This window comes from Microcystis sp. M113S1 (genome assembly GCF_020246945.1).
Taxonomy (GTDB): domain Bacteria; phylum Cyanobacteriota; class Cyanobacteriia; order Cyanobacteriales; family Microcystaceae; genus Microcystis.
Map to the genome: position 1 here is coordinate 1 of NZ_JADBSA010000031.1, position 57,671 is coordinate 57,671.

Below are 57,671 nucleotides of genomic sequence, written 5' to 3' on the forward strand. Positions count from 1 at the left end.
ATCACTAATAGCCTTAGCTAAATTATGATTGCGTACCATGCCTTTGACATTGAGATTTTCTACCGCAATAACTTGGTTTTCGTTAACTATCTTACGGGATAGCTTGTGGAGAAAATCCTCACGACATCTTGAGATTTTAGAGTGAACTTTAGCTACTTTACGTCTAGCTTTTTGACGGTTGTTACTTCCTTTCTTTTTACGAGAAAGCTTTTGTTGTTTCCGTTTTAGATTGCGTTGATGTTTAGCAAAATGTTTAGGGTTATCATATTTACTACCATTACTGGTAATACCAAAATGATTAAGTCCTAAATCGATTCCTATGGCTTTACCGTCCGATGACTGACTGGGCAACTCTGATCCGTCATCAACTAAAATAGAAGCGTAGTATTTGCCGTCTGGGTTTTTTGAGATAGTAACAGTTTTAATTGTTCCTGCAAATTCCCGATGACGAACACAATAAACTAATCCAATTTTAGGAAGCTTTAGATAATCCCCCTCAAATTTGACATTAGCTGGATAGCTAATTGATTGTTTACCATGTTTAGATTTGAATCTTGGTAATCTCGCCCGTTTCTCAAAAAAATTCTGATAAGCTTGCGATAAGTTCAACGCAACAACCTGTAAGCACTGGGAATAAGCATCTGTCAACCACTCATATTCTTTTTTGAGACTAGGCAATAGTCCCTGAATATAGTTTCTTGTCAGTCCTTTTCCTGTGGTTTTATAGGTTTCTTGGCATAAATTCAGGGAATAATTCTAAAACCAACGACAACAACCAAAGCTTTTTGTTAAGGCTATTTCTTGCTCGGTATTAGGCTTAAGTCTGAATTTGTACGCTTTGTACATAGTTGTTATCAAGAAACTATAACTATGATAACCTAGTTTTTAGGAATTGTCTATATACAAAGTCATACTAAATCCTGTTTAAAAAGTATAGGAGAGAAGGGATGGGGGATGGGGGATGGGGGATGGGGGGGAAACAATCCATAACTGGGTTTTTAAAGTTAGATCGGCAGTTAATCACAGGATTAAAAACGGATTTAGTATCAGCATTCATCCCATCGCTAAAAGCGAGGGACTTCTGCTGACACTAAGTTAAAAAAAACGGCATCCTACCAGGGTAGGATGCCGGCTCGGTCAAAACTAGAAACTAGACTTGGGCTGCCACTTTTGATTCAGCGGCCATTAGTTTTTCGTAGGTTTCACGCATTTTGAGACCGACTAACACTTGGAATAAACCCGTACCATTGGTAGAACCGGGATAATCCTTGTGTTTGAGCAGTAATTCGGTCATTTCACCGTAGTATTTAGTACCGGTTTTACTCAAATGGCTTTCGATGTAGATCATTTCTTCGAGGTTATCGAATTGACCATCTAGTTCCAGAATCGACACTTCATTCCCCAAGAAGCCATCTGGACCATAGTAGAGTTTAATACCGGGATAAGCGCAGGTCAATTTACGACCACAGGGCCGCCAATCGATGGTGGAACCTTCATCAAACAGATAAGCGGGTTCAAAGTTTTCTACCCCTTCTTTCTGGATTAAACGGACCCGTAGTAACTTACTTTCGTGATCTTCAAGTAATTGGGTGGGCAGCACTTGAATCACCACGTCAGCGTACTCTCTTTGGGGATCGATATAGGCACTGAAATCCGGTTTTCTAGAATTAATAGCCGCCATCACATCATCATAGGTGTGACCGCGCTCGGCCATATCCCGTTGAATTTTCCAGTTAACTTTGACTTCATCGCTAATATCGAGATAAACGCTGAAATCTAATAGGGCCCGGACTCGTTCATCATATAAGGGGTGCAGTCCCTCGATCACGATTACCTTATTCGGTTCGATGATTTCGGGGGGATCGATCATTCCCGTTTCATGATTATAAATAGGTTTATTAATGGCTTGACCTTCCTTGAGAGCTTTAATCTGCTCGTACATCAGGTCAAAGTTATTCGCTTTCGGATTGAGTGCGGTGACACCCACCTCTTTTCTCTGTTTGCGATCGAGACAATGGTAGTCATCTAAACAGATCACTGTCATAAACTCGGCCCCGAATAAATCCGTCAAACGACGTAAAAAAGTAGACTTCCCACAACCGGAGTCCCCAGCTACACCGATTAGAACCACGCGCTCTGGCTTATTGGCCATAGTTTCCCTCTAAATACACAACTAATTGTTAACCCATAGTATGTAATTAAACCAGACTCTGGATCCAGCAGTACCCCGCCGGCACAAATTTCTGCTGCTGACAGGTTCGGCAAGAGCCTCACGCTAGAATGAGTAGGTATTTGATACTAGATATTCTGTTCAGATCATACCGGAATCAGTGGCCAAAATCATTTATCAGTAATCAGTAAACAGTGAAAAGACAGCACTGTTAATGCTATTTCATCCTCCTCACTTAATACCCCTGACTAAAAACCCAGATCTGATAACTGATAACTGGTAACTGATCACTGAGTGCTGATTACTGACAGGCTGCGGTGGATGTGGAGAAATTTAGTTATTTCCTCCACTGCTAGAGGTCCACTGATGCGATTGCCTTGCATTCTCTCGCAACCTAATTCTTGCAGGATTTCTAATTGTTGTTGGGTTTCTACTCCCTTGGCGATCACTATTAAGTTAAAACTTTTCGCTATCGCTAACAATGACGAGATAAAACGGGTATCTTGGGGATTATTACTCAGGTTTTTCGTTAAAGATTGCTCTATTTTCAGTTTTTTCACGGGAAATTGACCGAGATAGGCGATCGACGCGTAACCGCTGCCAAAATCATCAAGGGTGATACTAATACCCAATTCCTGCAAATCCCCAAGAATTCGACCGGTTTCGCGGCTATTTTCTAGTAAACTTGTCTCGGTTATTTCCATCTCCAGAAAGAAAGGCCCGATTTTGCTTTCAGTCAAGACTTCTTTGAGGATGGTGAGCAACTGCGGATCCCGCAATTGGTGCGGGGACAGATTGATCGAGATGGGAGTGTATAATAATCCTCGCTGCTGCCATATTTGTGCTTGTTGACAGGCATTTTTCAGCACCCAACGATTAAGCTCAAGGATTAACTCGCTTTCTTCGACTAAGGGTAAGAAACGATTAGGAGCGATTAATCCGAATTGAGGGTGTAACCAGCGCAATAATACCTCTAACCCTTCCACTTGTCCCTGAGTCATATTAACTTGCGGTTGATAGTAAAGAGCTAATTCATTGTTTCTGATTGCCTGATAGAGAAAATATTCAACTTTAGAACTACGAGTATTTTTAGGGCGAACATTAACTGACTCTATCCTGGAGTTATTATTGATATTATTCTTGACCGCTACTAAATTCTTCTCCAGTTTCTGTAAAGTTATTTTTCTGTCTGTGCCGACGGGGGGACAGATAACTGAACCTAAATTTAATCGCACGGCTAGGGAGTGATTTTCGATTTCGTAATTATTTTCTAGGGTTTTAATAATTCTTTGACTAACTTTTTCCAGATCATTGGCATTATTAATTTGTGGCAGCAGGATAATAAATTCGTCCCCTCCCCAACGAGCGACTATATCCCCCGATCTCAAATTTTTTCTTAACCGTTCACTGACGATTTTTAATAGCTTATCTCCCAGTCGATAACCTAGTCGATTGTTGATATTTCTTAGCCGCTCTACATCCACTAATAACAGACCGAGCAGTTGATTACTTTTCTGGGCATTATTAATAGCATTTGACAGATATTCATTAAAGAGAGAACGGTTAGGCAAATTCGTGAGAGGATCTAGGGAAGATTCCTCTTGAGTCCTGTTATCAAAACTAAGGGTCTGGGATGGGGAATTATGGAGAATTAGGGTACTTTTTGTGTGGAGGTTATTCTGGCTATAATTTGCTTCATTTTCCGTTAGATTCACTCGTAGCTGTCCTGAACTTTTAACCGGTGCTTGCTCTATTTTTTCTTGACTGGCTATTAAATGAAAACTGGCATTTATATCACAGCCAAAGTTAATTAAATCACCATCTTTTAATTCATGAACCAAGCATTTAGACCCATTGACATAAATACCATTATGACTTTTATTTCCCTCTAAATCACCATCAAGAATCCAATAGGAAAATTTTTGGCGATCAATACTCTTTTTAATTAAAGTCGCATGATAGCGAGACGCGTGTTTGGAGCGAAGAACAATTTGATTATCGGACTTACGGCCGAGAGAATATTTCATGTCTTCTAGGGTAATTGTTCTTCTCCCTTGAGGATCTTCCACAATGAGGAGATAACGGGAATTGGATGAACCATTAATCATTTTTTCGGTACCTCGACAAAATATAAGTTAATATGCTCTCTCAAAAAGTCATAGCTTATTCGTCTTTGACTTAATTTATTTTCTCAATAAAGTGTTGGGTGTGATTCGGAACAGTTACTTAACGGCAATTGCGTCACATCTTCTGGTTTCAAGGCCTGAGTCAACCAAAATCCTTGTACTTCTCCAAGTTCTGTTCTAGGCCGATTATAGTCGATAACATGGCTAAATGCTCGGTTTTTGATGGTAAAGATTGGATAAAGGTTCGATCTTCAAACTGTCGAGGGGATATTTATAAATATAACTTAAGAAGGAATAGCCAGCATCAAATTTATCTAAAACTAACTGTACCCCTAATTACTTGGCTTAAAGCTGACCCCGCTCCCACGCAGTTTTAACGAGTAATTCAGATAGTCAACAGCTTACCGACAATCAGCCATTATCAGTCATCCTTAAACTGGTACAAATGTATGAACAACCCCGTGTAAGCATCCCACTTGCAAAGCTAATGCTTTCCAGCGTTTGGGGGAGACAGTTCCTCCACGGACATCTGAGAGCAAATCGGTTTTTAGTGGTACGACTAACTGCCAATCAAACTTTAAAAACCCGCTCCCTTCTCCCCACTTCCCACTCCCCAACGGAGGGTTTGGGGGGTAGAATCCCCCAAGAGTCAAAGATTAAGTGATAAAATCGGAAATAACAGCCAATTCTAGCAGAGAGTTTCCCTTTAAAAATCCCAACCTAGTAAATTGACAAAAATGAGATGCAACCGACAGGAGTTCTCCCTATGGATAGCAACCGATTAATCGAAGAATTAAAAAATCCCGACTTTTATCCTCATTCTGTAAAAATTCCCGTTGAAATTATCCAAACCCATGCTTCAATTATCTTCTTGACAGGAGATTATGCCTATAAAGTCAAGAAACCAGTTAATTATAATTTTTTAGATTTCTCCACTTTAGAAAAGAGAAAGTATTATCTAGAACAGGAACTAGAGTTAAATAAAAGAGTCGCGGCGAATATCTATCTGGAAGTTTTGTCAATTAATGAGGAACGGGGTAGCATAAGTTTAAATGGAGAAGGGAAAGCGATCGAATACATTTTAAAAATGAATCAGTTTCCCCAAGAATGTTTACTGAGTAAGGTTTTTGAACGGGGAGAACTAACGGAAAAAGCCATAAAATCTTTGGCTGAAAAAGTGGCAGGATTTCATCGACAAGCTCTGACTAATTCCTATATTACCCAATTTGGCAATTTAGAAGTTATTAAACAAGCTTTTGATGAAAACTACCAACAAACCGAGAAATATATTAATTTTGTCCAAACCCAAAAACAATACGATGAAACGAAAGCTTATACAGATAAATTCTTCGCAGAACACGGAGATTGGTTAGAAGAAAGACAAATAAAAGGGATGATTCGCGAATGTCACGGAGACTTACATTTAAATAATATCTGTCAGTGGCAGGGAGAAATACAATTATTTGATCGCATAGAATTTAATGAATCTTTTCGCTTTGTTGATGTCATGTATGATCTTGCTTTTACAGCCATGGATTTAACCGCTAGGGGGAGAGAAGATTTCGCTAATTTATTTGTGAATACTTATTTAGAACAAACCGCCGACTGGGAGGGTTTAAAAGTCTTGCCTCTCTACCTGACTAGACAAGCATATGTGAGGGCAAAAGTCAATAGTTTTTTGCTTGATGGTGACAGTTTTTCCGAGAAAATTAAAGCCAATGCACAGGATTATTATCAATTAGCTTGGCAGTACACACAACCGCAGAAACCGAGATTAATTCTGATGTCGGGATTTTCTGGCTCGGGTAAGAGTACCATAGCGAAAGTAATTGCTAAAAATCTTAATGCTATTCAGATTCGTTCCGATGCAGTTCGCAAACATTTGGCTGGAATTGACTTAAATCAAACAGGAATTCTCGACATATATAGTCTGGAAATGAGTCAAAAAACCTTCGCTAGAATGGCAGAATTAGCCGAAATCTTAATAGCTTTAGGTTATCCGGTTATTCTCGATGCACGCTACGATAAATATGCTTGGCGAGAACCCTTATTAACCTATGCCCAAAATTTACAGATTCCTTTTCATATTGTCCATTGTCACGCACCTATAGAAGTTTTAAAACAACGGATTGCCGCTAGAAAAGGTGATATTTCTGACGCTACTATCGAGGTTTTAAATGCCCAAATTGAGAAAACAGAACCTTTTAATGAAAAAGAACAACCCTATCTAATTTCCCTAGACACTACTAATCCCGATTGGCCAGAATTTTTAGAGAGTCAATTAGATAAATAGGTTGAGATGAATCACCGATATAGCCATTCTTATAATTAAGTTATCTTGTATAAAGCAGCAAGAAGGAGAAGCGATTATGGAAACTGTAGTGTTAAATCTAGAGACAGTTAATCTGACCGATGAACAATTTTATCATCTCTGTCAGGCTAATCAAACATGGAATTTAGAACGTAATCAAAAAGGAGAATTATTAATTATGCCTCCCGTGGGTGGAAATAGTGGTAAACAGGAAGCTAATTTGATTGTTAAAGTTGGGGTATGGAACGAACAAACTCAACTTGGTGAGTTGTTTAGTTCTTCGACAATTTTTCGTTTACCAAATGGAGGAGATCGTTCTCCTGATGTTGCTTGGATAAAACGGGAGAGATGGGAAGCTTTGAGCGCAGAAGAGCGAGAAAAGTTCCCACCTTTGTGTCCCGATTTTGTGATTGAATTACGTTCTCGTACCGATTCTTTAACCTCTTTACAGGACAAGATGCGTGAATATTTAGCCAGTGGTTTACGTTTAGGTTGGTTGATTAATCCGCAACAGCAGCAGGTGGAAATCTACCGACTAAATAGCGATGTGGAAATTATTAATTTACCTGCTATTTTATCCAGAGAAGATGTGTTAACCGGGTTTGTTTTGAATTTAACATAGGAAGGATTACAGGGAATAACAAAGGGAATGACACCGAATCAGGCTATCTCTATTTTGTCAAAACATTTCCAGAAAAGCGATCGATTGTCAGCTTGGCGGTGTATAATCTCTCAATATCGCCCAAAAAAAAGAATCAGGATTTCAGGAACAGATTCTCTGGCTACTGCTTCAAAGAAAGAGGAAACTCTCAGTCACAACATTGATATTTGTCAATAATGTCACCTAAAATTTTCAATCATCACTTTACTCCCCTCAAATCCCTCTCTTTGGGGTTATTTCTCCTGCAAGCTTTCACTCCCCTCACCCTAGCAGCCCCCCCGCGAGAACCGGATCAAACCGTCGGCTGTGATATTCTGGTGGTGGGTGGTGGTTTAGCCGGTGCCGGTGCGGCCTACGAAGCTTTATTATTAGGAAAAACCGTCTGTTTAACCGAGATTACCGACTGGGTGGGGGGACAGATATCTTCTCAGGGAACCTCCGCATTAGATGAAAGACGAACACAAAGAGAAAAATTATTTTTCCCGAAAGGTTATCTAGAATTTAGGGAAAGAATTAGAAAGCATTACGGGAAACGCAACCCCGGAGAATGTTGGGTAAGCGGGTCTTGTTTTTTGCCTTTTGATGGACATAAATTATTATTTCAACAGTTAGAAGACGCTGCCAAAAAAGGCAAAGGAACCCTGAAATGGTTTCCCACCACGGTAGTCAAAGAATTAAATATTGAAACTTTACCCAATCGCGGTACTGGTCAACAGATTACCGGTGTAATTGCTATTCAACATAGTCCCGCAAAAGGTACTCCTCCCCTAAATACCGAGTTTTTATCGCAAAAAATGGAGGATATCTATCGCTACGAAAATTCTCCCCGTTTTGATAAGAAAATCCTCCGTTTTGTCCCCAAATCCTCCCAACCGAATCAATTAGCAGATTGGTATGTGATTGAAGCGACCGAAACCGGGGAAATAATCGGATTATCAGATATTCCCTACCGTTTAGGTGTCGATAAGCGCAGTTATCTCGAACCTTCTTCCTCTAGCGTCACTGGAGACCCCTACTGTACCCAAGGCTTTACCTATACCTTCGCCATGGAGGAAACAGAAAAACCACAAACCCACGAGAAACCCGTTTATTATGAACGCTATGCCCCCTATTTTAGCTATGAATTGCCCCGATTAGCCGATTTTGACCTCGTTTTCACCTATCGTCGTATTTGGAGTCCGCAACTGGGTAAAGAGAAAACCTTTGGGGGAATTACTTTCACTGAACCCGTCCCGGGGGATATTTCCATGCAGAATTGGACCTGGGGAAATGATTATCGTCCGGGGACTGCTAAGGATAACTTTATCTACACCCGTGAACAGTTGCAACAGTTAGGACAGTTATCTCCGGGGGGATGGATGGGAGGATTACGCACCGAAACCCTCGCGAGGGGCGAAGAACACGCCATTTCCTACTATTATTGGTTAGTAGAAGGAACCACCGATTCCCAGTTAGGGGACGGGGTAAAAGTTCCCCATTTGAATAACCGTTATCTCTCCGGTTTTGATTCTCCCATGGGTACTGCCCACGGTTTGTCAAAATATCCCTATATTCGGGAAGCAAGACGGATTATCGGTCGTCCTTCCCTGACTTACCCCGATGGTTTTACCGTCACAGAAATCGATATTTCCCGACAAAATTTTCAAAGCGATTTCTATCGTCAAAATCTTTCTCCAGCAGAATATCGGCGCTTAATTGCCACCTTGGCAGGATTAGAGGGATTTTCCGTACTTGATGGCACATTATCCCCCGATAAGGCCGTTAAACGCAAGCGATCGACTATTTACCCCGATTCCGTCGGTATCGGTCACTATGCGATTGATTTTCATCCCTGCATGACGGAACATCCCCCCGAAAAACCGGGTAATACAGAAAAAGCAGGAGAAAGACAGGGACAAGGGCAAGCTTACCCCTTCGAGATCCCTTTAAGGGCTATAATTCCCCAAAAAATCGATAATTTACTGATAGCGGGCAAAAGTATCGCCCTTAGTCATATTGCCGCGGCCGCCTATCGTGTCCATTCCTTCGAGTGGTCCTCTGGGGTAGCTGCTGGCATCACGGCCGTGTATGCTTTAGATAATAATGTACTGCCCTATCAATTAGTAGAAAGTGACTTTCTCATTGGGAATAAACAACTGCGAGAATTACGACAAAAAATCGCTGCTAGTGGTAATCCAACTGTGTTCCCCGATGCCTCAATTTTCCGGTCGATGGATGATTGGTATTAATTAGGGTCTGCTGAAAAAGTTTTTCGGTGGGGGTTGGGGGTCGGGGGTTGGGGGATGGGGGATGGGGGATGGGTTTTACCGATTTTCAGGTGGCCAACTACCTAATTTTCAGGGAAAAAGTACCTGAATTTTCCCCCTGATCACTCCCATGCCTGGTACTTTTTGATTGACAAAAAGTCTAAAAGTCTTACCCAACAAGGTTTTTAGATTTATTCAGCAAACCCTAATTAACAAAAATTGCAGGAGTCAGGAGTCTTTAAGCAGTCAGCAGTCAGCAACTCGGACTGTGATAATAACTAGAAAACGGTTACGACTGTTTTGGGTTGAGAATACTATTAATAATCAGAGCGTTTTTGGGAAGATAAGGAGGATCAATCATTTCACGATGAATACCAGTGGCATAATGATTGATTCTTTCTCCTTTTGTTGCTTGTATCCAATCATCTTGAGCTTCATAGTTTCCCTCAGCACGAATCAAATGAATAGTCCCTTGAATTTGTACATTTTTTAAGTCGGAATTCCAAAGAAAATTAAAGTATTCCCACACTTGATTATAAGTGCGATTGCGGAGTTTTTGATTCTCTAAAAAGTAACCTCTTAATTGCTGACGTTTGGGATTTAATAAGAAAGCATCAACCCCTTCTTGAATCTCTGACATATCAGCTTTTTTAGCCTCACGTCCTCCTCTGTAAGTATCCAGTAAAATGACATCAGAAACAACTCTCCCTCGACTTTCTAATTGTTGAGCCATTAACATCGCTAAAAATCCGCCGGCGGAATGTCCCATTAATTTTATATCTTGATTCTGAGCCAAATCCTCAATTAATTCAGCGTATTTTTCTAACATTAATTCATCGCTAATATACCGGAAAGTATAAATAGCATAATTCGTTAGATACTCTGCTAAATTGGCATAAGCAGCAGCGAAACCAAGAGCGGGAGGAAATAAAAAGACGGCTTTTTTTTGCTCCTTATTAAACACCACATAAGGACGTTCTTTCGGTTGAATATTCATCTCCTGAGCATAGATAATATAATCGCTTAATTCGGCTACTGTTGGCTTTTCATAAATCATTGATAAAGGAATTTCTATGGCCATTTTTTCATAAATTAAAGCCATAAGATTCATAGCTTGTAATGAATGACCCCCCAACTCAAAGAAGTTATCATTAACCCCTATCTTGCCAGCTTGTAGAAGTTGTTGCCAAAGACTTACTAAGATAGTTTCCGTTGAATTGCGGGGTGCTAAATAGGGTGATTCAACTAGAGAAGTCTCATCCGGTATAGGCAATTTATGAACGTCTATTTTTCCGTTAGGATTTAAGGGAAAATCCGACAACAGGACAAAAGCAGAAGGGATCATATAAACGGGTAATTTCTGTTGTAAGAAACGGTGCAGCTCCTGAGAAGTTAATAAAGTATCTTTTCTCATTACATAAGCAACTAACCGTTGATTATGTAATGTGTCTTCCCGCATAATCACAACAGCTTGTTCGACGTTGGGATGAGTTTCTAAAACTGTCTGAATTTCTCCTAATTCAATGCGGAAACCTCTCAGCTTAACTTGGTTATCAATTCGCCCTAAATATTCAATATTGCCATCGGGAAGATAGCGAGCTAAATCCCCCGTTTTATATAATTTCCCCTGAGCAAAAGGATGAGGAATAAATTTTTCAGCCGTTAATTCAGGTTGGTTGAGGTATCCACGCGCTAAACCCATTCCACCAATATGTAATTCTCCAGCAACACCAATAGGAACCGGTTGAAGATAGCTGTCGAGGATATAAACTTGAACATTAGCAAGGGGACATCCAATAGAAATTTGGGAATTTGGCTGACAGCACCAGCCAGTGGTATAAACGGCTGCTTCTGTCGGTCCATAAAAGTTATATAATTCACAGTTTAACTGCTGAAAAAATCGTTGATTGAGTTCATAAGATAAGGCTTCTCCCCCGACAATTACTCGTTTTAAACAGTGGCAATCTTTGCTCTTGGGATGTTGCAGAAAAACTCGCAATATTGAGGGAACACAAGTGAAATAAGTTACTTGTTCTTGCACAATTAAATCTATTAAATAATCTATATCTTTATACCCGTCAGGTTTAGCCACGACTAGGGTAGCACCAGATGTTAAAGATGAGAAAACTTCCCAAACTGAAACATCAAAACTAAAGGGAGTAATTTGGAGAATGCGCTCTTCAGAGGTAAGATTATAATAATCAATAGTGTATTTCAGAGTATTAGAAATTCCTCTATGAATATTCATCACACCTTTAGGTTTTCCTGTTGAACCAGAAGTGTATATAACATAAGCTAAATTTTCTGGTTTAACTGGAGAGTTCAAATTCTCTTGACTATAATTAGCTATCTTTAACCAATCTGTATCTAAACACAGTATTTTGGGGCAATTTTCTGGTAGAGATTGAACTAAAGATTGCTGAGTTAACAACAGAGAGATAGCTGAATCAGATATCATATAATCCAAGCGCTCAGGGGGATAATTAGGATCCAAAGGAACATAAGCTCCCCCGGCTTTAATAATTCCCAATATTCCGATGATCATCTCAAAGGAACGCTCAATAAAAATCCCCACTAATACTTCTGAAGTTACGCCTTTTTCTTGTAAATAGTGACCGACTTGATTAGCTCGATTATTTAACTCTCGATAGGTCAATTTTTCGCCATCAAAAATAAGAGCTATTGCCTCGGGATTATCTCTAACTTTTTCTTCAACTAACTGGTGCAGACACTTTTGAGAATAAGCGACTTCGGTTTGATTCCACTCTATTAGTAATTGATGCCGTTCTTCAGGGGTTAATAAATTAATCTCAGATAATTGACAATCTGGATTCTGAATTACACTTTCAATAATTTGTAAAAAGTGACCGCTCATTCTGGCGATAGTTTCAGGCAAAAATAAATCTGGCTCATATTCAATAGCTAATATAAGATTATGACTATCTTCAAAGAAGCTCCAAGTCATATCAAATTGAGCCATGCGTGGTTTTAGGGGATAGGGTTGATGTTCCAAACCTGGAATTTTTAAGACAGTTTTGCTTTCTTTACCCAGTAGAGAAAACATGACATCAAATAAGGGATTTCGGGACAGATCTCGTTCTAAATTGAGAGCAGATACTAATTTATCAAAAGGATAATCACGATATTCATAAGCATCAAGACAGGTGTTAGTTACTTCCCCTAAGACTTGCTTAAAAGTTACTCCCTCTGGTAATAAAGATCTCAAAGCCAAGGTGTTAACATAAAACCCGATCTGGTTTTCTAAATCAGGATGATTTCGTGCTGAAATAGGGATACCAACTACTAAATCCCGTTGACCGGTGTGGCGGTAGAGTAATATTTTAAAGAAAGTCAGTAGGGTAATAAATAGAGTCGTATTATTTCCAGTTGCAAAGGTTTGTAATTGTTGGCTAAGACTCTCACTAAATTGATAAGTGTAGGAAGCCGCTTGAGAAGATTTTACTTGAGGTCGAGGGAAGTCTATCGGTAAGTTTAAGATAGGGGGATGTTCGGAAAAAACCTCACACCAATACTCATGTTGTTCTCTAACTTCTTCAGTTTCTAACCACTGATTTTGCCATGCCGCATAGTCTTTATACTGTAGGGTAAGAGGGGGTAATTCAGCTTTTTTTTGTTGAGTATAAGCAGAGTATAATGTCAAGAACTCTTGAAAGATAATATCAAGTGATTGTGCATCTCCAATAATATGATGGACAGTCAAACCAAAGATAAATTCTTCTGACTTAATCTGCACCAATAAGACTCGAACAAGGGGCAACTTTTCTAGACTAAAAGGTAAATTTGCCGAATCTTGAATCAAATCATCTGCTAAAAGTTCAGCCTCTTTTTCTCCTCTTAAATCTTTAAAAATGATTAACTGTTCTGTGGGGATTTGCTCATGAATAACTTGCTTAATATTGCCCCCAACACTGGTAAAAGTGGTTCTGAGAATTTCATGACGGTTCACCAGTTCTTGAAAGGCTGCTGTTAATATAGAAACATCTAATTTGCCATTAATTCTCATGGCAAGCCTAATATTATAAGCACTAGAAGATTCGCTGATATGCTGCAAAATCCAAAGCCTTCTTTGACCGTGAGAGACTTCGTAATATTTTTGTTTTTCCAGTGGGTTAATTGAGTCAGATTGTGGTAAGTTGATCATCGTTTTTGTCGGGATTGAATTAATACAGCTTGTTCTTTTAAAGTATTATGGGTAAAAATTTCCCGTAATCGGAGGGAAACCCCAAATTGATTACGGATTTGTGACACTAAGCGCATCGCCTTTAGACTGTTTCCTCCTAGTTCAAAAAATGACTGATTACTGTTACTCACTTCTGCTTCTAATAACTCACCCCAAAGGGAAGCTAATAAAGCTTCTTGTGGATTAAAATCTGGGACTTGGTTAGTTGAGTCAGTAATATTTTCTTCGGGTTTTGGCAAAGCTAGACGATGAATTTTTCCATTGGGTAACAAGGGAAAAGCTTCTAACCGCATTAAAAAGCTAGGCTGCATATAAATCGGTAAGAGTTGCTTTAATTTACCTCGAATATATTCCTGATGAACTGTATCCTCTGCTTGATAATAAGCAATTACGGTTACTAATTCCTCCTTTTTATTAGCTATAACTAAGGCTTTTTCTACTCCCTCAATCGCACTGAGGACATCTTCAATCTCTCCTAATTCAATCCGTACCCCATTTAATTTAATTTGGTTGTCACTGCGTCCTATTACTTCTAAAGTTAGATCAGGAAGCAGTCTGCCTAAGTCTCCAGTACGATAAACTATATCCCTCCCCCCATTCAAAGGATTAGGCACAAAAACTGAATGAGTTAAGCTTTCATCTTGATAATAACCTTTTGTTAAATAGGGGGATTTAACGAACACTTCTCCTACTTCTCCTATTGCCCTGGCGCGATTTCCATCAACCACTGCATAAGCGGCATCTGGCAAAGTTTGACCACCCGGAACCCGTTCATAGGGAATATTATTAGGGTTAGGAATTCGATAAAAATGCTTAACAAATGTAGTTTCACTTGCTCCATAAATATTGACAAATTCTGTCTGAGAGCCAAAAATTTGATGCCATTCAGCCAGTTCTTTCACAAATAAAGGCTCTCCTCCTAAGACAAAAATTCGCAAATTTTTCAGGAGATTATGAGCATTAATTAAACCACGCCCCATCTTTAAAAATAGACGCATTACCGAGGGGACAGTGTGTAGTAAGTTAATTTTCCATTCTCCTATTCGCAGTAATAAAAGCTCTAAGTCTTCTCGCTCTGTACTCTCTGGAATATACAGAGTTCCCCCTGAGCATAAAGTCACACAGGTTTCCCTCAAATAAGCATCAAAATTAATTTGAGCAATTTGTAAACAGCGCCAACTTTCATTAATGCCAAATTCCCGTTTTTCCCAATCAATGAAATGACGTAAGCTGCCGTGACTGCCTAAAATTGCTTTAGGTTCACCGGTTGAGCCAGAAGTAAACATAATATAATTAGAATCATCAGCATCCGGCATAGCTAGAACGGGTTGCAGTTTGCTTAATTGGCAAGGAAGCTCTTGATAATCCATGCCATTCCACTGATGATATTGCTGAATTTTATGAGCCTTAACCACTAAGATATGAGGCGGTTTTTCTAATGCGGATAGTTGGGGTTTAATCCCCTCTAAATTCTCCGCCGCAACTAAGATAATTTCGGGGCTAGTTTTAATCATCATGCGTTGCCGACGCTCCTCTGGTTCATCTAAACGTAGAGGTAAATAGATTCCTCCGGCTTTAAATACTGCCAGCATGGCGATTAACTGACGATAATCTCCTTCTAGGAGAACACCACAAACCTTGTCTTTTTCCACGCCTAATTCTTTTAAGGCATAAGCCCAAAAGTTAGTTAGTTCATGTAATTCTTGATAGCTAAATTTACCCCCTGGATAAATAATCGATGTTTTCTCCGGTTTGGCTTCAACTTGGTCAATAAAATCATGGATAATGGTACGGGTTTCTAAGCGAGGAATAGGATTGATAAAATTGGCGATGAAAGCGGTTTCTGCTGCCGATAACAAAGAAATGTCTTTGACGGGTTGGGCAGGGTTAGATAGCATTTCATTCAAGAGTTTATCGAAGTGAATGAGACATTTTTTCATCCTCTCCTCTTGGAATAAGTCGGTGTTATAAATTAGCTCTAATCTGAGTTTTTCCTGAGCTTCACTAAACACAAAAGATAGATCAAACTTACTGGTCGGGGTCAGGGAATCTAGAGATTTTATTTGTATATTTTCTAAGCCTACAGGTTGATCAAAATTTTGCAGAAGGACTAATATATCAAACAAGGGAGTGCGGTTAATTTCTCTAGAAACAGCTAATTTTTCTACTAAAATATCAAAGGGATAATCGGAATGTTCTAAGGCTTCGGTAACGGTTTGACGAACCTTTGCGAGTAGATTTTTGTAGCCTTTTTCGGGTTCAATTTGGTCACGAATAACTAAGGTATTGAGAAATAAACCGATTAGAGATTGCAGTTGAGGATGGTTTCTAGTGGCGATTTCTGTACCAATAGTAATATCATGTTGACCACTGTAGCGATACAGTAATATTTTGACAGCCGCTACCAATGCCATGAATAGGGTTATTTCGTTTTCCTGACAAATTTTTCTTAATTTAGAAATCGTTTCTCGGTCAAATGTCCAGCTTAAATGAGAACCCTTAAACGTCTTTATTTGGGGACGTTTAAAGTCTGTCGGTAAGTGAACTCTGGTCAGTTGTCCATTGTCCAGTTTTTGCCGCCAGTAATCTAGGTTTTTTGAATTATTTTCGCTCCTTAAAAGATTATTTTGCCACCCTGCATAATCTTTATATTGTATCGGCAATGGCTCTATATTAGGCTGTAATCCTTTGGCTAAATCAGAGTAGTATTCTAAGCATTCTTTAGCTAACAAACTCATTGACCAACCATCACAGATAATATGATGAATTTCTAACTCCAAAATATATTCATTCGGAGACAGTTTATAAACCTTAGAGCGCACCAGGGGACTTTTTTCTAAGTCAAACGCTTTTCTCTCTTTTGCAATCGTTTCTAAGATTTCTTCATCAGGTTTATTTGTCCAGTCTTTAAATTCCCAATCAAAAGGACGATTTTGCAGGATTTTCTGTTGTGGTTCACCGTTAATTAAAATGAAAGATGTCCGCAGGGATTCATGACGGGAAATCAATAATTGTATGGCTTTTTCAAAGACATCTGGGCTAAAATTTCCTGCTATTTTGAGGGTGGAAACAATATGATAAGCTACATTATTGAGCTCCATCTGTTGCAAGACATAGAAACGTCTCTGAGCATGGGATGTTTCGTAGGTTTCTTGTGCAGATACAAGGGGAATAGTGGCTACCGTCAGAGGGGTAACAGTGCTTAATAATTCTGCTTGTTCAGCAATGGTAGGATGAGCAAATACTTGTTTAATGGGCAAAGATTGCCCTAACTTTTCTTGAATTTTACTCACTAGAGAAATAGCTTTTAAGCTATGTCCTCCTAACTCAAAGAAGTTGTCATTAACCCCTATTTGTGATAGCTGAAGAACATCTTGCCAAATCTGAGCTAAGAGGCTTTCTTTTTCATTTCTTGGGGCTATATAAGCAGATTCAATAATTGATGTCTCATCGGGGACAGGTAATTTTTTCCTGTCTATCTTGCCATTGTTATTTAAGGGAAAATCTGACAACATGACAAAGGCAGAAGGAACCATATAAGCGGGGAGTTGATGCTGCAAGAAACGGCGCAATTCTCCGATACCTAATGAGGGGAATTTCCAGACTATATAAGCGACTAAGCGTTGATTTTCTGACGTATCTTCTCGCAAAATAACTACGGCTTTTTCCACTTGAGAATGGGTCTCTAAAACTGCTTCTATTTCCCCTAATTCAATCCGTAATCCCCTCAGCTTAACCTGATTATCAATGCGCCCTAAAAATTCAATATTGCCCTCTGGAAGATAGCGAACTAAATCCCCCGTTTTATATAATATACCCGAATTAAAAGGGTTAGAAATAAATTTTTCTTTAGTTAATTCCAGACGATTGAGATAACCCCGCGCTAACCCCACACTGCTAATATGTAACTCTCCAGGAACCCCAATCGGAAGCGGTTGTAAATTCTGATCTAAAATATAAATTTTTGTGTTAGAAATTGGCTTACCAATAGACGGGGATGAGGAGTTTCCTTCCTCATAATCGGGAACTATTCCTGAAGTGGTTACTACTGTATTCTCTGTGGGACCATAATTATTAATAAGCTTAAAAGGCATTGATACTGAAGGATAATGATGGAGTTTATCCCCACCCGTTAAGATAATTCTGAGGGCTATATTTTCATCCCATTCTAAAGATAAAATCTTCTCAACTAGGGGAGTTGGTAAAAAGCTGACGGTGATTTCTTGGGCAATTAACCAGTCTCGCAACTCCGGGGGAGATTGCATGATTTCAGGTTTAACTAAGACAAGACTCGCACCGGCTGTTAAACAGGGCCATAACTCCCAAACCGCAGCATCAAAAGCGCTTCTTGCTAGTTGAGTAGTTTTGTCTAAAGGCGTAATTTCAAAAGCGTCTTGATGCCAACAAATTAAATTCATTAACCCCCGATGGCTAATTAATACTCCTTTGGGTTTTCCCGTTGAACCTGATGTATAAATAACATAGGCTAAATTCTCAGGAGTCGTTAGATTGAAGGGATTTTCTGGGCTATAGGTAGCTATCTTTTCCCAATCCCTATCTAAACACAGTAATTCGGCACAAGTTTGGGGAAGAAAATCCCCTAAAGATTCCTGAGTTAACACCAAAGAAACACCCGAATCTGAGAGGATATCCCCCAAGCGCTCGGTAGGATAATCTGGCTCTAAAGGTACATAAGCTCCCCCAGCTTTTAATATCCCTAATAAACCGATGACCATCTCTAGGGAACGCTCCATAAAAATACCGACCAAACTTTCTGGATTCACCCCCTTATCTCGTAAACAGTGAGCTAACTGATTTCCCCGGTTATTTAACTGTTGATAGGTCAATTTGTGTCCTTCAAAAATAACCGCTATTCCCTCGGGATTCTGGGCAACTTGTTCCTCAAATAATTGATGCAAAGACTTATCTAAAGGATAATCAGCCTCAGTATTGTTCCACTCTACTAATAACTGATGTTGCTCTTCTGTTGTCAATATAGGTAATTGTGTTACTCGTTGCAGAGGTTCAGTAACAATTCCTGTTAAAATAGTCTGTAAATGTCCTGCCATCCGTTCAATCGTATCCTGAGTAAAACGGCCAGTATCATAGATTAACTGAATCAGTAACTCCTGTTTAGGAATAGCAACCACCGTCAAAGGATAATTAGTTTCCTCAAAATTCTCCACATCCTTAACCCTTAAGGATTGACGAGAATCTCTCGATAACGCTTCTCTGGGATAATTCTCAAAAACGACCAAACTCTCAAACAGGGGAACCCCCGGTGGAATATCACTCAATCTCTGTATTTCAGCCAGAGAAACATAAGCATAATCCTGAATTTCTGCTTGCTTTTGCTGTAATTCCTGTAACCAAGATAACAATAAATCTGATTCTCTGATGGAGACGCGCAGCGGCAATGTATTAATAAATAATCCTACCCTATGTTCTACCCCTGATAAATCATGGGGGCGACCAGAAACCGTAACCCCAAATAAAACTTCTGACTCCCCACTATAGCGACTGAGAAGAATCGCCCAAGCGGCCTGTACTAGAGTAGATAAGGTCAGATTATGCTTTTGTGCCAAAGATTGCAGGTCTTTCGAGTGAGAAGCCGATAAATGACAGTTATACTCTTTATAAGTCGGCTTACCTTCAGATTTCATTAACTGGAGTCTGTCCACCCTCAGGGGGGTGGGAGTCATAAACCCTTCAAGAGTTCGCTGCCAAAAACTCTCAGCAACAGATGGGTTTTGCTGCTGTAACCAAACAATATAATCTTGATAAGGACGCGGCAAAGGAAGATGATAACTTTTCCCTTGAATACCTGCCTCATAAAACCCTAAAACTTCTTGATAAATAATAGGCATACTCCAACCATCCAGAATAATATGATGATGATTGCAGAGGAATTTATAAGTTTGGTCTGATAGTTGAATCATCAAGCAGCGCATTAAAGGAGCAACTTTGAGTTCAAACCCTTGTTGACGCTCTGTTTGTAACAATAAATCTAAACGTTGTTGTTGTTCTCTGGGGGAAAGACTGCGCCAATCTTGATAATCCCAGGGCAAATCAACCTTTTTTCGCACAATTTGCAGAGGTTTTTCCCGTTTTTCCCAAAGAAATAGAGTCCTTAATACCGAGTGACGCTCGACAACTTTTTCCCACGCTTGCCTAAAAACTGTAAGGTTAATTTCTCCCTCCAGAGTAATTAGAGTTTGGCTACAATAAATCCCTGAATCAGGAGTATAGAGACTATGAAAGAGCATCCCTTCCTGCATGGGGGAAAGAGGATAAATAGACTCCACATTTTTGGCGGGTTGATTTTTTGTGTCTGCCACGAAAGATTCTCCTTATTAGTCAATTTCTGCCAGAATATCGTCTAATTCCTGTTGATTCAATTGCGCTACCGGAAAATCTGAGGGAGTGTAACCCCCAGCATCAGGAGATAAACAATGCTCAATCAATTTCAGCAAAGCTTCTTTATAGCCGCGCCCTAAATATTCTACCGTCGAACGTTCATAGATGAGATCGCTATAAGTCCAGTTTACTTGTAACTGTCCCTCTATAACTCTGGCCGTAATCTCTAATAAATGACTACGATGTCCCTTAAGACTGTGATTAGGCCCCTTAGACTCATCCGCTAATTTCCAATCCCCTTTTTGCAATCGTCCTTGCTCAAATTGACCTAAATAATTAAACAAAACTTCCCTGGCAGGAATTTCAGCTAATTGAGACTTAATATCAGCCTCATCACTCAAATATCGCAAAATTCCATAGTCAATCCCCTTGTGAGGAATAGCTCGTAACTGTTCCTTAATAGATTTGAGTCGCTCACCAGGGTGATTTTCGGGGGGGAGTCGCAAAACAACCGGAAAAAGACTGGTAAACCAACCTACCGTCCTCGATAGGTCAACCTCACTGAACAAATCTTCTCGTCCGTGTCCTTCTAAATCAAGGGATATGGTCAAATTTTCTGTCCATTGTGTCAAAGTTTCTGCTAAAGCGGTTAACAAAACCTCGTTAATTTGAGTGTTATAGGCAGCGGGAACCTTTTGCAAGAGGGTGCGGGTTTGTTCTTCATCTAGAGTCACCGTGATATCATTTGCCATCGCTACTGTATTGTCTTCTTTTCCACTCTCGTTATCTACAGGTAAATTTCTCGCTTCTAACCAAGGTTGAGTTAACCAATAGTCTAATAGCGCTTTCGCTTTTTCCCCTTGTCCATAATCCCTCAAGAGAAGCGCCCAATCCTGAAAAGCTATGGTTTTTGGAGGAAGTTCTACATTCTCCCCCCTTTCCAACTGTTGATAGGTCATCAATAAATCTTCTAGCAAAATTCGCCAAGATACACCATCAACTCCCAAGTGATGAATAATAATCAGTAACCGACTGGGTTGATAGGGGGCCAATTCAAATAGTACGGCCTTGATTAATAGTCCACTAGAGAGATTTAAACTTGCTTGTTGAACTGTTGCCATTGCTAAGAGAGTTTCCCCTTGCTGAGATTGAGGAATAGAAGACAAATCAATCACCTCAAAAGGTACTTCATCCGACATTCCTTCATTGACTTGTTGCCATTGTCCTTCCTCCACAGTAAACTGTAACCGCAAAGCGTCATGATGTTCAATTAATTTTCTCAGAGATTGAGCTAACAAATCAGCTTTCAGGTGATGGGGAACTTCTAAGAGGACAGACTGATTAAAGTGGTGCATTTCAGCGCGATTTTGCTCAAAAAACCACAGTTGAATGGGAGTGAGAGGCACAATACCCGTCACTAAACCCTGTTTAGCTAATTCGGCTGTGGAATAATCGGCAACTGTAGCCAGTTCAGCAAGAGTAGGATATTCAAATATCTGTTTAGGAGTAATCTTCAACCCGGCTTGACGAGCGCGAGCGACAACCTGAATACTGAGAATAGAATCGCCCCCAACTTCAAAAAAGCGGTCATAACGACTCACTTGTTTAATGCTGAGAACATCTTGCCAAATACTAGCCAAAATCTTTTCTTTCTGAGTATGAGGGGGAACAAAATCCTGCTCAGATGTGTAAGGTATCTCAGGGATGGGTAATCTTGAACGGTCAATTTTTCCATTAGGAGTCAGAGGGAGAGCTTCTAAGGACACAAAAAGAGCCGGAATCATATACTCTGGCAACTTCTGTCCCAAGAAACGACGCAAATCCTCAGTATTTATCGGGCCATTTTCTCCTACTAGATAAGCGACTAACCTCTTATTCCGATAGGAGTCCTCCCAAACTTTCACCACCGTTTGCTTAACTTGGGGATAAGTCCCTAGAGTTGCCTCAATTTCTCCTAATTCAATGCGGAAACCCCGCAATTTTACCTGATTATCACCCCGCCCCAAAAAATCAATATTTCCCTCGGGTAAATATCGGGCTAAATCTCCTGTTTTATAGAGTTTTGCATTGGGTTCATTGCTAAACGGATTGGAGATAAATTTCTCGGCGGTTAATTCAGGTTGATTAAGATAACATCGAGCTAACCCTTCACCCCCGATATATAAATCACCAATAGTTCCTAGAGGAACCGGTTGCTTAAAAGAGTCCAGAATATAAACTTCAGTATTGGCAATAGGCCGGCCGATACTCGGTTGTCCATGGTGTCCTTTAGGCACTAAGCTAAAAGTGGAATAAGTGGTATCTTCTGAAGGACCATAGAGATTATAAACTTTCTTAATGTTTTCCTGCTGGTAAAGCTTCTGGACTAATTGATTAGACAAAGCTTCTCCGGCGAGGTTTACCGTTCGCACAGTCTCAGGTATCGCCTCAATTTCCAGGAGTTGGGCGATCGCTGTAGGTACGGTATTAATTAATGTTACCTCTTTGGCTGCACTTAAACTAGGCAAATCTAGAACATTCTGGGCCAGAATAATCTTACCCCCCACAGCCAAGGGCAAAAATAGTTCAAATACTGACAAATCAAAACAAATAGACGTAGAACCCAAAACCCCCGCTAATTCCTCACTGCTAAAGACTTCCTTGGACCAATTCAGTAAGGTTGTGGTGCTTTGATGCTCAATGACAACCCCTTTCGGTTTCCCCGTTGAACCGGAGGTATAAATCACATAAGCGGTATTACTGGAACTTACGGGTAAAGAGAGGTTTTCGGGACTTTCTAGGGCTATATTTCTTGGTTCTGCCTCTAATATCACCAGATTCCCTGGATAATTCCCTAATTTCTCGACTAATTTTTCTTGTGTTAGCAACAAGGAAACTTGGGCATCCCCTAAAATGACATTGAGGCGTTCAGTTGGATAAGCTGCATCTAAAGGTACATAAGCTCCCCCTGCTTTGAGAATGGCTAATAACCCTATAACCATCTCAGTTGTCCGTTCTAGGCAAATTCCCACCAAAGACTCCTGTTTCACCCCTTTTTTGCCTAAATAATGCCCTAATTGATTCGCTTTTTCGTTTAATTGACGGTAGGTTAATTGTTCATTTTCTGCAATAATAGCGATCGCATCAGGACTGCGCTTAACTTGCTCCTCAAACAATTGATGAATACAGTCATCTGGATAGTGAACCTCGGTATCATTCCATTCTTTCAATAATTGATGTTGTTCTTGCTCAGAAAGTAAACAACAAGTCTCATAACGTTCTAACCCTTCCGTTGCCATAGCGATGAGAGTTTTCTCGTAGTATCCTCCGATTAACTCCATCTGCTTTTCCCCTAGATAATTCCCATCATATTTAAGGGTAAGTTCTACTTCAGATGAAAGAGGATGAAGACTAAAATTAGCTAACAATGTAAAATTAGTTTGATTAAAAAACTTCCCTCCCAAGACCTCTAAATCTTGCACCCCGATGATACCTTGATAAACATGGAAATGAATAAAATTAAAAGCCGTATCAAACAAAGGTTGACCCGCAAAAGTTTTTTGTAACTCAGCCAGGGGATATCTTCGCCAAGATAAGCATTCTCTTTCAACATCAAAAGCTTGCTTAACTAAATCGCTCCAAGAACCTCCAGATAACTCTAAACGTAGGGGCAAAGTATTCAAAAATAAACCTAATATCTTTTCCCCATCGGCTACTTCTAACCGTCCATTAGAGACTAAACCTGTAACAATATCCCTCTGATTATTCAGTAAACTTAATACCCGAAAATGAGCCGCCAATAAAACACTTTTTAGGGGGACTCCAACTTGTTTACCGAGTTGTTTTAATCCCTGAGATACCTGACTAGATATGGGAACTAACCAATCCCAATCTTGATTAACTTGATTAGATTTCGACCACTGAGGAAGTTTGGTCAGCGTGACATCTCTGAGTTTTTCTTGCCAATAATTCTGGCATTCTGTCGATTGAATAGTTTTCTTTTCTAAGGCGACAAAATCCCTAAAACTGATATCTGGAGGGGGAGAAAGAGGTAAAACTTTTTTGTCGAGAAGATAGAGATACTGTTGTAACAATTCTGTGAGCAATGAGGCTACACTCCAACCATCTAAAATAGAGTGATGAAAGCTGAAAGTTAGGTTAAAGTTATCCTGATTGCGGCGATGGAGATGAAAGCGAAATAAAGGAGGACTATTCCAGTCAAAAGTGCGGATTTTTTCCCGCTCAATCCAATCATCAATAGCCGTGTCTTGTTCAGAAGGAGATAAATGGGTTAGGTCATCTAATCCTAAAGGAACATCGATTTGTCGATGAACTAATTGTAGGGGTTCCTGATATTCAAAGAGTGCGAAACTGGTTCGTAATACCGGATGCCGCTGGACAATCTCCTTAATAGCACTATGTAAAGCGGGAAAATTAAAAGTAGCACGAATATGATAGGTAAACACATCATGGTACACCGACAGATTCCCCTGATATTCACTATGAAATATCATCCCCAATTGTAGAGCAGTTAGAGGATAAGCATCCTCCACTTCCTCCGGTAAATCCCAGCGAACTTCTTGAGGAATTAAACTAAAAACTTCCGTTTTTTCAGTCCCCAAAGTATCAATTTCATAGCTAACGCAATTGGCCAATTCTTGAATGGTTTGATGTTGCAATAATTGGGGTAAGGAAAAATGAAAACCCATTTGTCGCGCCTTAGCGATCACTTGTATTGCCCGAATCGAATCCCCCCCAAGTTCAAAAAAATTATCGTGAATACCAACCTCTTCGATGCCCAAAACTTCAGCCCAAATCAGTGCTAAAATTTCCTCAAGAGGGGTACAAGGTGCTACAAAATTCTCCGAATTCCTTAAACTGTTATAGCTTGGAGAGGGTAGGGCGCGACGGTCAATTTTTCCATTATTTGTCAGAGGAATAGAATCCAATTGCACAAAGGCATGGGGTATCATGTATTCTGGGAGTTGCTTTTGCAGATAACTCCGCAGTTGGGGAATCAGTTTACTGTTTAACTTAGACCTTAAAGGGTGATTTGCATATAGTTGCCATTCAGGTTTTGCGGTGTGGGTGGGGGTAAAAGCGATGTAATTTCTACGGGAATTTTCTAGCGGAGCAAAAATCACATCGTAACAGTCCGGAGTATCAGACCTAGTTACCCAAACCGAAAGGGATAAATCCGCAGCTAAAGCCGAAAAATCTTCAGTTTCTACGGCATTTTCCGGTATAATGTCCGATTTAATCGCTTTAAATTCCTCGATTGTCCCAAAGTCTTGAGAATTGTTCAACAATTCCACAATTTTTAAAGGTCCAAACAAGCGCAAATTAGGGACACCTATCACCCTTAACCCCTCAGATGTCCCCAGTTGATTTCTCACCTCAGATAAAGTCAGCTGCTGTTCAGTCCAGTTTAATTCTTGAAGGTCGGTGCTAAAATCCACAATTGTTGCGCTTCGTAGAACAACATTGTAACGAAATTGAGTCAATTCGTTGTGGTATCGACCTCTCTCTAGATGAATCTCGACTTCAGTAATCTGAGGAAAATAGGACTGAATTGCTCTAAAAAAATCAGGGTCAATGAATAACTCATTTTCTTGCTCAATTTTCCTCTGTACAAGCTGTTTAAAATCCCTAATCGAATCTTCAGGGTTAGCCTTATAAAGTTCTACATCAGCGTGAAAAGCTGCCATGAGTTGCAAGTTTCGCACATCTCCAAGGAAAATACACCCCCCCGGAGTTAGTACCTTGATAGCTCCCTCTAAAACCCGCAATAAGTAATCTATATGGGGGAAATACTGCACAACCGAGTTAAGGATAATTGTATCGAATCCTTCCGACTCCAAACCCTCAAAATTATCGGCAGTACGGGTAAATAACCTTATTTGCTCCAGCTTTGGCCCTTCTTGATTAATTCGCTGAATATGGTCTAAGGCTACTGATGAAATATCTGTTCCCCAATAATGCTGACAATGGGGAGCAACTTGGAATAATATTAACCCGGTTCCACAACCTATTTCCAGAACTTTTTTAGGTTGTTGAGCGAGAATAACCTTCACCTTATCATCTAGCCATTCTCGCATCTGAGCAGCCGGGATAGATTCCCCCGTGTAACTACTATTCCAGCCAACAATATTAAATATACCCTCAGAATCTGCCGATGTTTGGCTGTAAATTTGGTTATAGAGGCTTTGCCATTGCTCGATTTGCTCATCGAATAATTGCCCTTTTTCTGAAGTCGCCAAGAGTTCCCCCTCTTGAGACTGACCCACAACATAAGCAATTAGTGTTTTACTGCCGGTTTCTGTCTCCGATGCAATGACTACCGCTTGCTCAACTGCTGGATGTTCACTGAGTATAGTTTCAATTTCCCCAAGCTCAATCCGGAAACCTCGAATCTTAACTTGATGGTCAATACGCCCCAAAAATTCAATATTTCCATCCGGTAAATACCGAGCTAAATCCCCCGTTTTATATAATTTTGCCCTAATTTCTCCCCCTATTGCTCCTGCGACCTTAGCAAAAGGATTAGGGATAAATTTCTGGTCTGTTAATTCGGGACGATTGAGATATCCACGAGCTAAACCTATACCACCAATATGTAATTCTCCCACAATCCCTATAGGAACTGGTTGTAAGTGCGGATTAAGAATATAAATCTGAGTATTGGCAATTGGTTGACCAATACTCACTATCGCTTTTTCACTCCCCGGTAAACAGGGCCAGTAAGTCACATCAATCGCCGCCTCAGTCGGCCCGTAGAGGTTGTGAAGTTCACAGTTAAAATGCTCAAAAAAGCGTTGTGTTAGGTCTAATGGCAGAGCTTCCCCACTACATAAAACCCGCTTGAGAGAACTACATTCTTTTAGCTCTGTTTCTTGCAGAAACACTCGCAGCATCGAGGGGACAAAATGAAGGGTAGTAATTTGCTGCTCTTGGATCAATTGTATTAAATAGATACTATCTTTATGACCTTCTGGTTTAGCTACCACTAGGGTTGCACCGGCTAATAATGGCCAGAAGAATTCCCACACTGAAACATCAAAACTAAAAGGGGTTTTTTGTAAAATGCGATCGCTGTTAGTTAACTGATAAGTATCCTGCATCCACAACAAACGATTCCTGATACCCTGATGAGTATTCATCGCACCTTTAGGCTTACCTGTGGATCCCGAAGTATAAATAACATAGGCTAAATTTTCCCCCGCTACGCCACTGTCACAATTGTTCTGACTTTCTTGAGAAATTGCTGGCCAATCTGTATCTAAAGCAACAACAATCCCAGGGTATTCGTCCAACAATCCCCGCAGCAATTCCGCAGTAATGATCACTTTTACCCCAGTATCTTCTAATAGATAACTTAGGCGTTCTTGAGGATAATTAGGATCTAAGGGGACGTAAGCTCCTCCGGCCTTCAAAACAGCCAATAAACCTACTACCATTTCTAAGGAACGCTCCAGACAAATTCCGACTAATTCCTCTGGTTTTACTCCTAATTTTTGTAGGTAATGACCAAGTTGATTGGCTTTTTCATTTAATTCTTGATAAGTTAATTCTTGATTTTCAAAAATGACCGCCACTCTCTCAGGGTAAAGTTTGGCTTGCTCTTCAAATAGCTGATGAATCCATTGCTTTTGAGGATATTGAATGGCCGTATCATTCCAATCTATCAGCAATTGTTCTCGTTCTTTTGCCGTTAATATATCAATTTCTGACAAATCTATATCGGGATTACTCGTCACTGTTTCTAAGATTTTACGGTAATGTCCTAGCATTCTCTCGACAAAATCTCTGGGAAATTTATCTTTAATAAAAGTGACAGAAACACCACTATCATCCGCTGCTATGGCAAAAACTAATTGAAATTTATTTAACGAAGAAATGTCCCCACACAGGCCTTCTTTGATCACAGCAACGTCAAAAATATTCTCTAGTTCTCCTCCTCTTGCTGCCAAGGTTTTGACCAAACTATCCAGAGCATAGTTTTGATGGCGATATCCTTCCTGTAAATCTTTACGAATGATTCTTAGTAAATCTTTAAATGAACTAAAATTATGTTGATTGAATCGGCAAAATATCAGGCTATCTAATTTTTCTGTATTCAAGGCTCCTGTAGCCGTAGCAAACTCGACTTGAGCAGTATATTTAAACATTAAAACCTGGACAACAGCCAGATGAAATGCTAAATTATTAACAGAATTATTTGCTGTTAAACTGTTGATTTTTTTCTGTAAATCTGTAGAGATAACTTCAATAACGCTATCTTGCTCCCCGGTTTTATTCTGACTTACATTACCAAATAGAGTAGTTACTGGATCTATTTCTTGAAGTTGCCGAATTTGGTAATCTATTGAAACCAGATGTGCTTCCATTGCTGTTCTAACTTTGTCCCTAAATAGTAGTTGATGGCGGTATTCAGAGTCATGGGGTACAATGCTTACCCGTTCCCTGTTCCCTTAAAGCGATAATTCCCGTCTCTGACGAGTGGGATTATTGCTATACGAACTACAGGAAACCCGCCTAGGGCTAAGGTCGAGGTTTCTGTCGCTTCTTCAAAATTGTTCTGAGCCTCGACATCATAGCATATTAACCGACATTCCGCACATCTTCATAATATACTTTTGTATATTTTTACATTTCCCAAGATGTTTTGACGAAAAATCTTCATTGTAGAAACTACTGTTGTCAGCAATAAATTAGTAAAAATTATTAATTGAATATTAAGAAGTGCGGAAAGTGTGACATTTAAAGATATAGTGGCGCGAGGCCAGCAGAGCAGAGCTTAGGATGCCACACCCCACACCAGGTTATTGGAGATGTCTGTTGACAATTACTACCTCGATCAGGTATGATTGGCTGTCTGGTCGTAATAGCTGAAGAAGTGACAACGAGGTGGAAATTTAAGTGAGGTGGGGGGAAAATTTCCTCACTGCAAGCCATCAAATTAATCGACTTACCTGGTAAAAACCAAATTCCCTCGTTATCTTTCGGCGAAAGTCTCAAGCTTTTTCCCTACACCCTAACCCCGACAATCTACACCCTGTTTCACTTTCCATCTGCTTGTCACCCCGTCAGTCGCAATAATTATTCTTTTCCAAGTCGAGTCTAACACTATGGACTTTCAAGATAAAAAGAACTTATCCGAAAACGAGCAATCAATCCAAACTAGAGTTTTTAAAGCTCTTAGTGAAGCTAAAGAAAAATTAAAAGCTTTCGAGTCTCAACAAAGCGAACCCTTAGCTATCGTGGGTTTAGGTTGTCGTTTCGGTCATAATATTGCGACACCTGAATCCTTCTGGTCTTTCCTGAAAGCGGGTAAAAATCACCTCAGAGAAATACCTAATGAGCGCTGGAACCAGCAGGATTTTTATGATTCAGATCGGAATAAAGTGGGTAAAATCTATGTTTCTCAGGGGGGGTTTCTCGATGATGTCTCCCAGTTTGATGCCCATTTTTTCGGAATTGCTCCCAAGGAAGCCGTCGCTATGGATCCTCAGCAAAGGTTGCTTTTAGAGGTGGCCTATGAAGCTTTGGAAAATGCAGGAATGGCAACAACGACGGCTAGAAGGGGAAAAACAGGGGTTTTTATCGGGATTACTAACAATGACTATGCCCGTATTCTTACCTCAAATGAGGACTATAATGCCATCGGAGCCTATCATATTTCGGGTAATCATACTAATGCGGCAGCTGGGCGTATTTCTTACCTTTTAAATCTTAATGGTCCGAGTTTGGCAGTAGATACCGCTTGTTCTTCTTCCTTAGTCGCTGTTCATCTGGCTTGCCGTTCCTTACGTTCCCAAGAATGCAGACAAGCTTTAGTCGGAGGAGTGAACTTAGTTTTAACTCCAGAAGTCGTCATCGCCTTGTGCCGCAATCAGATGTTAGCCGCCGATGGCCAATGCAAAACCTTTGACGAAAGTGCCGATGGGTTTGGGATAGGCGAAGGTTGCGGAGTCATCGTCTTAAAAAGACTCAGTGACGCTCTTCAAGATGGCGATCACATTTGGGCAGTGATTCGGGGGACCGCAGTCAACAACGATGGGGCCAGTGGCGGCTTTACCGTTCCTAATGGGCCTGTGCAGAGAGAATTAATCAGAGAAGCTCTAGCTGATGCTCGTTTAGATGCCGAGGCTATCGATTATGTTGAAGCTCACGGTACAGGAACATCTTTGGGAGATCCCATCGAAATTAAAGCCATAGCCGAGGCATTATGCGTCAATCGTCGGAAATCTAACCCGTTATTAGTCGGTTCTCTCAAAACTAATTTAGGTCATCTGGCGGCGGCGGCCGGAATTTCAGGATTAATTAAAACCGCATTATCGCTACACTACCGTGAAATTCCGGCTCATCTGAATTTCAAAAAACCCAATCCTCATATTAATTGGGATGCCTTACCGATTAGTATCGTCACGCAAAATTGTCCTTGGAATGTTAACAATGGCAAGCTCAAAGCGGCTGGAGTCAGTTCTTTTGGAGCATCGGGAACCAACGCTCATGTTATTTTAAGCGAACCGCCTCAACCGCAACCCCAAAACCCGAAAATATCCCCCATTCTCGTTACTTTTTCGGCTAAAGAACCCGAACGTTTACGTCTTTTTACGACTCAATTTGTGGATTATCTTGAGCAGAAAACATCTCTCAACGTCAAGGACATTGCTCTATCTTTAAATACCGGTCGTTTTCCCCATAAACACCGCCTTGCTCTTTTAGTTTCTAATCAAGAGAATCTGCGACAAGGAATTCAGGCTTTTCTCAAGAGCGATGGGGATGAAAAGCACTTTCAAAATAATAGCTTCGACATTATTTATGGAGAAGCGCAAAGCAATCCTAAAATTGCTTTTCTCTGCAATGACGAGCAAGAAATTAGTCCAGAAATCCCAGAAATCATTGAAACCCTGCTCAATAATGAGCCAGTATTTCATGATGCTTTTAGGCAGTGCGATCATCTGTTTAAAAAATATTTAGAATTTTCTCTTCAGGAATTATTGTCATCTAAAAAAGCCTTAGAGCCTCTGATTCCTTTGTCTGTACAACCGTTATTATTTGCCTATCAATATGCTCTTTGTGAACTCTGGAAATCGTGGGGAATTTCTCCTTCTGCGATTTTAGGTTCTGGATTAGGGGAATATCTCGCCGCTGAACAAGCGGGAGTTTTTTCTCTTGAAGATACCGTCAAGCTGGTGGCGAAACGCGCTCAAATTAGCCCACAAAAACCCAACTCAGAAGACCTTTTATCCTTGCTCAAAAGCACCCCAGAAGTCGATTATAACTCTCCCGATATTACCCTAATTTATCAGGGTGAAGTTGTGAAAAAATCTCTCACAAATTCAGTTAATAGAGGGGAAAGGATTAGGCAGAAATCCGACGAAATCGCCCAGGGAATTTCTACTTTGCATCAAATGGGATATCAAATCTTCCTAGAAATGGGAATTAGTGCCAATCTCATTAATATAGGTCGTCAAAAGTTAGGGGTCAATTCAATTCTATGGTTATCTAGTTTAGGGGAGGATTGTCACAGTGATCAGCATGAGCAAAGGGTGCTAGGTCAACTCTATGTACGAGGATTTAATATTAACTGGGAAGCCTTTCATCGCTCACATCTGGGGCAAAAAATTAGTTTACCTAATTCGCCTTTTATCCGCAAACGCTACTGGATAAATTCTGGCAATAAATCAGAGTCTTCTAGCTATAAAAACCCTAATTATTACTCTGGACATCCCTTACTAGGCGATCATTTTCCTTCTCCCTTAGCTCTCCTTCAATATCGAGGGAGCATTAGTCAACATAAACCTGCATTTTTAAGAGAACATCAGGTTTTTGATCAGGCCATATTGCCAGCATCTGCCTTGATAGAAATGGCTTTAGCTGCCGGGGAGAATCAAAAAGTTATTTTAGAAAATGTTGAATTTAAGAAGGCATTAATTTTAAAAGATACGGAAGACACATTACAGTTAATCATTGAGCAAAAAAGCTTTAAAATTTACCATGCACTTGAGCCAAATTGGGAAATATTAGTTACTGGAAAAATTGATGAATTGAAATCAACTAATTTAACCCATTGTCATTTAGAAGAAATCGCCAAAAATTGTTCTGAAGAAGTCGATATCAACTCCTTTTATGAAACTTATCAAAAATCAGGGATAAATTACGGGAGTAACTTTCGGCTCATTCATCAACTGAAGCGGGGGGAAAATACAGCTTTTGCTCAAATCAAATTAACCGATAGGTTAGAGCGGGAAAAATATCATTTTCATCCAGCTATGTTAGACGCTTGTTTTCAAGGGATTGCTGCCATTTTATTTAAAGAAGAATCCTCAGTAACTTATGTTCCTGTTCGCCTTGGGCAATTGGCATTTTTCCACCCTCCTGATGAGCAGGTAATCAGCGCGGTTCGACTGAAAAACTCCTCCCCTAACCCTAACATTATTATCGCTGATATTGATATCTATTCCCCCCAAGGTCAACCCTTGGCATCCCTCATCAACTTAGAACTAAAAGCCGTTCAATCTCAAGAGATTATCCCCCAAGAAATACCCCCTCAAATCTATCTAGAAGAATGGATGCCTTGCGAGGAATTATTAGGGAATGGTAGAGACACTTTAGTAGCTCCCCAGGTGATTAAAAATCAAATTCACCCCGCACATTTAGAACAACAACTAGGGGAAAAATTGGGGCAATATGAGAGCTTAATGGAGGCCTTGGAAAAGTTAAGCGTAACCTATATTTGGGAAGCCTTAACAAAACTTAATGGACAGCCAAAATTAGGTCAAACTTATTCCGAAGCACAGATAGCAAATCAAGGTCAAATTGTCGATTTTTACCGACCTTTATTATCTCGATGTTTAAGTATTTTAGCTGAAGAAAAAATCGTTAATCAGACAAAAGATGGCTGGTTATTCGTCAAAGAATTAGAAGCACCTTCATCGCCATCGCAAATTAAAATTCTCCGCCAAGAATTTGCCGATTATCCAGCAGAAATTAGTCTAATGGAGCGTTGTGGCTCTGCTTTGGCAGCAGTCATGAGTCGTCAAGTTGAGCCATTAGAATTACTCTTTCCTCAAGGGGATTTAGAAGCGATCGCAGCAATTTATTCGGAAGCTGCCGGAGCTAAATTGATGAATCAGTTAGTCGCCACCACAATCAGCCGTGCTATTGCGAATTTCCCCCCCTATTATCCCCTAAGAATTCTCGAAATTGGGGGAGGAACAGGAGCCGTTACTGCTGGCATTTTACCTCACTTACCGACAGAAAATATCGAATATGTATTCACCGATATTTCCTCTAGTTTCTTAACAAGAGCCAAGGAAAATTTTAGAAACTATCCCTTTATTAAATATCAAACTTTAGACATTGAAAAAAATCCCTTTACTCAAGATTTTCTCCCCGGCAGTTTTGACATAATCATCGCCGCTAATGTTCTTCATGCCACAGCCAACCTTCAAAAAACCCTTGAAAATGTGCGCTCTCTCATCGCTCCTAAGGGACGACTAATCCTCTTAGAAAGTACCGGGGCAAGACGTTGGGTAGATTTAACCTTTGGCTTGACAGAAGGATGGTGGTTATGTAGTCAAGATCTGCGGCGGAATGGTTATCCGTTAATCAGCACAAAAGATTGGCAAAATTTACTGATTGAGAATCAATTTGAAGACATTAATATTATCGAACCAAGCCAAGCAAAAACCCGAAATTTATTAAAACAAAGTGTCATCATTAGTCGAAGCAGTGAGCAATTACCTTCTCTTCCGGCAAAATCTTACTATCATCAAATAATCTGGGCAGATAGTCAAGGAATTGCTAACGGTTTAATCCCTCTATTCCAACAGAGAGGAATAAGTTGTTCTTGCGTCTTTTCCAAAGATATTAACCCGGAGATGGCTGAAGATTACCTATCAATATTGAGAAACTCGATAACTTCAGAAACTCGTCAAATACTGTACTTCTGGGGCTTAGAAAAAATCCCTGGAGAAATTGATCAACAAGTCGAGATTCATTGTCAACGATTTCTCTTTTTCTTACAAGCCTTATTGCAGCAAGAAAATCCGCCGGCTCTGATTTTAGTGACTCAAGGAGCAGTACCAGCAAAAGCCATTAAAACCCTGACCTCTCCCTCTCAAGCATCCTTATTAGGAATAGCCTTCAGCCTAGTCTTAGAACATCCTGAACTTAATTTCAAGGCAATTGACCTAGATCCAGATGAAGTAAACTCAGCCGACAAACTGCTGCAAGAAATCTACAGTAATCCCCAAGAAAACCGGGTTGCTTTGCGGGGGGAACAGCGTTTTTATCCCCGTTTAGTGCAGAGAAAACTTGAAGATGGAAATATCAATTTTAGTCCTGATGGCTATTATTTAATCACAGGAGGCACAGGGGGGTTAGGATTAGCAACAACCCGATGGATGATTGAAAAAGGGGCGCGGAATCTAGTTTTGTGTAGTCGTCGAGGGGCAGAAGGAATTAGCCCTGAAATATTAGCCAATCTCTCCTCTAGTGGGGCAGAAATTACCATCAAAAAACTTGATATTACTGATGCTGAAAAACTGCACACTGTCTTAGAAGAATGCCGTTCTAAATATCCTGTGCGGGGCGTTTTTCACATTGCTGGAACCTTAGACGATACAACCTTATTAAGACTAACACCAGAGCGCTTTAATTATGTTTTAGCTCCCAAAGTTAAAGGAACTTGGTTGCTTCATCAACTCACCCTAAATGACCCATTAGAATTCTTTGTCTGTTATACTTCTGCTGTATCTTTAATTGGCTCAGCTGGACAAGCTAATGCTGCGGCAGCTAATGCCTTTGAAGACGCTTTTATCTATTATCGTCAGGCGCATCATTTACCCGGAACGGTCATAAATTGGGGTCCTTGGAGCGAAATAGGTGCAGCAGTAGATCGCAATGTTTTGGAGAGATTAGCCGCTAAAGGATATGCGGCTATGAAACCAGATTTAGCCCTTAATGCTCTGGAAAAAATTCTCCTAAATCAGATTATTCGCGCTGGTGTAATTAAGATTGACTGGCAACAATTTCCTTATATTCATCAAAGCTTTTATAAAAACTTTCTGCCTCAAGGAAAACCCCAAGCTGCCCCCTCATCTGAGTTTTTAAAACAATGGCAAAATTTAACCTTAAAAGAGCGTCCTAATTGGCTAACTAATCATATCATTATGCGTGTTTCTAATGTCTTAGGACACTCAAATGATGAAACTTTTTCCCCTCAACAAGGCTTTTTTGATTTGGGGATGGACTCTCTCACTTCTACAGAGTTACGAAATCTGTTACAAACTGACTTTAATTGTTCTCTCCCTTCGACGATTACTTTTCGTTTTCCGAATGTTGAAGCCTTAGCTAATTATTTACAGCGAGAAGTTCTAGATAATTCTCAACCGGTATTTACCCCTCAAATAAAAGCAGAAATTTCTCAAAAACAGCCAGAAAAATCACAACTCGATGATGATCCTATTGTTATTGTCGGCATGGCTTGTCGATTCCCCGGCGGTGCTAAGAATTTACAATCTTTCTGGGAACTTTTAGAACAGGGAAAAGATGCTATAACAGAAATTCCTCAAGATCGCTGGGATCAGGAAACATGGTATGATCCTAATCCCAATGTCCCCGGCAAAATATACGCTCCTTACGGTGCATTTCTAGAACAAATTGAGGAATTTGATGGAGAATTTTTTGGCATTATTCCTAGAGAATCTGTCGCTATGGATCCTCAGCAGCGTTTACTCTTGGAAACTACTTGGCAAGCTTTAGAATCTGCTGGACAAAATCCCCAAAAATTACGCAACAGTCAGACGGGAGTTTTTATCGGTTGCATGACGCAAGATTATGCCCAATTAAGTTATTCTCCTCAAGCCATTAATGCTTATACTGGTTCAGGAACTTCTGTTAGTATGGCGGCGGGTCGTCTTTCTTATGTCCTTGGTTTACAGGGTCCATCAATGACCATTGACACCGCTTGTTCCTCCTCATTAGTAGCGATTCATTTAGCTTATAATGCCTTACTTAATGGTGAGTGCGATCTGGCTTTAGCCGGAGGGGTTAATATTATTTTAACTCCCATTATTTCTTTAATCGAAAGTCGCGCCCATATGCTTGCCCCTGATGGACATTGCAAAACCTTTGATGAGAGCGCAAATGGCATGGTGCGAGGAGAAGGCTGTGGAATAGTTGTTCTGAAAAGATTGAGCCAAGCGGTTAAGAATGGAGACCAAATTTTGGCGAAAATTTATGGCACAGCCGTCAATCATGATGGTCCAAGTAGTGGGCTAACCGTTCCTAATGGTCAAGCTCAAGAAAAATTATTATATCAAGCCCTTAAACGTGCTAATCTCAAGCCTGAACAAATCGATTATATCGAAGCTCACGGCACTGGAACAGCCCTTGGTGATCCGATTGAATTAGAAAGTATGTCCGCCGTTTTTGGTCAACGCTCCCCTAATCGGCCTTTAATTATTGGTTCAGTAAAAACGAATTTAGGCCATTTAGAAGGTGCTGCCGGAATTGCCGGATTAATTAAAACCGTTCTAGCGTTACAACACCATAAAATACCTCCTCATCTTCACTTTAAAAATCCTAATCACCGCTTTGATTGGAGTTCTCATATTTTTGAAGTTCCTGTACAAGGAAAACCTTGGAATATCAGCGAACGTCCAAGGATTGCTGGAGTAAGTTCCTTTGGATTTAGTGGAACGAATGCTCATATCATTGTTGGGGAAATTGACGCTGATTTACCTCAACCTTCGGAGAATAATTTTTATCTATTACCCCTTTCGGCTCGCTCTGAAAAATCGCTGCAAGAGTTAGCGAGAAATTATCAAGATATTTTGACTGAGTCTATCAATTTAGCTGATGTTTGTTTTACCGCCAGTACAGGGCGGGGGATTTTTCCGCAACGAATCTGTATTTTAGCAGACTCAATAACCACGGCACAACGAGCATTAATTGATTACCAAGATGGTGAAAATTCTGACTCATTAATCCGACCGACTTTATCAGAGACTCCGCCAAAGATAGCTTTCCTCTTTTCTGGACAAGGCTCTCAATATTCTGGCATGGGAGAAACCCTTTATAACCGAGAAGTTGTTTTCAAGGAAACATTAGATCTTTGTGCTCAAATTCTAGAACCCCTTTTAGAAAAATCTCTCTTAGATTTAATCTTTCAGGAGCAAAATAGTGAGTTATTAGAGGAAACCCAAATCACTCAGCCGGTGATTTTTTCCCTTGAATATGCACTTGCCAAATTATGGCAATCTTGGGGAATACAACCTTCAGCCCTTTTAGGACATAGTATCGGGGAATATGTGGCGGCTTGTTGGGCAGGAGTCTTTTCTTTAGAAGATGCCTTAAAATTAGTGACTCAACGGGGTAAATTAATGGGAAAATTGCCCCACAATGGCAGTATGTCCGCTATTTATGCTGATTATGAGACGGTAGCAAACGCTCTAACTTCTTATGAAAATCAAGTTAATATTGCTTCAGCCAATGGCTCAATTACCGTCATTTCTGGATTTAAAGAGATTGTTGAGCAACTGGAAAAAAACTTTATTGATCAAGGGCATAAAACTAAACGTTTAGCGGTATCTCATGCTTTTCATTCTCCTTTAATGCAGCCCATTCTTGATGATTTTTCCCAGGTCTTAAAAACAATTTCTTTTCATGAACCTAGCTTAACGATTATTAGTAATCTGACAGGGAAAGCTGTAGGTTCAGAAATTACAACTCCTGATTATTGGGTAGATCATCTGCGTAGTACTGTACAGTTTAGTCAAGGATTTCAGTCTTTAATTGATCAGGGTTATCGTTGTTTTCTAGAAGTCGGTTCTAAGCCTGTATTACTGAGTATGGCTCGCCTTATTTCTGCCAACCAAGATCTATTATGGTTGCCTAGTATTGTACCCGGGCAGGATGAACAGGCACAAATGTATAGAAGTTTAGCGACACTTTTTGTTAATGGTTATTCTGTAGACTGGACTACAGTATTTAAACAAGGTAAGCGGATTATTTTACCGACTTATCCCTTTCAAAGAGAACGGTATTGGCTATCTAATTCGGAATTTTCTCTAGGGCAAATCAAGACTCAGTTACATCCTTTTATTAAAGATTTTAAAAAGTTAGCAACGGGAGACATGATCTTTGAAGGCGAGGTGAGTTATCTTAACCCTAGTTATTTAGAAGAACATCAGGTATTTGATAACATTGTATTTCCAGCTACTGGTTTTATTGAAGCTATTTTAGCCGCAAGTCAGAAAATATTTAATGGGCATTTTGTCACCCTTCAAAATGTCTCTATTCATCAGGGATTACTCTTATCTCCAACTCCCTTAATAGTCCAAATAATTTTTAGACCTAAAAAATCATCTCAACTGATTTATACTTTTGAGATATTTAGCAGTGATTCTGCACAAGAAAAATGGGTTCTTCATGTTACAGGTGAAGTCAAACCTAAGGATATACAAAGCTTGGCTGCCTCAGAATTAACCCAAACTAAATTAGAAAGAGAAACCCCTAAAGAATCAATTTCTATTCGTGAATTCTATGAACTTTATCAGCAGATGGGGATCAGGTATGGGGAGCAGTTCCAAGCGATTCAAGAGTTATATTCTTTCAAAAAAGGCTCTCAAGCTAAAATTAGTATTAACCCTAGTTTAGCGGATCGGCGTTATCATTTTCATCCAGTTCTTTTGGATGCTTGCTTACAAAGTATTGGGGCAGCTTTCCCCGAAATTCATGGTCAAGAATTGCATCTACCTTATGGATTCTCTTCCTTGGAAATATTCCTAAATCCAACTTCGCAAGTTTGGACGGAAGTTCAGGTCATCTCAGATACTAATGGTGAAATGAGAGTAAATGTTAATATTTATGATGAACAAGGACAGCTTTGCGCTCGCTTTACTGACTTAACAGCACGGCGCATAAATCCGGCTATTTTACAGAGTTTATGGCAAGAAAAGTCGAACGATTGCTTTTATAAAGTGGAATGGAAAAAACTTCCATCAATGCCAACTGTTGCCGTCAATTCTCAAAATTCTTGGTTAGTCTTGGTTCGTCCAGAAACAGACTTAAATTCCCTAATTAATTTATATAAAAGGGCAGGAGAAAAAGTAATTACTGTAGAAATGGGGCAGAATTATCAATGTAATTCTCAAGATTATTTTGTCATCAATCCGGCTCAGAAATCTGATTTTCAGCGTCTCTATCAAGAAGCTTATCCATCGGGAGAATTTCCGACTGGCGTTGTTTTTTCTTGGGAATCTTCAGAAGCTGAAGACGTGCTAGATACAGTATATCAGAGTTCTCATGCCGTCTTAAATTTAGTGCAAACCCTCACTAATAACTGGGATAAATTACCTCATTTATGGCTGATTACTCGCGGGGCTAATAAAATTATCAATGATACGGCTTTATATCCTCAACAGTCCCATTTATGGGGATTAGGAGCAGTCATTAATCAAGAGTATCCTAAAATGGGTTGTGTTTGTTTAGATTTACCAATCCATAAAGAAGCTAATGAAGCTGAACTTTTATTCAATGAATTAAAGTGTTTCCCCCATGAATTCCGTTTGGCTTTACGTCAAGGAAACCGCTACGCAGCCAGGTTAGTTTCTGCATCTCTTCCTAGCTCAGAAAAACGACATTTTATTAATCAGTCAGGGGTTTATTTAATCACGGGAGGGGGAGGAAAACTGGGCGGATTAGTGGCTCAATGGTTATCAGAAATGGGAGCAAGTCACTTAGTTTTGTGTAGTCGCCATGTTAAATCTTCAACAGAATTGATAGCCCCATTAGTGGAGAAAGGAACAAAAGTAACCTTGATTGAAGCTGATATTACTTCCCCCACAGATATGAAAAATTTATTCTCTCGTTTTGGGGCAGACTTGCCCGTCTTACGAGGAATAATTCACGCAGCAGCGGTCTTAGAAGATGGGCTGATCAGTAATCAAAGTTGGCAAAAATATCAAAAGGTAATGAGTCCAAAAGTAGCAGGAACTCTATTATTAGATCGTTATACTCGCTCTCTATCTTTAGACTTTTTTGTGAGCTTTTCTTCTGCGGCTGTCATCCTTGGTTCACCGGGTCAAAGTAATTATGCTGCGGCTAATGCTTTCATGGATGCTCTAATGCAGCAACGGCAAAGTTTAGGATTACCTGGTATTAGTATTAATTGGGGAGCTTGGGAGACGGGCAACCAAATTGATCAACAACGTTTCGCTAATTGGGGTTTGCAGATGATGCCTTCTGAGCAAGCGTTTCAATATCTCAATCAGGTAATTTTAGATGATATTACTCAAGGGATAGTTCTCGATATTAATTGGTCGATTTTTAACCAAATTTTCAATATTAATCAACCCTTCTTTAGCGAGGTATTAACCCTAAAAAATCAAAAACAAACAAGTCCAGCAAAACTATTAGAACGATTAAAATCTGTCTCTATAGACGAACGAATAAACGCTTTAGTAGAAGGACTGGAGAAAATATTAAGAGAAGTGACTGGGTTAAATGGGAACAAAGTTATTCCTCAACAAACATCATTCTTAGACTTAGGTTTAAACTCTCTAATGGTCATAGAATTTAAAAATCGCTTAGAAACAGATTTAGGGTGTAAATTGCCATCTTCGATCATTTTCGATTATCCTAATCTTCTCAGCTTAAGTACCTACTTACGGGAACAAATTCTAGCCAATCATCTCGATTTTGAGATTAAAATAAATCCAATTCCTGACAATCATAGTCCCTATGACAGCCTCAGTGAAGACGAACTGGCAAGATTACTTAATCAAAAATTAACGGAGCTTGATCAATATGGAGGTTAAATTTTAAAAATAATGTTTCAAAAGGCATGAGATGTGGTAGGCTAAGTAGATGAACATGAGTAAGCTTAACTCTGTGGGGTTAAACTTTTGTTTATATTCACTGATAGTAGCATCCTAATTTATGTTTAACGGCGTATAAACTTAGAAATTATCGAGAATGGGGCATGGTTGAGAGTATAGATTACAAAAAATTAATGGCAACGACCTTAAGCAAAATGGAGGTAATGCAGGCTCGTATCAATGAATTAGAGACGAGACAAAGTGAATCCATTGCGGTGGTCGGAATGGCCTGTCGTTTTCCGGGAGGTATTAATTCCCCAGAAAAGTATTGGAGTTTTTGTCAAGCTGGACTTGATGCGATAGTAGAAGTTCCTAAAAGCCGTTGGGATATATCAAAACTGTATTCTCAAGAACCAACTTTAGGAAAAATGAACACCGCTTATGGGGGATTTCTTCAAGAGAATATCACAGAATTTGATGCCCGTTTCTTTTCGATCTCAGCAAGAGAAGCTGCCTCCATGGATCCTCAACAAAGGTTACTCTTAGAAGTTGCTTGGGAAGCCTTAGAAAATGCCAATTTACCTCTGAAAAATTTAGCCGATAATAAAGTAGGGGTATTTGTGGGGATTACTAGCATTGACCATGCCCTGAAGGTTTACGGCACAAACTATGATCAAATTGACTCTTTTTTTGGCACCGGCAATGCTCTAAGCGCAGCCGCTGGCAGGCTATCTTATTTTCTCAATCTTCACGGTCCTTGTCTCTCGATTGATGCAGCCTGTGCCTCCTCATTAGTAGCCGTCCATCAGGGGATTCGTAGCCTGAGAAATCGTGAATGTGAACTCGCTTTAGTGGGTGGGGTAAACCTCATTTTAGAACCCGCAATTACGATTACTCTTTCTCAGTCGGGAATGATGTCCCCCGATGGGCGTTGCAAGACTTTCGATGCCTCTGCAAATGGATATGTGCGAGGGGAAGGCTGTGGGGTTTTAATTTTAAAAACTTTATCAGAAGCCCAGAAAAACGGGGATCAAATTCTTGCCCTGTTGCGAGGTTCGGCAGTGAATCATAATGGCGCTGCTGCAGGTTTAACCGTACCCAGTGGACCCGCCCAGCAAGAATTGCTCCGTCAAGCTCTAGCTGATGCCAGAATAGTCCCTGAAGATGTCAGCTACATAGAAGCTCATGGCACAGGTACTTCTTTAGGAGATCCCATCGAATTGAATGCCATTGCCTCAGTTTATGGAAAGCGCTCCGACCCTCTTTATGTCGCCTCAGTGAAAACCAATATCGGCCACCTTGAAGCCGCTGCTGGCATGGCGGGAATAATTAAAACGATTCTGATTCTTCAACAGGGTAAAATCCCTCCCCATCTTCATTTCCAAAGCCCTAATCCTCTGGTTGATTGGGAAGACCATCCTATTAAAATTCCTACTCAAAATATACCTTGGCCGAATAACAATAAAGTACCCATAGCTGGGGTAAGTTCTTTCGGGTTTTCTGGCACAAATGCCCATGTCATTGTTCAACAAGCACCCGTCAGCAAAATCTCAGAAATTCAACAACAAATTCCTAGTCATCTCTTAACTCTTTCAGCCCACAACACAACCGCTTTAAAAGAATTAGCTAAACGTTTTCATACCCTCCTAGAATCTCATCCTGAAATTGGAGATATTTGTTATAGTGCAGCTGTCGGAAGGATAGATTTACCTGAACGTTTAGCCATTGTTGGCGATACTTGTCCAGAATTACAACAAAGATTAGCCGCTTTTGCTGAAGAAAACCCACTTGATGATTTGACTTTTTATCAACGTTTTACATCAGAAAAATCCCCTAAAATTGTTTTTCTTTTTACAGGGCAAGGGGCTTGTTATCCCGGCATGGGGCATCAACTCTATCAAACTCAGCCGACATTTCGTCAATATATTGATCAATGTGGCGAAATATTAGCGAAGTATTTAGACCATCCTTTAACTGAAATATTATTTGGTGAACAGACCGATTTAATCAATCAAACCGCTTACGCTCAACCGGCTATATTCGCCCTAGAATATTCCCTAACAATGCTATGGAAATCTTGGGGAATTACCCCCAGTTTACTGATTGGCCATAGTGTGGGAGAATATGTAGCAGCTTGTATCGCAGGAGTATTTAGCTTAGAAGCTGGACTCGCCTTAATTGTCAAACGGGGGCAATTAATGCAAACCACAACCTCCGGGAAAATGGCTTCAATTTTTGCTGATGAAGAGACAGTAAGTTCCCTAATTAAAAATTATAATGAAACGGTTTCAATAGCTGCCATTAATCATCCTCAACAGATTGTTATTGCTGGAGAAAGTGCCAGCCTTGAGGAAGTTATTAGCACCTGCAAAAAGCAAAAAATTCCCGCCCAATATCTCCCCGTTACTCAGGCTTTTCATTCCCCTTTAATGGAGCCAATTTTAAAAGAATTTGAAAAAGAGGCTCGTCAAATTTCTTATCAACGACCCCAAATTCTCTTACTTTCAGGACTTGATGGAGAGGTTTTAGAAAATGCACCAGATGCCACTTATTGGAGCAAACAATGCCGAGAACCAGTAAGATTTTTGTCGAGTTTGATAACCGCTTTCAACAAGGGATATAACCTATTTTTAGAAGTGGGACCAAGACCAATACTGGCAGAACAAGGTCGTCGTTATAAAGATGAGGTCATCTGGTTAAGTTCTCTCAATCGTGGCTTAGATAACTGGCATACAATTCTTTCAGCCTTGGGACAACTCTACCTCAATGGCCTGCCTTTCAACCCAGAACAATTCAATCAGAATTATGGCTATAAAAAAGTCAGATTGCCGAACTATCCCTTTCAAAGAAAACCTTTCCAATTTCAGCCTAATCCTCGAACAGAAAATCAGAGCATTGACAAAATATTCCTAGACTCACAAACTTCTAACCTTACCGAAACCACAGTTTTTAATATGCAAAAGCATCAACAGGAAATCCGTAATCAATTAAAATCAATTCTGGCTTTACTTCTGAAAGAAGATGAGAATGATCTGCCGGAGGATGAGACATTACTAAACTTAGGAGCAGACTCAATTATCTTGACTGACTTTTCTCGCAAAATTGAAGAAAAATTTCAAGTCAAAGTTAAAATAGATCAACTCTTTACCGATTTACAAACTCTTGTTGATATCTCCGAACACCTCTGCCAATTTGTAAAAGAGAAACCCTTAGAAAATACTTCAGAAATAACAACTAAAGTTATCGATGACGAGACAGAATTAAGCAATTATCTGCAAGTCATTAATCAATTGCAACCCATCGCTACAGCCTATATCATCAAGGCTTTAGAGTCCTTAGGGAAAAAACTTAATCAGGGGGAACAATGGACAATAGAAACCCTAAGACAAACCTTACCTATTGCTCCCAAATATCACATTTTGCTCAATCGTTATTTGCAGGATTTAGAGCAAGCTAATATTCTTCAAAATAAAGGGAATATTTGGACTGTCAAAAACTTGCCTGAGTATTTTTCCTTACCCCAAGCCCTACAAAAGCTAGAAAAAATTTGTCCGTCTGCAAAACCTGAATTAGAAATGTTGCAACGCTGCGGCGAAAATTTAGCAGAAGTTCTTAAGGGAAATACAGATCCCTTGACATTAATTTTCCCAGAAGGTTCCGTTGCTCATGCAGAAAGTATCTATGGCAACTCTCCCGTATCTCGATTGATGAATCAACGAGTTGCCCAAGCTATTAACCAGATTTTAAAGAACTTTTCTAATAGTGATCGCCCCTATCGAATTCTCGAAATAGGAGGAGGAACTGGTGCCACTTCAGAAGCAATTCTTAACCACTTAAACCTCGATCATGTCACTTATTCTTTTAGCGAAGTTTCTCCCTTCTTACTGCATCAAGCTAGGCAAAAATTTCAGAAAAAATATAACCTAAACTTTCATCAACTAGACATTGAAAAGTCCCCCATTTCTCAGGGGATACCTGCCCATACTTATCATATTGTTGTGGCCGCTAACGTCCTTCATGCAACCCGAAATATTACAGAAACTCTAACCCATATTCGGGAACTTCTGCGCCCCGGCGGTTACTTAGTTCTCCTCGAAACCGTAGAAAATAACTCATGGCTGAATTTAACCTTTGGATTAACCCCCGGATGGTGGCGCTTTCAGGATCAACAATTACGCTCAGATACTCCCTTATTAAGGGGTGAAAATTGGTGTTCCGTTTTAAAAAGTTGTGGGTTTGCTACGGCGAATAGTTTCTCTAAACAAAACAATATTCCCATTAACAATGGACAAGAATTAATTCTTGCTTGTGTGCCAGATGAACCCCTCTCAATTCCTGCAATGCCTAAGCTCACTGTCTCTGGTGAAAGCTCTGGTAAAGAAGCCTTAATGATGGCTCAATTACAATCTTTAAAAGACCTAAAAGACCTCCATGAAAAAACCATTATCAAGCAATTAGAAGTTCTTCAAACTGCCCCCGTCTCCCCCAGTATAGCCCCCGAAATATTAACGAATCAGACTCAAATCATTCCTGCCCAAAGCTCTAAAATAGAAACTTACCCGCCGGTTTCTCAAGAGAAGCCCAAATCTCCTGAGAAACCTAGTTCTCCCAATTTAAACCCCTTAGCCTTAAAGCTCACTGAGAACAAATCCTTAACCGAACAACAACAAGCCTTTATTCAAAATTTACAGGGTATTTATAACCAGAAAACCGCCAAATCAAAAGCCTATTCACAAAATAGCCGTAAGACAATGGTAGATGTTAAACCGACCATTGACTTCCGCATGGCCTTAAAAGAATTTCAATATCCCATTGTTTCAGAATCCGCTCAAGGGGCTTATTTTAAGGACATTGATGGCAATAATTACATTGACTTAGCCATGGGGTTTGGGGTTAACTTTTTTGGGCATAGTCCTGATTTTGTCATTGAAGCGGTTCAAGAACAAATAAATCGAGGAATAGGTTTAGGAATGCAGTCAAATCTGGCCGCCGAAACCGCCGCTTTAATTAGTGAAATGGGCCGAGTCGAAAGAGTCGCTTTTAGTAATACGGGAACCGAGGCGATTATGGCGGCTGTTCGCATTGCTCGCTCCCGTACAAAACGTCAAAAAATCGTTATGTTTGCCGGCTCCTATCATGGAACTTTTGACGGCATCTTAGCACGAGTAGGAGAAGATAAAACCACTGCTCAACCTTTAAGTCTAGGCACCCCTTTAGGAATGGTTGAAGACGTAATAGTCTTGAGTTATGGAGTTGAAGAAAGCCTCGATATTATTGCTACTCATGCTGATGATTTAGCCGCCGTATTAGTCGAACCAGTTCAAAGTCGCAAACCCGATTTACAGCCTCAAGAATTTCTGCAAAAACTACGACAAATAACCCACAAAAAAGGAATCACACTCATTTTTGATGAAATTATTACCGGCTTTCGGATTGCTCCGGGAGGAGCGCAAGAATGGTTCAATGTTGAAGCCGATATAGTCATTTATGGTAAGGCCATTGGAGGAGGTTTACCAATTAGTATGATCTGCGGTAAAGCAGATTTCTTAGATACCGTTGACGGCGGTTTCTGGCAATACGGAGATGACTCTCATCCCCAAACCGAGTTAACCGCTTTTGGGGGAACTTTTTGTCGTCATCCTTTAGCCCTTGCTGCTTGTCGTGCTGTGCTGTTACATCTTCGGGAAAACAGTACAACGATTCAAGAAAAAGTGAATCAATTAACTCATCGATTAGCCACCGAAGTCAATCAGTTTTTTCAAGAAATAGGCATTCCGATTCGGGTTGTTAATTTTGGCTCTTTATTCCGCTTTGAACCTTTTGGAGCTTATAGTATCTTCTTACAACCCATCGAATTACCCCTCTTTTATTATCTATTAAATCTCAAAGGGATCTACACATGGGAAAAACGAGTTTGTTTTCTCTCCACCTGCCATACTAATGAAGATATAGACAAAGTTATAGTAGCTGTCAAAGAAGCGATTACGGAATTGCAGCAAGCCGGTTTTTTTGCTAATGCTAAACGCCCCCAAGTCAAGAAAGAAGAAAAAAAGCCGCTCTCTGAAGATGAAGATGGTAGGGGACATTTACCATCTTTAAATCAATCCTTTCCCACCAGTGAAGCTCAACGTCAGCTTTGGTTATTAGCTGAATTAGACCGTAATGCTTCAGCATCCTATAACGTCACAACATCCCTAGAATTACGAGGTTCTTTAGATGTTTACATTTTAGAAAAAACGATTAATCAAGTTATTAATCGCCATGAAGCTTTGCGAACCCAAATTATAGAACAAGGAGAATTACAGGAAGTTGTCAATGAAGTTAACATTAAATTAAAACTAATTGATTTGAAGGATGAAGATAATCCCGAAGCGACGGCATTAGCGTTACGATCTCAGTTTTCCCAAAAACCCTTTGACTTGTCGATTGCCCCCTTATTTGCTGTGATTTTAATGCGCTTAAAACCTGACCATTATCTGCTATCTTTAAAAACTCATCATATTGTGGCAGATGGTTGGTCACTAGGATTAATTTTGCAGGAAATTGGTCAATTTTATTCATCCCCAAATAACACAACTAAAGAGGTTCTCAAACCACCGATGCAGTTTCGGCAATATTTAACTTTGCGAGCGCAAGAGACGCAAAGTCCACAAATGTTAGAGCATCGGGATTTTTGGTTGAAAACCTATCAAGAACATCTGCCAACCTTTGAGCTTCCCACCGACTTTCCCCGTCCCGCTGTTAAAACCTACACTGGTGGACAAGAAAGTCAAGTCATTCCTTCTGAAGTTGGGCAAAATTTGCAGAAAGTAGGACGCAAAAATAAAGCTACATTATTTATGACGATGTTCGCCGCTTATACTGCTTTTTTGCGTCGAATTTCTGGCCATAAAGATTTAGTCATTGGTATTCCTATTTCTGGGCGACAAATAGAAGGCAGTGACAACTTAGTAGGCTTTTGTTCTCAATTTTTACCCCTGCGGATACAAGTCGATGCTACCACCTCTTTTATTGAACATTTACAACATACTAAACAAACCCTGATAGACGCTTTTCGCCATCAGAGTTATACTTTAGAGGATTTATTAGCAGCTTTACAATTACCTAGAGATTTTTCTCGTTCCCCTCTCATTTCGGTATCTTTTAACATGGATCCTAGTTTAACTCTGCCTGAGTTTAAAGACTTAAAAGTATCCTTGCCACCGGAACCGATTGGTTACACCCCTTTTGATCTAGGATTTAACTTAATTGAACTTAATGATAACCTCATTATTTACTGCAATTACAATACAGAACTCTTTAAAAAAGAGACAATTAAACAATTTATTGAAAGCTTTGAAATTTTGCTGAGGGGAATCATTGACGATGCTAATAATCTTCTTTATCAGTTACCTTTATTAACCTCAGTACAACAAGAGCAGTTACTCAGACAATTAACGGGAAAAACTCGCAAACTCCCTGAAAAATCCACCATCATTGATGACTTTGTAGCTCAAGTTAAATTAACCCCTAATGCTCCCGCCTTAATTGCGGGAAAAATTAGCCTTAGCTATCAAGAATTAAATGAAAAAGTCAATCGTCTTACTCATTATTTACAGCAGGAATATCAGCTAGGTGTAGGAAAAGTGATTGGGGTGATGCTCCAGCGTGATCACAACTTAATCATCGGGATTCTGGCTACCTTTAAAACTGGAGCGACTTACGTTCCTATAGACTCTCAATATCCTAACAGTCGCATTGAGTTTATTTTAAAAGATAGTGGCTGTCATGTTTGCCTAACGGAGAGTAATTTTATCTCTAAGTTACCTGAAAAAATAGAGAAAATTTGCTTAGATAAAATCGATCCTATTGTTGAAAAATATGACAAAAATGAGCCTAAAATATTCCGCAACTCTAGCCAAACCGCCTATATTTTCTACACTTCAGGCTCAACTGGTAATCCTAAAGGAGTCATGGGCCGTCACATCTCAATTTTGAATGTTATTCAAAGCTTACGACTTACCTTTGATTTAGATAAACATCCTGAATGGCGCTATATTTTCACAGCTGCTGTTACTCATGATCCATCTATTCGTAATATTTTTCTCCCCTTAACCATAGGTGCATCCCTATATATGTACGAAATAAAATATATAGGACATTTGGTTTCTTTCTTACAGGAAAATCAAATTAATGCCCTACACACCACCCCATCTATCTATCGAGAAATCTTCGGGCTACTTGAACCAGAAGAAACCATTTCCAGCTTAAAATATATCTCGGTAGGAGGGGAAAAATTAGATCGGGAAACTGCCTTAGCTTTACGGAAACGTTTTCCAGCAGAAATTGTTAGCAATGTCTACGGATCTACAGAAACTTGTGTAGGAGTATCCCAGTATGAAATCACGGAAAACTTAGACAGCGAAATCCCCCTCGGTCAAGTTTTCCATAACAATCGCTTAGGGGTTCTTGATGAATTTAATAATCCCGTTCCCCTCCATGTAATCGGCGAAATTTGTGTAGAAGGTGCCGCCCTAGCATCGGGTTATCATAACCAACCCGAAATGACTCAAGAAAAATTTAAACCTAGCTTTCTTGATGAGACAAAAACTCTCTTTAGAACCGGCGATTTAGGCAAGCAAACTGCTCCCGGTATCATTGAGTTTATAGGACGAAAAGATAATCAAGTTAAGGTCAATGGTTATCGAATTGATCCCGGAGAAATTGAATATCAATTGACTCGTTATGCTCCCATTGAAAGGGCGATTGTTTTACCCGTTCAAGTGAATAATCAAACTCAATTATCTGCTTACTGTCAAACAGACAAAATTCTGGAAATTGCTGAGATTCGAGAATTTCTTGCCAAATTTTTACCAGTTTATATGATTCCGAGTTACTTTATTTTTTTAAAGCAATTCCCCTTAACTCGACATGGGAAACTTGACCTGCACTCCCTGAGAGAACTCAGAGAAACCAGTAAATCTCTGGTTAATTCTAATTATGTTCCACCCCGGAATTATTTAGAATCCAATCTCGTTAGCATCTGGGAAAAAATTCTCTCTAAATATCCTATCGGTATTTTTGATAACTTCTTTGAAATTGGCGGTCATTCTCTACTCTTATCAAGGGTTGTAACCCGGGTTCATAAAGAACTAAATGTATCCGTAAAATTGGCTGACTTCTTTAAAGTTCCAACCATTGCTGGATTGGCGACTTTAATCTCCCAGACTCAATACAATTATCAAGAACCCATTGCGGCAATTCCCCCCCAAAAATCCTATCCGATGTCTCATGGTCAGCGTCGTCTTTGGGCTTTAGAATTTCTAGATCACAATCATAATGCTTACGGAATGCCCAGTGCTTATCAATTCAAGGGCAATCTTAATATTGATGCTTTTGAAAATGCCTTTCAACAGTTAATTCAACGCCATGAAATTTTGCGGACAACCTTTACTTTAATCAATAATCAACCCCGTCAAGTTGTCCATAATCAAATGAACTTTGTCATTAAACAAATAGACCTGACAGCTTATGTTAGGACAGAACAAGAAAACTTGATCGAAGAAGCGATTGCCCATAATGCCAAAACGACTTTTGATTTAGAAGTCGGACCGTTACTTAAAGTTAACTTACTTAAACTAAGCCAAGAGAATTACATCGTCTTGTTTAATATGCACCATATCATTTCTGATGGTTGGTCAGCAGGGGTTTTAATTAAAGATTTCCTCACCCATTATCACGCCTATGGACAAGAAAATTACCAATTAATGCCCCCTCTCAGAATTCATTATAAAGACTATACTTCTTGGCAAGAAAGTCAATTAGAAACCTCGAAACTTCAAGGTCAACGGGATTACTGGTTAGCTAAATTAACTCCTGTCCCTGTGCGTCTTAACTTACCTGTTGATTATCCGCGCCCACCTGTTAAAAGTTTTCAAGGAAATACAATTACATGGCAACCTGAACCCGAATTGATCAATACTTTTGAGAAGTTAATTAAAGCACAAGAAGCCAGTTTATTTATGGGTTTAGTTAGTTTGGTTAAGAGTTTTCTATTCCGTTATACTGAGCAAAATGAAATTACAATAGGCTCTGCTATCGCCGGCAGAAATCATCCTGATTTAGAAGATCAAATCGGATTTTATGTTAACACTCTAGTCCTGCGGGATCAGATAGCAGATCACGACAGTTTTACGGATGTCCTTAGCAAAGTAAAAACAACCACTTTAGAGGCTTATGATAATCAAGACTATCCCTTTGATCAGATCGTATCTGATTTGAATTTACAACGAGATCCTAGCCGGAATGCTCTCTTTGATGTTGCAATTGTCCTGCAAAATAATCAAAATGTAGATCTCGCCTTGAACGGAATTACAGTTAACTCCATTGACCCAAAAATGATTACCGCTAAATTTGATTTAGAATTTATCTTTGTTGAGGAAGAAGAACTTTATCTCAAGCTAATCTACAACACAGATATATTTATCCATGAGCGAATTTTATTGATCATAGATTTGTTAAAAAATTGGCTAGAGCAAGTTTTAAAATTTGCCCATGAACCTTTGATAAACTTATCCTTAGCTTCCTCAGAAAATCTGATTCAAGAGGAGCAGGATCTGTTCGCAGAAGACTTTAATTTTTAGTCAACAGCAATTATACGAGCCGGAGATTTTAATGAAGACAAAACTACCGATTCTTGGCATTTTAGGGGGTATGGGACCAGTGGTTACCGCCGAATTTCTTAAGTCGATTTATGAATATAACCCTTTTATTGATAAGGAACAAGAAGCCCCTAATGTCATCGTTTTTTCTCTTCCCTCTGCACCTGATCGCACAGGTTCTATTGATAGTGGAAAAGAAAGAGAATTTATTGATTTTATCCAAGTCAATTTGGAACATCTCAATAAACTGGCTGATTGCATAGTCATTGGCTGTTGTACGGCTCATTATGCTCTACCTCAGATTCCCGAAAATCTGACGGATAAACTTATTTCCTTAATTAAAATAGCGGATCAAGAACTCCAAGAATATAATGAACCTACCCTTTTACTTGCTAGTACAGGGACTTACCAGAAAAAATTATTTCATGAAGGCTGCACCACCGCAGATCTGATTATTTCTCTCTCAGAAAGTGATCAAAAGTTGATTCATGAAATGATCTATAAAGTGCTAAAAAGAGGACACGATCCGTTAAGTATTCTTAGGGATATAGAAGCATTATTAGAGAAATATAACACTCGCTCCTATATTTCTGGGTGTACCGAATTTCATCTCTTAACAAAATCTCTCAAACTCAAAGGAATTGACTCCATTAAAGCGATCGATCCTTTAAGTACCATCGCTCAAAACTTTTCTCAGTTAATCATCAAACAAGCTCAGGTAGATCTAGTGACCGACTGCCATCAACCTTCAAACCCAAAAAGCCCTTGACCATCGCACCCCTAGGAGGTACAATTCAAACTTGAATTGGCCACTTCTGACTTTTAACTTGCGCGTAGCGATATACTGATTCATAGGGTTGTCGAGATTGGTTCTATTTTTGATCAAGAGGTGTAAAAAAAGTGTCTAAGCATTCAATCAGTTTTGGAGGACAATTGGAAGATAATTGGCGGACTCTGTCAGAAGTCTTAGAAAGTGCCACTCAACATAATAATCATGGAATTACTTATATTAAAAATGACGCAACTGAATATTTTCAGAGTTATCAAGACTTATATCAAGATGCTCTGGTTATTTTAAATGGACTGGAACAAAAAGGAATAAAATTAGGGCATAAAGTCATTCTACAAATTGCCAAAAATCAAGACTTTATTCCCGCACTCTGGGCTTGTTTTTTAGGGGGAATTATTCCAGTTCCTTTGACCGTTGCTCCTAGCTATGATCTGGAAAATTCTGCCGTCAAAAAACTAGAGAATGTTTGGAAAATTTTAGACAATCCTTTGATATTATCCGACAGTGAACTAATTACTGAAATAGAAAAATTAGGAACCTACTCTCATCTAGAAGGGTGGCAAGTTATCTCGGTTAATGAACTCAGAAAAGCCCCCTCTAAAGTCCATCAATTACCGATTATTGATCCACAAGATACGGCCTTATTACTTTTTACTTCGGGTAGTACGGGTATGCCCAAGGGAGTAATATTAACTCATCATAATATTCTGTCCATGACTGCTGGTACAGTGGCAATGAACCACTTTACCCAACAAGAAGTTACCCTTAATTGGATGCCCTTAGATCATGTAGGAGCTATCGTATTTTTAGGAATTATGGCGGTAGATTTGGCTTGTCATCAAATTCATGTTCCGATGGAATTAGTCCTACGCCAACCTCTCCAATGGTTAGACCTCATTCAAAAGCATCAAGTAAGCATTTCTTGGTCCCCTAACTTTGCATTTTCCTTAATTAATCAACAGGCCGAAGAACTTAAGCACGCCTCTTATAACCTCTCCTCAATGAAATTTTTAGTGAATGCTGGCGAGCAAGTTTCAGTAAAAACGATTCGCCTATTCTTAGAAATTCTTGAAAAACATCAACTACGGGAGAGAGCGATTAAACCAGCTTTTGGCATGACTGAATCCTGTTCTGGGATTACTTGGTCAGCCGGTTTAAGTAAAAATGAACTCACCGAAGAAAATAGTTTTGTCTCTCTAGGAAAGCCGATTCCTGGAGCAACTATCCGGATAGTCGATCAGGAAAATAATCCTTTACCTGAAAGAGAAATTGGAAAGCTTCAAATTCAAGGTAATTCTGTTACTAAAGGATATTACAATAATACTGAACTCAACCTGGAAGTTTTTCAAGAAGGGTGGTTTACTACGGGAGATTTGGGGTATTTATTTAATGGGGAACTCTTTATTACTGGGCGAGAAAAACAAGAAATTATAATTAATGGTGTTAATTACTTTGCCCATGAACTTGAAACAACAATCGAAGAATTAGAAGGGGTTAAAGTATCTTATACAGCCGCCTTTGCTGTCTTTGATCAAAGTCGAGAAACTGATTTATTAATTATTACTTTTAGCCCAGAATCTGATCAATTTGAACACTGGATAAAAGTTGTTAGAAAAATTCGCAGTCATTTGACCCAAAAATTCGGGATTGCTCCAGCTTATGTCATTCCCTTAGAAAGGAATTTAGTTCCTAAAACCTCTATTGGCAAGGTTCAAAAATCTAAATTAAAAAAGGATTTTGAACAGGGATTATTTACCAGCCTTATCCAAGAAATAGATCAATATTTAGCAAAAGAGCGCCAGAAAAATCAAACCTTACCTCAATCAGAAAATGAACGTCAAATAGCAGCAGTTTGGAGTGAAGTTTTACAGTTAACCTCAGTTGGTTTGGAGGATAACTTCTTTGAACTAGGGGGACATTCTATACACTTAATCCGAGTTCAAAATGAACTTGAAAAACTTTTTAACCGTCAGCTATCCCTTGCTGAAATGTTTAAAAATCCTACCGTTGCCACCCTAGCCCGTTTCTTAAGCGAAGAATCAAATACCACTCAAGTTATAGCACAAAAAAGCCGTCAACGTGCCGAAAATCGGACCCGTCGCCATAATGAAACCCATGACATTGCAATTATTGGTATGGCGGGGCAATTCCCAGGGGCTAAAAATTTAACAACCTTCTGGGAAAATTTAAAAAATGGAATCGAAACTATCTCTTTCTTTTCGGAAGAAGAATTACGAGAGTCGGGAGTGTCTCCGGAACTCTTTAATCAGCCTAATTATGTTAGAGCTAGACCAATTCTCGATCAAGTTGAATACTTTGACAGCGAATTTTTTGGCTATACAGATAGAGAGGCAGAATTACTAGACCCTCAGCAACGTTTACTTCTTGAATGTAGTTGGGAATGTTTAGAAAACGCTGGTTATAATCCTAGTACTTATCAAGGATCAATTGGTATATTTGCTGGCGCAAGTATGAACACCTATTTGATAAATAATTGTTATCCTAATCGGGGTCAATTAGATAGTAATGACGAGTTACAACCCTTCACACTAGATTCAACGGGAGGGTTTCAAACAATGGTAGCTAATGACAAAGACTATTTAACAACGCGAATTTCTTATAAACTAAACTTACAGGGCCCAAGCGTTAATGTTCAAACTGCTTGCTCTACTGGATTAGTTGTAGTTCATCTCGCTTGTCAGAGTCTAATTAGTGGAGAAAGTGACATGGCTCTAGCTGGAGCTGCTTCAATTAATTCTCCTCAAAAAATTGGTTACTTATATCAAGAAGGACTGATCATGTCTCCTGATGGTCATTGTCGCGCCTTTGATGCTGAAGCAAAAGGGACTATTTTTGGCAGTGGAGTAGGAGTAATTCTGCTCAAAAGATTGTCAGATGCTTTAGCCGATCATGACCATATTTATGCAGTTATTAAAGGCTCTGCTATTAATAATGATGGTGGCCAAAAATTAGGATTTACTGCGCCTGGTGGAGAGGGTCAAATTGCTGCCGCTACGGAAGCCCTAGCCTTTGCCGGTGTTGATGCTAATACAATTAGTTTTGTAGAAGCTCATGGCACAGGAACCCCCCTTGGAGATCCCATTGAAGTTGATGCTTTAGCTAAAGTTTATCAGGGTGCAAATGAGGGAGAATGTGCTTTAGGTTCAGTAAAAACTAATATCGGACATATGCAGATTGCTTCCGGTATTGCCGGTTTAATTAAAGCGACTTTAGCCCTCAAATATAGAGTTATTCCACCTACATTACATTTCCAAAATCCTAACCCTCAAATTAATTTTTCTCAGACTCCTTTTTATATTAATAATGAAGCTATTTCTTGGACTACTAAGCAAGACAAGGACGAAAAATTACCCCGACGGGCAGGGGTAAACTCTTTAGGTATTGGCGGGGTTAATGCTCATGTTATTCTAGAAGAAGCTCCTCCCATTATTCCTCAAGACAATCAGAGCAAACGTCCCTATCATTTGCTCACCCTTTCCGCTCGAACCGAACCGGCTTTAACAGATTTAGTAAGTCGCTACATAGACTTTTTAGAAAGTCAACCTGAAAAGGATATGTCTGATGTAGTATTTACGGCCAATACAGGCCGAGTTCATTTCTCGAATCGTTTAGCCTTAACTGGCTATAAAAACAGTGATTTTATTGAACAATTACGTCAGTTCAAGCAACTAGATTATCAGTCAACTATTCATGGTATAGTTGATGAAAAAAGACCGCCTAAAATTGCCTTTTTATTTACAGGACAAGGTTCTCAATATGCAGGGATGGCTCATCAACTCTATCAGACTCAACCCACCTTTAGAAAAACTTTAGACGCAGGGGAAAACTACTATCAAAAACTAACGGGTAAATCCCTGCTAAACGTCGTATTTGCTGATACAGATGACCCCTTAAACCAAACCGCTTATACCCAACCGGCACTATTTCTGATTGAAGTTGCTCTCGCTCAATTATGGCATTCTTGGGGAATTCAACCGGCCGCCATTTTAGGGCATAGTTTAGGAGAATATTCTGCTGCTTGTTTTGCTGGCGTTTTTGATCTTGAAAGTGGCTTAAAGCTGGTCACCCATCGAGGCAATTTGATGGGGCAGTTACCCCAAAATCAAGGGGAAATGGCCGCTATTTTTCTCGATAAGAACTCAGTTATTGAGCAGTGCCAAAGCCAAGGCATAAAAATCGCTATTGCTGCCATTAATGCGGAACAACATACCGTTATTTCTGGAGAAAAAAGCGTAATTCAAGAACTCTGTAACCATTTCAATAATGCCGGGGTGAAAGTTCGTCAACTCAAAGTTTCCCATGCTTTTCACTCCCCTTTAGTAGAGCCAATGGTTGCAGAATTTAAAACGATTCTTCAAGAGACTTCTTTCAGTCAACCTCAAATTTCTCTGGTCTCTAACCTAACAGGAGAAATTGCTGATGACAGCATTATGACTCCTGAGTATTGGCTTCAACATTTACTAAATACGGTACAATTTCATCAAGGGGCTTTATTCCTACAATCTCTCGGATGTGATACCTTTATTGAAATTGGACCTCAACCTATTCTCTCAGGAATTGTTCAATCATCCCTATCTTCATCTGAACCTCTAACTCTACCCAGTTTACGCTCAGGATTTTCTGATTGGCAAGTTTTATTAGAAAGTCTGGGCAAACTTTATGTTCGCGGTGCAAAGATAGACTGGTTTAGTTTTGATCAAGACTATCATCCTAGACGATGTGCTTTACCTACTTATCCCTTTCAAAAACGTCAACACTGGATTTCTTTAAAAACCCCATCTGCAACTGTTCCACGGGAATCTAATCTGGTCAAAATGTTATCTGAAAAGGACAAAACTACTTTAATGCAAACCCTCTTAGAAACAGGTCATTATTCTGAAGATGAAAAACCAACAATATCCGCCATTGTTCAACAGTTGATTAAACTGTATTATCAAGAAAAAGAGGACTTTAATTTTGCCAAATTACTTTATCAAGTAGCTTGGCTTCCCTGGGATTTAGCCAACGGTAAGCTAGAAAATCTGACCACCCTTAAAACGGATTTAGAGGTTTACTTAGAACCCCAATTACACTCCTCAGAATTGATGGGAGTTTCTCTCGCTTTTTCCGAAATGGAAAAACTGGCAGCTGACTTTGTAGTTAAAGCTCTGAAAGATTTAGAACTCTTTCAAATGAATACCTTTCTTGATCCCGATCAAAGTTTTATTCAAGCTGAACTCAAACAAGAATATAAATCTTTCTGGAATCATGTTCTAGAAATATTAGCGAAAGTCGGCATTTTAGAAAAGCAAAATACCCTATGGAAAATTATTAAAGAACCCGAACACTCTAATCC

General features: G+C 39.6%; 12 protein-coding genes and 1 pseudogene (1 of these 13 running past the window's edge). 7 read left to right on the plus strand and 6 right to left on the minus strand.

What is annotated here, in order from left to right; genetic code table 11:
* The 3 genes and pseudogenes from IM319_RS01845 to IM319_RS01855 form a co-directional block, all read right to left on the minus strand.
* Positions 1–846 (minus strand): annotated as a pseudogene (locus IM319_RS01845) (RNA-guided endonuclease InsQ/TnpB family protein); the annotation flags it as partial.
* Between the two features lie 304 nt (positions 847–1,150).
* Positions 1,151–2,152: a phosphoribulokinase gene (locus tag IM319_RS01850; RefSeq protein WP_287687044.1), complete on the minus strand. Its 1,002-nt coding sequence runs from the start codon at positions 2,150–2,152 to the stop codon at positions 1,151–1,153.
* Between the two features lie 305 nt (positions 2,153–2,457).
* Positions 2,458–4,278, minus strand: a complete 1,821-nt coding sequence (locus IM319_RS01855) for an EAL domain-containing protein (protein ID WP_287734396.1) — start codon at positions 4,276–4,278, stop codon at positions 2,458–2,460.
* A gap of 784 nt (positions 4,279–5,062) precedes the next feature.
* Between IM319_RS01855 and IM319_RS01860 the strand changes: the two genes are divergently transcribed.
* From IM319_RS01860 to IM319_RS01870, 3 genes are all read left to right on the plus strand, one after another.
* The gene (locus IM319_RS01860) at positions 5,063–6,589 is read left to right on the plus strand and encodes an AAA family ATPase (RefSeq protein WP_287734419.1); all 1,527 of its coding nucleotides are present in this window, start codon (positions 5,063–5,065) and stop codon (positions 6,587–6,589) included.
* A 76-nt stretch (positions 6,590–6,665) separates the two neighbouring features.
* On the plus strand, positions 6,666–7,229 hold the full coding sequence (locus tag IM319_RS01865; protein WP_287734398.1) for a Uma2 family endonuclease: 564 nt from the start codon (positions 6,666–6,668) through the stop codon (positions 7,227–7,229).
* A gap of 215 nt (positions 7,230–7,444) precedes the next feature.
* Positions 7,445–9,496: an FAD-dependent oxidoreductase gene (locus IM319_RS01870; RefSeq protein ID WP_287734400.1), complete on the plus strand. Its 2,052-nt coding sequence runs from the start codon at positions 7,445–7,447 to the stop codon at positions 9,494–9,496.
* Between the two features lie 307 nt (positions 9,497–9,803).
* On the opposite strand, the gene IM319_RS01875 is transcribed toward IM319_RS01870, so the two are convergent.
* The 3 genes from IM319_RS01875 to IM319_RS01885 are packed head-to-tail and all read right to left on the minus strand — an operon-like array spanning position 9,804 to position 28,438.
* On the minus strand, positions 9,804–13,676 hold the full coding sequence (locus tag IM319_RS01875; protein WP_287734401.1) for a non-ribosomal peptide synthetase: 3,873 nt from the start codon (positions 13,674–13,676) through the stop codon (positions 9,804–9,806).
* Positions 13,673–20,053, minus strand: coding sequence for a non-ribosomal peptide synthetase (locus IM319_RS01880; RefSeq protein ID WP_287734402.1), 6,381 nt, complete (start codon positions 20,051–20,053; stop codon positions 13,673–13,675). The genes IM319_RS01875 and IM319_RS01880 overlap by 4 nt, the downstream gene beginning before the upstream one ends.
* A 15-nt stretch (positions 20,054–20,068) precedes the next feature.
* Entirely contained in the window at positions 20,069–28,438 is an 8,370-nt protein-coding gene (locus tag IM319_RS01885) for a non-ribosomal peptide synthetase (RefSeq protein ID WP_287734404.1), read from the minus strand.
* Between the two features lie 741 nt (positions 28,439–29,179).
* Here IM319_RS01885 and IM319_RS01890 point away from each other — a divergent pair.
* From IM319_RS01890 to IM319_RS01905, 4 genes are all read left to right on the plus strand, one after another.
* Complete coding sequence (locus tag IM319_RS01890) at positions 29,180–40,885, plus strand: type I polyketide synthase (protein ID WP_287734406.1); 11,706 nt, start codon at positions 29,180–29,182, stop codon at positions 40,883–40,885.
* 164 nt (positions 40,886–41,049) lie between these two features.
* Positions 41,050–51,507 (plus strand): non-ribosomal peptide synthetase/type I polyketide synthase, encoded by a 10,458-nt coding sequence (locus IM319_RS01895; protein ID WP_287734408.1) that lies wholly within the window; start codon positions 41,050–41,052, stop codon positions 51,505–51,507.
* Between the two features lie 31 nt (positions 51,508–51,538).
* Positions 51,539–52,294 carry an aspartate/glutamate racemase family protein gene (locus IM319_RS01900; protein WP_286824305.1) on the plus strand — a complete coding sequence of 252 codons (756 nt, stop codon included), beginning with the start codon at positions 51,539–51,541 and terminating at the stop codon, positions 52,292–52,294.
* A 131-nt stretch (positions 52,295–52,425) separates the two neighbouring features.
* On the plus strand, positions 52,426–57,671 hold the 5' portion of the coding sequence (locus IM319_RS01905) for a type I polyketide synthase (protein WP_287734409.1). Its footprint extends 2,650 nt past the window's final position; only the first 5,246 of its 7,896 coding nucleotides appear in the window; its start codon is at positions 52,426–52,428; the stop codon falls past the right edge of the window.

Bases quoted from the DNA above. Each gene is read 5' to 3' on its own strand.
- IM319_RS01890 (WP_287734406.1), top strand. From the start codon at position 29,180: ATGGACTTTCAAGATAAAAAGAACTTATCCGAAAACGAGCAATCAATC.
- IM319_RS01885 (WP_287734404.1), bottom strand. From the start codon at position 28,438: ATGGAAGCACATCTGGTTTCAATAGATTACCAAATTCGGCAACTTCAA.
- IM319_RS01855 (WP_287734396.1), bottom strand. From the start codon at position 4,278: ATGATTAATGGTTCATCCAATTCCCGTTATCTCCTCATTGTGGAAGAT.
- IM319_RS01850 (WP_287687044.1), bottom strand. From the start codon at position 2,152: ATGGCCAATAAGCCAGAGCGCGTGGTTCTAATCGGTGTAGCTGGGGAC.
- IM319_RS01865 (WP_287734398.1), top strand. From the start codon at position 6,666: ATGGAAACTGTAGTGTTAAATCTAGAGACAGTTAATCTGACCGATGAA.
- IM319_RS01860 (WP_287734419.1), top strand. From the start codon at position 5,063: ATGGATAGCAACCGATTAATCGAAGAATTAAAAAATCCCGACTTTTAT.
- IM319_RS01895 (WP_287734408.1), top strand. From the start codon at position 41,050: ATGGTTGAGAGTATAGATTACAAAAAATTAATGGCAACGACCTTAAGC.
- IM319_RS01875 (WP_287734401.1), bottom strand. From the start codon at position 13,676: ATGATCAACTTACCACAATCTGACTCAATTAACCCACTGGAAAAACAA.
- IM319_RS01900 (WP_286824305.1), top strand. From the start codon at position 51,539: ATGAAGACAAAACTACCGATTCTTGGCATTTTAGGGGGTATGGGACCA.
- IM319_RS01870 (WP_287734400.1), top strand. From the start codon at position 7,445: ATGTCACCTAAAATTTTCAATCATCACTTTACTCCCCTCAAATCCCTC.